Origin of the sequence: Arthrobacter sp. MYb23, from assembly GCF_002979775.1 — a bacterium.
GTDB lineage: Bacteria > Actinomycetota > Actinomycetes > Actinomycetales > Micrococcaceae > Arthrobacter.
On record NZ_PCPR01000003.1, the window covers coordinates 1 to 57,671 of the forward strand.

At 62.3% G+C, this 57,671-nt stretch carries 51 protein-coding genes and 1 tRNA gene (1 of these 52 running past the window's edge); 37 read left to right on the forward strand and 15 right to left on the reverse strand.

Going from position 1 to position 57,671, the window contains the following annotated elements; all coding sequences use genetic code 11:
- Positions 1–29 precede the first annotated feature (29 nt).
- The 4 genes from CQ020_RS04780 to CQ020_RS04795 all read right to left on the reverse strand — a co-directional run bounded on the left by CQ020_RS04780 (position 30) and on the right by CQ020_RS04795 (position 4,647).
- Positions 30–1,550, reverse strand: a complete 1,521-nt coding sequence (locus CQ020_RS04780) for an MmgE/PrpD family protein (RefSeq protein WP_105690801.1) — start codon at positions 1,548–1,550, stop codon at positions 30–32.
- Between the two features lie 23 nt (positions 1,551–1,573).
- Positions 1,574–2,215 (reverse strand): GntR family transcriptional regulator, encoded by a 642-nt coding sequence (locus CQ020_RS04785; protein WP_105690802.1) that lies wholly within the window; start codon positions 2,213–2,215, stop codon positions 1,574–1,576.
- Positions 2,216–2,290: 75 nt separating this feature from the next.
- Positions 2,291–3,004: a response regulator gene (locus tag CQ020_RS04790; RefSeq protein WP_105690803.1), complete on the reverse strand. Its 714-nt coding sequence runs from the start codon at positions 3,002–3,004 to the stop codon at positions 2,291–2,293.
- Positions 3,001–4,647, reverse strand: coding sequence for a sensor histidine kinase (locus CQ020_RS04795; RefSeq protein ID WP_105691058.1), 1,647 nt, complete (start codon positions 4,645–4,647; stop codon positions 3,001–3,003). The genes CQ020_RS04790 and CQ020_RS04795 overlap by 4 nt, the downstream gene beginning before the upstream one ends.
- Before the next feature lie 137 nt (positions 4,648–4,784).
- Here CQ020_RS04795 and CQ020_RS04800 point away from each other — a divergent pair, with 137 nt between their 5' ends.
- The 10 genes from CQ020_RS04800 to CQ020_RS04845 all read left to right on the forward strand — a co-directional run bounded on the left by CQ020_RS04800 (position 4,785) and on the right by CQ020_RS04845 (position 14,605).
- A complete protein-coding gene (locus tag CQ020_RS04800; protein WP_105690804.1) occupies positions 4,785–6,131 on the forward strand; it encodes a cation:dicarboxylate symporter family transporter in 1,347 nt (448 codons plus the stop codon).
- 253 nt (positions 6,132–6,384) lie between these two features.
- Positions 6,385–7,284 (forward strand): ParA family protein, encoded by a 900-nt coding sequence (locus CQ020_RS04805; RefSeq protein WP_062067809.1) that lies wholly within the window; start codon positions 6,385–6,387, stop codon positions 7,282–7,284.
- 6 nt (positions 7,285–7,290) lie between these two features.
- On the forward strand, positions 7,291–8,265 hold the full coding sequence (locus tag CQ020_RS04810; protein ID WP_105690805.1) for a ScpA family protein: 975 nt from the start codon (positions 7,291–7,293) through the stop codon (positions 8,263–8,265).
- Positions 8,249–8,914 (forward strand): SMC-Scp complex subunit ScpB, encoded by a 666-nt coding sequence (locus CQ020_RS04815; protein ID WP_181151763.1) that lies wholly within the window; start codon positions 8,249–8,251, stop codon positions 8,912–8,914. The genes CQ020_RS04810 and CQ020_RS04815 overlap by 17 nt, the downstream gene beginning before the upstream one ends.
- Positions 8,915–9,064: 150 nt before the next feature.
- Positions 9,065–10,279, forward strand: coding sequence for a pseudouridine synthase (locus CQ020_RS04820; protein ID WP_024820436.1), 1,215 nt, complete (start codon positions 9,065–9,067; stop codon positions 10,277–10,279).
- A 3-nt stretch (positions 10,280–10,282) separates the two neighbouring features.
- Positions 10,283–11,389 (forward strand): prephenate dehydrogenase, encoded by a 1,107-nt coding sequence (locus tag CQ020_RS04825; protein ID WP_105690806.1) that lies wholly within the window; start codon positions 10,283–10,285, stop codon positions 11,387–11,389.
- Positions 11,389–12,102 carry a (d)CMP kinase gene (gene cmk, locus CQ020_RS04830; RefSeq protein ID WP_105690807.1) on the forward strand — a complete coding sequence of 238 codons (714 nt, stop codon included), beginning with the start codon at positions 11,389–11,391 and terminating at the stop codon, positions 12,100–12,102. The genes CQ020_RS04825 and cmk overlap by 1 nt, the downstream gene beginning before the upstream one ends.
- Positions 12,092–12,826, forward strand: coding sequence for a 1-acyl-sn-glycerol-3-phosphate acyltransferase (locus CQ020_RS04835; protein ID WP_181151764.1), 735 nt, complete (start codon positions 12,092–12,094; stop codon positions 12,824–12,826). Before cmk ends, CQ020_RS04835 begins: the two co-directional genes overlap by 11 nt.
- 10 nt (positions 12,827–12,836) lie before the next feature.
- Positions 12,837–14,387 carry a ribosome biogenesis GTPase Der gene (der, locus tag CQ020_RS04840; protein ID WP_105690808.1) on the forward strand — a complete coding sequence of 517 codons (1,551 nt, stop codon included), beginning with the start codon at positions 12,837–12,839 and terminating at the stop codon, positions 14,385–14,387.
- 141 nt (positions 14,388–14,528) lie between these two features.
- Positions 14,529–14,605, forward strand: a tRNA-Pro gene (locus CQ020_RS04845).
- 127 nt (positions 14,606–14,732) lie between these two features.
- Here CQ020_RS04845 and CQ020_RS04850 read toward each other — a convergent pair.
- Positions 14,733–15,179 carry a MarR family winged helix-turn-helix transcriptional regulator gene (locus tag CQ020_RS04850; protein WP_105690809.1) on the reverse strand — a complete coding sequence of 149 codons (447 nt, stop codon included), beginning with the start codon at positions 15,177–15,179 and terminating at the stop codon, positions 14,733–14,735.
- 173 nt (positions 15,180–15,352) lie between these two features.
- Here CQ020_RS04850 and CQ020_RS04855 point away from each other — a divergent pair, with 173 nt between their 5' ends.
- Positions 15,353–16,561: an MFS transporter gene (locus CQ020_RS04855; RefSeq protein WP_105690810.1), complete on the forward strand. Its 1,209-nt coding sequence runs from the start codon at positions 15,353–15,355 to the stop codon at positions 16,559–16,561.
- A 98-nt stretch (positions 16,562–16,659) separates the two neighbouring features.
- On the opposite strand, the gene CQ020_RS04860 is transcribed toward CQ020_RS04855, so the two are convergent.
- Positions 16,660–17,256, reverse strand: a complete 597-nt coding sequence (locus CQ020_RS04860; protein WP_105690811.1) for a hypothetical protein — start codon at positions 17,254–17,256, stop codon at positions 16,660–16,662.
- A gap of 117 nt (positions 17,257–17,373) precedes the next feature.
- Between CQ020_RS04860 and gcvH the strand changes: the two genes are divergently transcribed.
- The 5 genes from gcvH to CQ020_RS04885 all read left to right on the forward strand — a co-directional run bounded on the left by gcvH (position 17,374) and on the right by CQ020_RS04885 (position 20,442).
- Positions 17,374–17,760 (forward strand): glycine cleavage system protein GcvH, encoded by a 387-nt coding sequence (gene gcvH / locus CQ020_RS04865; protein WP_024820444.1) that lies wholly within the window; start codon positions 17,374–17,376, stop codon positions 17,758–17,760.
- Positions 17,761–17,896: 136 nt separating this feature from the next.
- The gene (locus CQ020_RS04870; RefSeq protein ID WP_105690812.1) at positions 17,897–18,373 is read left to right on the forward strand and encodes an FHA domain-containing protein; all 477 of its coding nucleotides are present in this window, start codon (positions 17,897–17,899) and stop codon (positions 18,371–18,373) included.
- A gap of 20 nt (positions 18,374–18,393) precedes the next feature.
- Positions 18,394–19,110: a MerR family transcriptional regulator gene (locus CQ020_RS04875; RefSeq protein ID WP_105690813.1), complete on the forward strand. Its 717-nt coding sequence runs from the start codon at positions 18,394–18,396 to the stop codon at positions 19,108–19,110.
- Positions 19,110–19,613 carry a bifunctional nuclease family protein gene (locus tag CQ020_RS04880; RefSeq protein WP_017200817.1) on the forward strand — a complete coding sequence of 168 codons (504 nt, stop codon included), beginning with the start codon at positions 19,110–19,112 and terminating at the stop codon, positions 19,611–19,613. The genes CQ020_RS04875 and CQ020_RS04880 overlap by 1 nt, the downstream gene beginning before the upstream one ends.
- A 235-nt stretch (positions 19,614–19,848) precedes the next feature.
- Positions 19,849–20,442 (forward strand): MerR family transcriptional regulator, encoded by a 594-nt coding sequence (locus CQ020_RS04885; protein WP_024820447.1) that lies wholly within the window; start codon positions 19,849–19,851, stop codon positions 20,440–20,442.
- A gap of 90 nt (positions 20,443–20,532) precedes the next feature.
- Here the strand turns inward: CQ020_RS04885 and CQ020_RS04890 are convergent, their stop codons facing one another.
- The gene (locus CQ020_RS04890) at positions 20,533–21,342 is read right to left on the reverse strand and encodes a ParA family protein (protein WP_105691061.1); all 810 of its coding nucleotides are present in this window, start codon (positions 21,340–21,342) and stop codon (positions 20,533–20,535) included.
- A gap of 302 nt (positions 21,343–21,644) precedes the next feature.
- Between CQ020_RS04890 and CQ020_RS04895 the strand changes: the two genes are divergently transcribed.
- Complete coding sequence (locus CQ020_RS04895) at positions 21,645–25,040, forward strand: pyruvate carboxylase (RefSeq protein WP_105690814.1); 3,396 nt, start codon at positions 21,645–21,647, stop codon at positions 25,038–25,040.
- 61 nt (positions 25,041–25,101) lie between these two features.
- Here the strand turns inward: CQ020_RS04895 and CQ020_RS04900 are convergent, their stop codons facing one another.
- Positions 25,102–26,913, reverse strand: a complete 1,812-nt coding sequence (locus tag CQ020_RS04900; protein WP_105690815.1) for a long-chain fatty acid--CoA ligase — start codon at positions 26,911–26,913, stop codon at positions 25,102–25,104.
- A gap of 188 nt (positions 26,914–27,101) precedes the next feature.
- Here CQ020_RS04900 and CQ020_RS04905 point away from each other — a divergent pair, with 188 nt between their 5' ends.
- A complete protein-coding gene (locus CQ020_RS04905) occupies positions 27,102–28,160 on the forward strand; it encodes an ROK family protein (protein WP_105690816.1) in 1,059 nt (352 codons plus the stop codon).
- Positions 28,161–28,163: 3 nt separating this feature from the next.
- Here the strand turns inward: CQ020_RS04905 and CQ020_RS04910 are convergent, their stop codons facing one another.
- The 3 genes from CQ020_RS04910 to CQ020_RS04920 are packed head-to-tail and all read right to left on the reverse strand — an operon-like array spanning position 28,164 to position 30,293.
- Positions 28,164–28,718 (reverse strand): hypothetical protein, encoded by a 555-nt coding sequence (locus tag CQ020_RS04910; RefSeq protein WP_105690817.1) that lies wholly within the window; start codon positions 28,716–28,718, stop codon positions 28,164–28,166.
- Positions 28,705–29,508 carry a carboxylesterase gene (locus CQ020_RS04915; protein ID WP_105690818.1) on the reverse strand — a complete coding sequence of 268 codons (804 nt, stop codon included), beginning with the start codon at positions 29,506–29,508 and terminating at the stop codon, positions 28,705–28,707. The genes CQ020_RS04910 and CQ020_RS04915 overlap by 14 nt, the downstream gene beginning before the upstream one ends.
- Positions 29,505–30,293: a carboxylesterase gene (locus CQ020_RS04920; RefSeq protein ID WP_105691062.1), complete on the reverse strand. Its 789-nt coding sequence runs from the start codon at positions 30,291–30,293 to the stop codon at positions 29,505–29,507. Before CQ020_RS04920 ends, CQ020_RS04915 begins: the two co-directional genes overlap by 4 nt.
- A 111-nt stretch (positions 30,294–30,404) precedes the next feature.
- On the opposite strand from CQ020_RS04920, the gene CQ020_RS04925 reads away from it, so the two are divergent.
- Both CQ020_RS04925 and CQ020_RS04930 read left to right on the forward strand, forming a co-directional pair.
- Positions 30,405–31,196, forward strand: coding sequence for a 1-acyl-sn-glycerol-3-phosphate acyltransferase (locus CQ020_RS04925; RefSeq protein WP_105690819.1), 792 nt, complete (start codon positions 30,405–30,407; stop codon positions 31,194–31,196).
- A 66-nt stretch (positions 31,197–31,262) separates the two neighbouring features.
- Entirely contained in the window at positions 31,263–32,666 is a 1,404-nt protein-coding gene (locus tag CQ020_RS04930; protein ID WP_105690820.1) for a class II 3-deoxy-7-phosphoheptulonate synthase, read from the forward strand.
- A 66-nt stretch (positions 32,667–32,732) separates the two neighbouring features.
- Here the strand turns inward: CQ020_RS04930 and pknB are convergent, their stop codons facing one another.
- Positions 32,733–34,793: a Stk1 family PASTA domain-containing Ser/Thr kinase gene (pknB, locus tag CQ020_RS04935; RefSeq protein ID WP_105690821.1), complete on the reverse strand. Its 2,061-nt coding sequence runs from the start codon at positions 34,791–34,793 to the stop codon at positions 32,733–32,735.
- Between the two features lie 75 nt (positions 34,794–34,868).
- Complete coding sequence (locus tag CQ020_RS04940; protein WP_105690822.1) at positions 34,869–36,224, reverse strand: LysM peptidoglycan-binding domain-containing protein; 1,356 nt, start codon at positions 36,222–36,224, stop codon at positions 34,869–34,871.
- A gap of 258 nt (positions 36,225–36,482) precedes the next feature.
- Between CQ020_RS04940 and CQ020_RS04945 the strand changes: the two genes are divergently transcribed.
- The gene (locus CQ020_RS04945; protein ID WP_105690823.1) at positions 36,483–36,836 is read left to right on the forward strand and encodes an Rv2175c family DNA-binding protein; all 354 of its coding nucleotides are present in this window, start codon (positions 36,483–36,485) and stop codon (positions 36,834–36,836) included.
- A gap of 192 nt (positions 36,837–37,028) precedes the next feature.
- Here CQ020_RS04945 and CQ020_RS04950 read toward each other — a convergent pair whose 3' ends face one another.
- Positions 37,029–38,123: a polyprenyl synthetase family protein gene (locus CQ020_RS04950; RefSeq protein WP_105690824.1), complete on the reverse strand. Its 1,095-nt coding sequence runs from the start codon at positions 38,121–38,123 to the stop codon at positions 37,029–37,031.
- On the reverse strand, positions 38,120–38,698 hold the full coding sequence (locus CQ020_RS04955; RefSeq protein ID WP_105690825.1) for a hypothetical protein: 579 nt from the start codon (positions 38,696–38,698) through the stop codon (positions 38,120–38,122). The genes CQ020_RS04950 and CQ020_RS04955 overlap by 4 nt, the downstream gene beginning before the upstream one ends.
- Before the next feature lie 72 nt (positions 38,699–38,770).
- On the opposite strand from CQ020_RS04955, the gene dinB reads away from it, so the two are divergent.
- The 16 genes from dinB to CQ020_RS05035 form a co-directional block, all read left to right on the forward strand.
- Positions 38,771–40,033 (forward strand): DNA polymerase IV, encoded by a 1,263-nt coding sequence (gene dinB / locus CQ020_RS04960; protein WP_105690826.1) that lies wholly within the window; start codon positions 38,771–38,773, stop codon positions 40,031–40,033.
- A gap of 239 nt (positions 40,034–40,272) precedes the next feature.
- Positions 40,273–40,641, forward strand: coding sequence for a DUF3040 domain-containing protein (locus tag CQ020_RS04965; RefSeq protein WP_024820463.1), 369 nt, complete (start codon positions 40,273–40,275; stop codon positions 40,639–40,641).
- Positions 40,642–41,121: 480 nt separating this feature from the next.
- Positions 41,122–41,553 (forward strand): division/cell wall cluster transcriptional repressor MraZ, encoded by a 432-nt coding sequence (gene mraZ / locus CQ020_RS04970; protein WP_105690827.1) that lies wholly within the window; start codon positions 41,122–41,124, stop codon positions 41,551–41,553.
- Between the two features lie 137 nt (positions 41,554–41,690).
- Positions 41,691–42,719, forward strand: a complete 1,029-nt coding sequence (gene rsmH / locus CQ020_RS04975) for a 16S rRNA (cytosine(1402)-N(4))-methyltransferase RsmH (RefSeq protein ID WP_105690828.1) — start codon at positions 41,691–41,693, stop codon at positions 42,717–42,719.
- A complete protein-coding gene (locus CQ020_RS04980; protein WP_105690829.1) occupies positions 42,716–43,384 on the forward strand; it encodes a hypothetical protein in 669 nt (222 codons plus the stop codon). Before rsmH ends, CQ020_RS04980 begins: the two co-directional genes overlap by 4 nt.
- 42 nt (positions 43,385–43,426) lie before the next feature.
- Positions 43,427–45,223 carry a penicillin-binding protein 2 gene (locus CQ020_RS04985; RefSeq protein WP_105690830.1) on the forward strand — a complete coding sequence of 599 codons (1,797 nt, stop codon included), beginning with the start codon at positions 43,427–43,429 and terminating at the stop codon, positions 45,221–45,223.
- Between the two features lie 102 nt (positions 45,224–45,325).
- Positions 45,326–46,972 (forward strand): UDP-N-acetylmuramoyl-L-alanyl-D-glutamate--2,6-diaminopimelate ligase, encoded by a 1,647-nt coding sequence (locus CQ020_RS04990; RefSeq protein WP_105690831.1) that lies wholly within the window; start codon positions 45,326–45,328, stop codon positions 46,970–46,972.
- 6 nt (positions 46,973–46,978) lie between these two features.
- Positions 46,979–48,469 (forward strand): UDP-N-acetylmuramoyl-tripeptide--D-alanyl-D-alanine ligase, encoded by a 1,491-nt coding sequence (gene murF, locus CQ020_RS04995; RefSeq protein WP_105690832.1) that lies wholly within the window; start codon positions 46,979–46,981, stop codon positions 48,467–48,469.
- Entirely contained in the window at positions 48,466–49,575 is a 1,110-nt protein-coding gene (mraY, locus tag CQ020_RS05000) for a phospho-N-acetylmuramoyl-pentapeptide-transferase (protein WP_024820469.1), read from the forward strand. The genes murF and mraY overlap by 4 nt, the downstream gene beginning before the upstream one ends.
- Positions 49,557–51,146, forward strand: coding sequence for a UDP-N-acetylmuramoyl-L-alanine--D-glutamate ligase (gene murD, locus CQ020_RS05005; RefSeq protein WP_105690833.1), 1,590 nt, complete (start codon positions 49,557–49,559; stop codon positions 51,144–51,146). Before mraY ends, murD begins: the two co-directional genes overlap by 19 nt.
- A gap of 2 nt (positions 51,147–51,148) precedes the next feature.
- Positions 51,149–52,450: a putative lipid II flippase FtsW gene (gene ftsW / locus CQ020_RS05010; RefSeq protein WP_105690834.1), complete on the forward strand. Its 1,302-nt coding sequence runs from the start codon at positions 51,149–51,151 to the stop codon at positions 52,448–52,450.
- Between the two features lie 6 nt (positions 52,451–52,456).
- Complete coding sequence (murG, locus tag CQ020_RS05015) at positions 52,457–53,575, forward strand: undecaprenyldiphospho-muramoylpentapeptide beta-N-acetylglucosaminyltransferase (protein WP_105690835.1); 1,119 nt, start codon at positions 52,457–52,459, stop codon at positions 53,573–53,575.
- The gene (gene murC, locus CQ020_RS05020; protein WP_105690836.1) at positions 53,572–54,942 is read left to right on the forward strand and encodes a UDP-N-acetylmuramate--L-alanine ligase; all 1,371 of its coding nucleotides are present in this window, start codon (positions 53,572–53,574) and stop codon (positions 54,940–54,942) included. Before murG ends, murC begins: the two co-directional genes overlap by 4 nt.
- Positions 54,935–55,906 (forward strand): cell division protein FtsQ/DivIB, encoded by a 972-nt coding sequence (locus tag CQ020_RS05025; RefSeq protein WP_105691063.1) that lies wholly within the window; start codon positions 54,935–54,937, stop codon positions 55,904–55,906. Before murC ends, CQ020_RS05025 begins: the two co-directional genes overlap by 8 nt.
- A gap of 216 nt (positions 55,907–56,122) precedes the next feature.
- Positions 56,123–57,343 carry a cell division protein FtsZ gene (gene ftsZ / locus CQ020_RS05030; protein WP_024820475.1) on the forward strand — a complete coding sequence of 407 codons (1,221 nt, stop codon included), beginning with the start codon at positions 56,123–56,125 and terminating at the stop codon, positions 57,341–57,343.
- A gap of 25 nt (positions 57,344–57,368) precedes the next feature.
- On the forward strand, positions 57,369–57,671 hold the 5' end (the start) of the coding sequence (locus tag CQ020_RS05035) for a polyphenol oxidase family protein (protein WP_105690837.1). The gene runs 471 nt beyond the window's last position; the window shows 303 of its 774 coding nt (coding positions 1–303); the start codon lies at positions 57,369–57,371; the stop codon falls past the right edge of the window.

Below are 57,671 nucleotides of genomic sequence, written 5' to 3' on the forward strand. Positions count from 1 at the left end.
TGTTCGGGGGTGACTTTTGAGTACAGCATTTAGAACAGTCCCTTGGGTGCGTTGCTGAGGTCGATCACGCCGGGTGCTGCGGTGATGTTCAGCTGGTCCAGTTCGCCTTCGCCCAGTTCGGTGACGCGTTCGACGGCGGCGAGGAACCTTTCGATTTCGGCTTCCTCCACCAGTCCGGCGGCGAGGGTGCGGAACTTGTTGATGTATTGCTCGCGGGCGAATGGTCGGGCGCCGAGCGGGTGGGCGTCGGCGACGGCGATGTCGTCGGTGATGACGGTGCCGTCGGTGAGGGTGATTTCGACCGTGCCGCCGAAGGCTTTCTCTGCGATGTCCAACGAGTGGTACCGGCGCGTCCATTCCGGGTCTTCGACGGTGGTGACCTTGTGCCAGAGTCCCACGGTGTCCGGGCGTGTGGCGCGTTCGGGGGCGTAGGAGTCCACGTGGTGCCAGGCGCCGTCCTGCAGCGCGACGGTGAAGATGTAGGGGATGGAGTGGTCCAGGGTTTCGCGTGATGCGGTGGGGGAGTACTTTTGGGGGTCGTTGGCGCCGGAACCGATGACGTAGTGGGTGTGGTGGCTGGTCTTGATCAGCACGGATTTCACGTTGGCGGGATCGGTGGTTTCGGGGTGCTCTTTGTTGAGTTTGCGGGCGAGGTCGATCCACGCCTGGGCCTGGTACTCGGCGGAGTGTTCCTTGGTGTAGGTGTCCAAAATGGCGCGCTTGGCTTCACCGGGCAGGGGCAGGGGGACCTCGTAGGAGGCGTCCGGCCCGTCGAGCATCCAGGCGATTACGCCGTCTTCGCCTTCGTAGATGGGCACTGGGGAGGTCTGGCCGCGCATGGAGCGGTCCACGGCTTCGACTGCCATTTTGCCTGCGAAGGCCGGGGCGTGGGCTTTCCAGGTGGAGATTTCGCCTTTGCGGGACTGCCGGGTGGCGGTGGTGGTGTGCAGGGCCTGGCCTACGGACTGGAAGATCGTTTCAACATCCAATCCCAACAACGTGCCGATACCGGCTGCGGCGGAGGGGCCGAGGTGGGCCACGTGGTCGATCTTGTGTTTGTGGAGGCAGATGGCCTTGACCAGGTTCACCTGGATTTCGTAGCCGGTGGCGATGGCACGGACCAGGTCGGCGCCGTTGGAGCCCACGTGCTGGGCGACGGCGAGGATCGGCGGGATGTTGTCACCCGGGTGTGAGTAGTCAGCTGCCAGGAACGTGTCGTGGTAGTCCAGTTCGCGCACGGCCACGCCGTTTGCCCAGGCTGCCCATTCGGGGGAGACCTGCTCAGCAATACCGAAAACAGAGGCGCCCTTGCCGTTCGCGGAAGGTGCGTGGGTCAGCGCTTGGGCGCGGGCTGCGACGATGGGTGCGCGGTTCAGCGAGGCGATGGCCACCGAAGCGTTATCGATGATTCGGTTGATCACCATGTCGGTGACCTCGGGGGATACCTCGACGGGGTCGGCGGCGACCACTGCGATCTTGTGCGCCAACTGCTCCTCGCGCGGGAGGTTCCCTTCGCTCTTGTAGACGCGGACGTGGTTGTTCTTGACCATGATGCTCCTTCTGGTGTGACGTTCTAGCGGGCCGTGTGGGTGGCTTTGACGTGGGTGAGGCTGCGGTGCAGGTGGAGAGTGGTGGCGGCTTCTGCCAGCCGGGGGTTGCCGGCGGCGATGGCTTCGGCGATGGCAGCGTGCTCGGCAGCGGCTGCGAGGAGTCGTGTAGCGTCGTCGGCTGCCAGACGGCGTACCCGGACCAAATGGACACGAAGGCTGCGCATGGCGTGGGCCATGTAGCTGTTGGAAATCGCGGAATCTATGGCGTCGTCCAGTCGGCTGACCAAGGCGTAATACTCGTGCCGGGTGGGGTCCTCGTCCCTCAGCAATTCAGGCGCCAGCAACAACTGTGCTTGCAACTCGGCGAAGACACCCGGCTCACCGCGTTGGGCGGCAAGGGCCGCGGCCCTTACTTCAAGGGTTTCGCGCAATTCGAACAGTTCGTCGATGCTGTCCAGTGAGATATCGGTGACGACGACGCCGCGGCCACCTGCCGCCGTCGTCAATCCTTCTGCGGTGAGCCGGCTCAGCGCCTCCCGGACCGGGGTGCGCGACACGCCGAGGCGTTCGGACTGCTCGACTTCCGCGAGGACGGTTCCCGGGCGAAGGCGCCATTCAATGATGTCTTCACGAAGGGCGGCGTAGGCCCGATCACTGGCGCGCATGCCCCCAGTGTATACACAGGTCCGCGTAATAGTCACCAAACAGGCGAAAATCGCTAACTTTGTATACAGGGTGGGCTAAGCGTGGTTCCAGCCGTACTCGTTCTCGGGGCGTCCAGGAGTGCCGTACCGGGGAGCGCGGGTGACAGTGCCGGCGTCGGCCAAGTACTCCAGATAGCGCCGGGCGGTCACCCGGGACATGCCCAGCGCGTCCATCACTTCGCTTGCGGACACCGGCCGAAGTCCCGCGCGCACCAAGTCCTTCACTGCTTCCAACGTGGACCCGGACAGGCCCTTGGGCAGCGGCAGTTCCGTAGGGGCGCGAAGGCTCGCAAAAGCTTGGTCGACGTCGCTTTGCGAGGCGCCGGCCTTGGAAATCCCGGACATCGAGCCCGCCAGTTGTTCGCGGAACGTCCGGTAGCTGCTGAGCTTGTCGGCAAACGTTGCGTAGGTGAAGGGCTTGATGAGGTACTGCACGACGCCGATCGACACGGCACTGCGCACGATGGTCAACTCCCGCACCGCGGTAATGGCGATGATGTCGGCAAACACTCCTGCCGAGCGCATCCGTCGGGCAACATCCAGCCCGTGAAGGTCCGGCAGGTTCATGTCCAGCAAAACCAGGTCCACAGGTGCGCCCGAGGTGGCAAATTCGCCAAGAATGCGCAGGGCCGATTGCCCATCCGGAGCCGTCCCCACCAAGGTAAAGCCGTCCAGGCGGCCGATGTAGACGGAATGGGCGTCCGAGGCTATCGGCTCGTCCTCCACCACCAGGACGCGGATGTCTGTCATGCCTTCTCTTCCTCGGGAGCCGGCGCAGGCAGCACTACATGAAACTGTGCCCCGCCGGGGTTGCTGATGGTCATCGTACCGTTGAGCCGTTCCACGGCTTGGCGCACCAGCGCCAGGCCCACGCCCCGGCCATGGCTGCCGCGAGGACTTCCCGCTGGCGATTTGGTACTGAAGCCGTATTGCAGGACGTCGTCGATGGAACCCGGATCGATGCCCCCGCCCGAATCCCGAACAGTGAATTCGACGGCGGCGGCCTCCGCGTCCACCTCCAGCTCCACCTTCCGCGGGAACTCACCGGCAGCGGCAGCATCGATCGCGTTGTCCAGCAGATTTCCCAGGATGGTGACAAGATCCTGGATTTCCAGCCCGCGGACACCTGCACTCCCTGATGTGCGGACAACCAGTTCCACGCCCCGCTCGTGGGCTTCCGCCGCCTTGCCCATCACCAGCGCGCTCATTACGGGTTCGTCCACGGAGGCCACCATGTCATCGGTGAGCTGCTGGCTCAACTCAAGATCCTTGGTGGCGAAATCCAAGGCTTGGGGCGTCCGTCCCAGTTCCAGCAGGGAGACGATCATGTGGAGGCGGTTGGCATGTTCATGCGTCTGGGCACGCAAGGCGTCGGAGAGCGTCTTCATCGTCTGAAGCTCCGTGCCCAGGGACTCAATTTCTGTACGGTCCCTGATGGTAGCCACGGTGCCATAGATGGCGGGCTTCTGCCGGCTGCGCTCAGGCACGGGTCCCACCGCTGGAGCCTGATTGACCACTAGTATCCGGGAACCGGTCAGGTGGCTTTCGTCGTGGGCGGGCCGACCGGACTCGAACAGCGCTCGCAGGCTTCCATCAAAGGGAAGGTCGGCCAGCTTCGGGGCAGCGTCAGGCGACCTGTCGGCGTCGGATGGCGCCAGTCCCAGGAGTTCGGCTGCTTGGTCGTTGTACATCACAGCTTTGCCGTGCGTGTCGATCAGGATCACGCCTTCGCGGACCGAGTGGAGAACCGACTCGTAGTAAGCGAAGAGCTGCGCCAACTGTTCGGGACCCCAGCCACGTGTCACGGAGCGGAGGTACCGGCCAAGAAGCCACGACGCGACGGAGCCGAAGAACAGAACCACCAGGGCGATGATGCCAATCACTCCCAATCTCTCAGCAACGTCTGTGTCCACCGTGCGGACCGTGACTCCCGCAGCCACCAGCGCCTTGACGTTGCCCTCGGGATCCAGGACGGGAGCAATGGTGCGGACCGACGGGCCCAAGGTGCCGGCGGTCACTTCGGTGAAGGTTTCACCCCGCAAGGCAGGCTCGATGGTCCCAATGTAGGGCTTGCCAAGCTCTTCCGTGCGGGGATGCGTCCACCGGGTCCGGTCGGGAGCCATGATGGTGATGAAATCGGCGTCGGCATGGTCCATGACCTCCAGCGCGTAGGGCTGCAGGACTGCTGATGGATCAGATGTTGAAGCCGCCTCCAACACCAGGGGATTGTCGGCCAGGGAGGCGGCGATGGCGAGCATCCGGCCGCCGGCTTCGTCGTACCCCCTGTCCCTGGCTTCCACTACGGAGAAAGCACCGAAGACCGCGGTCAGGACAAGGACGAAGAACAGGTTCGCCACGAACAAGCGGCGGGCGATGCTCCAGCTGTGAAACACGTGGGCCTCCATGACCAATATGACCGCAACGGTGATGTGTGTCACCAACGGCTCAATGATGGATATCACACAAGGGCAGCGGATTGGACATCAGTGCAGGACCGCAGCGCCTTACACAGTATCCAAAGGAGAATCCCATGACCTCTCAACGAGGAGAGTCGGCAGTAGTTGCCAAAGCTGGACGCAAGGGGCTCGACAAGTCGCATTACCTGTACATCGCGGTCATTCTGGCCGTAGTGCTCGGCGCCGTCGTCGGCCTGGTGTTCCCTGAAGTTGGAAAGTCCCTCAAGCCGCTCGGTGATGGCTTTATCAAACTCATCAAAATGATGATCGCTCCGGTCATCTTCTGCACCATCGTCCTGGGCATCGGGTCCATCGCCAAGGCGGCCACCGTTGGCAAGGTGGGCGGACTTGCACTGGGCTACTTCGTGGCGATGTCAACGTTCGCCCTCGCCATTGGTCTGGTAGTCGGCAACCTCATCCACCCGGGTGAAGGACTCAAGCTGACTCCGTACGATCCCACCAAGAAGGCAGACACCAACAGCACCGTGGACTTCCTCCTGGGCATCATCCCCGGTGACATTCCGGTCCTGCCCACCCTTCTTGCCGCGATCCTGGTCGGTTTCGCCCTGCAGAAGATGGGCAAGCAGGGAGCCCCCATCCTTGGTGCCATCGGCCACGGGCAGCGACTCGTGTTCCGCATCCTCATCATGATCATGTGGCTGGCTCCGGTGGGCGCGTTCGGTGCCATCGCCGCCGTCGTCGGTGCAACCGGCGCCCAGGCGATCCTGAGTATGTTCACCCTGATGGTGGCCTTCTACATCACCTGCGCACTGTTCATTGTGGTCATCCTCGGAACGCTGCTCCGCGCAGTGGCCGGTGTCAACATCTTCAAGCTCATGAAGTACCTGGCCCGCGAGTACCTACTGATCTTCTCCACCTCATCCTCCGAGGCCGCACTGCCCCGCCTGATCGCCAAGATGGAGCACCTGGGTGTCTCCAAGCCGGTTGTTGGTGTAACGGTCCCCACGGGCTACTCGTTCAACCTTGATGGCACGGCGATCTACCTGACCATGGCTTCCTTGTTTGTTGCCAACGCCATGGGCACCCCGCTGGACCTCGGGGCCCAGATCTCGCTCCTGGTCTTCATGATCATCGCCTCCAAGGGTGCTGCAGGCGTCACCGGCGCCGGTCTCGCAACTCTGGCCGCCGGTCTCCAGGCACACAAGCCGGAGCTCCTGGGCGGCGTGGGCATGATCGTCGGAATCGACCGCTTTATGTCCGAGGCCCGCGCGCTGACCAACTTCACCGGCAATGCCGTGGCAACCGTCCTGATCGGCACCTGGGTCAAGGAAATCGACAACGGGCAGGTGGAGCGTGTCCTCTCCGGCAGTGAGCCCTTCGACGAGCAGACCATGATCGCCCACGGTGGCGAAGAAGAGGCTGCACCTGAGGCCGAAAACCGTGAAAAGGCCACGGTCTAGCAGGATCAGCGTCAACGCAAGATAGTTTGGCGAAGGCCGGCACCCCACCAGGTGCCGGTCTTCGCTGTTCCGCGCGGCAGCTCTGGCACGCACCTCAACCTTCGACCTCAACCAGAGGGTCAAGGCTCAAGAATCGGCCAAAGTCAAGTTCCCCAAATAACCGTGTCGGGCGCTGTAGCCTAAAGGGGTAGCAGCGCTGTCGTCCGGGGGCGCAGCGGCAGGGAAGATCGTCGTCGAAAGAGTGGTTAGATACGTGAGCATCGAACGGGGAACAGCTACGCTGGAAGGCACCGAGCTCGATCTGGAAGACGCCATCATGGGGCCCACGGGCCGCCCTTACCGCGAATTCCCGGAACCTGCTCCACTGGCCTCCCACGGTCCGGCGAGAGTCATCGCCATGGTCAATCAAAAGGGTGGCGTGGGTAAAACCACCTCCACCATCAACTTGGCGGCTGCGCTCGCCGAGTACGGCCGTCGCGTCCTGTTGGTGGATTTTGATCCGCAAGGCGCTCTGTCCGCCGGCCTCGGGGCCAACCCGCACGAGCTCGACCTCACCGTCTATAACGTGTTAATGGACCGCAAGGTGAAAATCCGCGACGCCATCCAGCAGACCGGTGTTGAAGGCGTTGACCTCCTGCCCGCCAACATTGATCTCTCTGCTGCCGAAGTGCAGCTGGTCAACGAGGTTGCCCGTGAGCAAGTCCTGGACCGCGCACTCAAAAGCGTTGAGGATGACTACGACGTCGTATTGATCGACTGCCAGCCGTCGCTTGGCTTGCTGACAGTGAATGCGCTGACTGCAGCCCACGGCGTCATCATCCCTTTGATTTGCGAGTTCTTTGCCCTGCGCGCCGTTGCGCTCCTGGTGGAGACCATCGAGAAGGTGCAGGACCGCCTCAACCCGCGCCTGCAGGTGGACGGTGTCCTGGCCACCATGTATGACGCCCGCACCCTGCACAGCCGTGAAGTGATTTCGCGCCTGGTGGAGGCGTTCGGGGACAAGGTCTTTGAGACTGTCATCAAGCGTTCGATTAAGTTTGCAGATGCCACGGTGGCCGCCGAGCCCATCACCAGCTACGCCGGCAACCACATCGGAGCTGACGCATATCGCCGCCTCGCCAAGGAACTGATCTCGCGCGGCGGCGCGCCCTAGCGGACGGTGGGACCGTCAATCGCCCCTGCCGCGGAAGCGGACCTGGCCTCGCCTTCTGAGACGGAAACGCCGGTACACGCCGAAACGCCCGTACACGCCGAAGCGCCCGTACACGCCGAAGCGCCCGACGCCGGTACCTCCGAAGCCCGCAAGGCCGGCTTCGAGGTAAGGCTGGCTAACTTCACGGGACCCTTTGACCTTCTGCTCGGCCTCATTTCCAAGCACAAGCTTGATATCACTGAGGTGGCCTTGGCCACGGTCACTGATGAATTCATCAAATACATCAGGCGTCTCCAGGAACTGGGGGAGGACTGGGCGCTGGATGAAGCCAGCGAGTTCCTGGTGATTGCCGCAACGCTGCTGGACCTGAAGGCGGCGCGCCTCCTGCCCGCCGGTGAAGTGGAAGACGCCGAGGACATTGCCCTCCTGGAAGCGAGGGACCTCCTGTTCGCCCGTCTCCTGCAGTACAAGGCGTTCAAGCAGATCGCCGGGATCCTGGGAGAGACGCTGGAACAGGAAGCCCGGCGGTATCCGCGCCAAGTGGCCCTTGAAGGCCACTTCGCCGCGCTGTTGCCGGAGCTGGTGTGGCGGCACACCCCGGATCAGTTCGCGGAACTTGCCGCGAAAGCACTCAAACCCAAGGACTCCGCGCCGGCCGAAGTTGGCTTGGACCACCTCCACGCTCCGCCGGTGAGTGTCAAGGAACAGGCCGAGATCATGGGGTACCGCTTGAAGCTGGGAGCACCGCTGTCCTTTCAAGCGCTGATTGCCGATGCCGAAACGACGCTGGTGGTGGTGGCCCGATTCCTGGCACTGCTGGAAATGTTCCGCGACCGCGTGGTTGCCTTTGAACAGCCCGAGCCGTTGGCTGATTTGACGGTTAGATGGACAGGCGATGACGCCGGCTGGGACAGTTCCAGCCTGAGCGAGGAGTACGGGCCTGAAGCAGGAACGGGAAGCGGGGATGGCGACAGTGAGTGAGCAGGAAACGGTACAGGACGGGCTGTCCGAGCTGGAAGCCCTGCCCGGCGGCGCGCGTGCAGCGTTGGAGGCTGTCCTCATGGTGATCGATGAGCCGGCCACCTCGGAGGAGCTGGCTGCCGGACTCAACGTGACGGTGGCCGTCGTCGAAGATTTGCTGCAGGACCTGCAGCGGGAGTATAGCGGCTATACTGTTAAAGCCCCGGACGTGGATGCTGTCGGCTTTGCCGATGCCAGCACTGCACCCCGGGGTTTTGAATTGCGGAACGTCGCCGGTGGGTGGCGGATCTATTCACGGGCGGAATTTGCCGACGTCGTGGGGAGATTCGTCCTCGAGGGGCAGACCACCAGGCTGACTCAGGCAGCGCTTGAGACACTGGCGGTCATTGCTTACCGGCAACCGGTCTCAAGGGCCCGGGTGTCTGCCATTCGCGGCGTCAACGTGGATTCCGTGGTCCGGACTCTTACTCAAAGGGGTTTGATCGAGGACTCCGGAAACGATCCCGAATCAGGGGCTGTCCTGTACAGGACAACCTCGTACTTCCTGGAACGGATGGGCATCGGCTCGGTGGCTGAACTGCCACAGCTCTCGCCGCACCTTCCTGGTTTGGAAGGCATCGACGAGTACTACGACGCCAGCCGGATGTAGCCACGGCCACCACCGGTACTGCAAGAGAACTTCATACTGATTCACGCACCATATCAAGGTGCACAGCGACAAAGGGCAGACGATGTCTGCCCGGCTGGCTAGTGTTGATTCCAACACCTATTGCCGGCCATTACTACACAAGGACGGGTCATGACACAGGCGGGACGCCAGAGTTCACCACGTAACGGTTCGGGACGAAACAGTTCCGGACGCAATGAGGCCAAGGGAGGCGGCACAGGCCGCTCCAACGCCGGCGGCTTCTCCGGCCGCGGCGGCAGCGCCGGCGCTGGAAAGCGCAACTTCCCACAGGGCGAAGGCCGCCCCTTTAAGGCTTCGAAGCCGCGCGAAGCGGCACCTTTCGATCCTGACAACCCCACAACAGCGGGCGATTACGACCGCGGCCAGGCAGCCAGGCCCGCGAAGCCTTTCCGCAAGCCAGGCTCCAACAAGCCCGGCTTTGGCAAGGCACCCGGTACTCCCGGTGCAATCAAGCCCAAAGCGAAGCCGGCACGGCAGTACGGATCCAAGGCGTTCGGCAGCGAACGCTTCGGCCAGAACCTGGGCCCCATCCGCAAGCCGGCCCGCAACCGCGGTCCGCGCCAGGAAGTGCCCCAGTCCGATCTTCATGATGCTGACGGCGTACGCCTGCAAAAGGTCATGGCGCAGGCAGGCGTGGCATCACGCCGCGTGTGCGAGGAAATGATCCTCGAAGGACGCGTCGAGGTTGACGGTGTGGTGACCACCGAACTTGGTATGCGCGTGGATCCCACGGCCGCCGTGATCCACGTTGATGGCATCCGGATCCAGCTCGACGACACCCTCGTCTACATGGTCTTTAACAAGCCCAAGGGCGTCGTTTCCACCATGGAGGACCCCGAAGGCCGCCCCTGCATCAGCGACTTCCTCAAGAACAACAAGAACAAGGGCGAACGCCTGTTCCATGTTGGCCGGCTCGACGTCGCCACTGAAGGTCTGCTGCTGCTGACGAACGACGGCGAACTGGCCAACCGCTTGACGCACCCTTCGTACGAGGTACCCAAGACGTACCTGGTCCAGGTGCGTGGCCCCTTCCCGCAAGGCGTGGGCGCAAAGCTGAAGAACGGCGTCGAGCTCGAAGACGGCGTTGCTGCGGTGGACTCCTTTAAACTGGTTGACTCGACTCCCGGCCACGTCCTGATTGAGGTTGTCCTGCACTCAGGCAAGAACCGCATTGTGCGCCGCATGTTTGACGCGGTCGGTTTCCCCGTGGAGCGTCTTGTCCGCGTCAAGGTTGGCCCCATCGGCCTGGGCGACCAGCGACAGGGCAGCATCCGCAACCTCGGCAGGCAGGAAGTCGGTCACCTCCTGGCATCTGTAGGGCTCTAGGGCATGTCGGCATTCGGTACGCACAGCCGGGGCCATCTTGATGGCCCGGTCGTCGTTCTCGGTACAGGCTTGCTCGGGGCCAGCATTGGCCTCGGCCTGCGCGGACGCGGAGTCCCCGTTTTCCTTTCTGATCCCTCGCCCACCAACCAGGCGGTCGCGGTGGACATCGGTGCGGGACGGCCACTGGGGGAGCTGGATGAACAACCCCAACTGGTAGTTGTCGCAGCCCCGCCGGACGTTACCGCCGACGTCGTGCAGAAGGCACTGGCGGATTACCCGTCAGCGGTGGTTGCCGATATTGCCAGCGTCAAAGCCACCATCCAGGCACAGTTGCGCGAACGCGGCGTTGACCTCGCCCGCTATGTGGGTACCCACCCCATGGCAGGCAGGGAGAAGTCCGGCCCGGTTGCAGCCAGGGGTGAGCTTTTCACGTCCATGCCATGGGTGTTGTGCCCCTCCGAAGAAACTTCGGATGCTGCACTCCAGGCTGCACGTTCGCTCGCAGGGGATCTGGGAGCAATTGTTTCCCAGTTCACCGCGGACGAGCACGATGAAGCCGTGGCGCTGGTGTCTCATTTGCCGCAGATCATGTCCTCGCTTCTGGCGAGCCGGTTGCAGGGTACGCCACTGCATGCCCTGTCCCTGGCAGGCAACGGACTCCGGGACACCACCCGCATCGCAGCCAGCGATCCCACCCTCTGGGTACAAATCCTGGGCGGCAACGCGGAGAAGGTGGTTTCAATCCTGCATGGTGTGCGCGAGGACCTGAACCGTCTGATCGGCACCTTGGAAGAACCCCTCGCCCCCGGCGCGCGGCTGGACCTCGCCCAGCTGATCAGTGAGGGTAACGCAGGCCAGGCCCGGATCCCCGGGAAGCACGGCGGACCTCCTCAGGCGTACTCGTGGCTCACTATCCTGGTGGACGACAAGCCGGGCCAGATCGCGCACCTCCTCACGGAGATCGGCGAGATCGGTGTGAACCTCGAAGACCTTCGGCTCGACCATTCCTCAGGACAAAACGTGGGCATGGTGGAACTTTCCGTGCTACCGAGCAAGCATGACCTCCTTGTTGAAGCTTTGACTGACCGTGGATGGCGGGTACTCCAGTAATGACGCGTGAATTCTTTGGCCCGGAGACAGTTGCCCGTCCCGGCAAGCCGCTCGTGATCGCAATCGACGGCCCTTCGGGGTCCGGCAAGTCCAGCGTCAGCAAAGAAGTTGCCCGGCGCTTGAAGCTGGCGTACCTCGACACCGGTGCGATGTACCGTGCCCTGACGTGGTATTGCCTCAAGACCGGCGTTGACCTTCAGGACGGTGCCGCGGTGGAGCAGGCTTCCAAGGCCATGCCGTTGGAGATCAGTACCACTACCGCCACGGAGTATGTGGCGGTTGATGGCACGGACATCACGGACGAGATCCGGGATCCTTTGATCTCCTCGTCGGTTAGTGCTGTGGCCACGACGCTCGGTGCCCGCACCGAGCTGATTCGTCGCCAGCGTGAGCTGATCGACCAGCACCACCGCCGCATGGTGGTGGAAGGGCGCGACATCACCACCGTCGTCGTCCCCAATGCTGAGGTCCGCATGCTCTTGACCGCGAGCGAGGAAGCCAGGCTGCGGCGTCGTGGGATCCAGTTGGGCGGCACGCAGACCAAGGAACAGCTCAAGGCTCAGGTGATCCAGCGTGACGCCAAGGACTCAACGGTAGTGAACTTCACCCAAGCGGCCGACGGCGTGGTGACGCTCGACTCTTCGGACCTGAATTTTGAGGAAACCGTTGAAACCGCCTTGGCGATCGTGAGCAAGGTTATCTATGGTGACTGAGACCCGGCTCCCCTCTGCAGGGAGCAGGCTGTGGAGCCGACCGGTGGGCTGGTTCCTTGACCACGTCATCTACCGGACCATCGTGGCGGGCAAAAGCAACGTTCCTGCGGCCGGACCGGTGGTTTTCGCGGCGAACCACATCAGCTTCCTGGACGGACCGGTGATGTTCGGCGCGTCGCCGCGTCCCATGCACATCCTGGTTAAGAAAGAGATGTTCAAAGGTTTCCTGGGCAAGGTTCTGAGAGGGGCCGGACAGATACCCGTGGACCGGACCGGTGACCGCACCGCCCTGCACCGCGGCAAGAAACTGCTCGACGCCGGCCGTTGCGTCGGGATTCTTCCCGAAGGAACCCGGGGGAGCGGCTCGGCAGAAAACATCAGCAACGGAGTAGCGTGGCTCGCTCTGAACTCGGGAGCCACAGTTATCCCGGTCGCCATCCTTGGAACCCGTCAGGGTGATGAGCATCGCGACCATATCCCCAAACCCCGCCGCAAGCTCCATGTGAGCTTCGGCGAACCCATTACGGTGAAGCGCCGGAAGGGCGAACCGGGGCGTGTTTCAATGGACAGGGCGGCTGCGGAGATCCGTGAAGCCCTGGCCGGTCACGTCCAGGACGCCATCCGGGCCACAGGCCAGGGTCTTCCCCTGGAACCTGCGCCCGGAGAACCCACTTCGCATCACCGCCACACAGCAGTAGCCGGGACGCCGGCAGACCACCACTAAGGAAAGTGCAATGAGCGATACGACTCAAAAATCCGGCCTCCACGGAGCCGGCGACGACGAATACACGCCCACCGGCACCGACCAGGTGGCGGAAAACCTGGCGGCCCTGGACGACGACGAGGCCGAACTCCGCGCGGCCACCCTCCGGGCAGGCTTGGAGGACTACGAACTCGACGAAGAAGATGCCGCGCTGCTCAGCGGTGAATACGGTGATGAAGGGGACGAGGGTCCCCTCAAGCTGGACCCGGTTTTGGCCATCATCGGACGCCCGAACGTGGGCAAGTCCACGTTGGTCAACCGCATCCTTGGGCGCCGCGAAGCCGTTGTTGAGGACACCCCGGGCGTTACCCGCGACCGCGTCATGTACTCGGCCCGCTGGAACGGCCGCAACTTCACCCTGGTGGACACCGGCGGTTGGGAGCACGACGCGAAGGGCATCCACGCCCGCGTAGCCGAGCAGGCCGAAATGGCCGTGGAGCTTGCTGATGCAGTTCTCTTCGTGGTGGACTCTGCCGTTGGCGCAACAGCCACGGACGAGGGCGTCATGAAGATGCTCCGCAAGAGCAAGAAGCCGGTCATCATGGTGGCCAACAAGGTGGACGACTTCGCCCAGGAAGCGGATTCCGCCGCACTGTGGGGCTTGGGCTTTGGCCAGCCGTATCCGGTTTCGGCCCTGCACGGTCGCGGCGTTGCAGACCTCCTGGACCACGTCATGGACACCCTGCCCGAGTTCTCCTTGGTGGATGGGGTGGAACGTTCAGGCGGTCCTCGCCGTATCGCCCTGATTGGTCGCCCGAACGTGGGTAAGTCTTCGCTGCTCAATAAGCTGGCGGGTTCCGAGCGCGTAGTGGTGGATCCTCTGGCCGGCACCACGCGTGACCCGGTAGACGAGTTCATCGAACTCGGTGACCGCACATGGCGCTTTGTGGACACCGCAGGTATCCGCCGCCGCCAGCACATGGCCCAGGGCGCCGACTTCTATGCCTCCCTGCGTACGCAGGCCGCGCTCGAAAAGGCGGAGGTCGCCGTCGTGCTTCTTGCCGTCGACGAAGTCCTCAGCGAGCAGGATGTCCGCATCCTCCAGCTGGCTATCGAGTCCGGCCGTGCACTGGTTCTGGCCTTCAACAAGTGGGACCTGCTGGACGACGAACGCCGCCGCTACCTGGAACGCGAAATCGATCAGGACCTGGCCCACGTTGAATGGGCTCCGCGCGTGAACATTTCGGCCAAGACGGGCTGGCACAAGGACCGTTTGGTCCCTGCGCTGGATATCGCCTTGGAGAGCTGGGACCGCCGTATCCCCACGGGACGCCTGAACGCGTTCCTGGGCGAGCTCGTGGCAGCGCACCCGCACCCGGTCCGTGGTGGAAAGCAGCCGCGCATCCTCTTCGGCACCCAGGCATCCAGCCGCCCGCCGAAGTTCGTCTTGTTCACCACCGGCTTCCTGGATCCCGGATACCGTCGCTTCATCACGCGTCGCCTCCGCGAAACGTTCGGCTTTGAGGGCACGCCCATCGAGGTCAACATGCGCGTACGCGAGAAGCGTGGCAAGAAGCGCTAAGTGAGACGGGCATCACAGCCCACTTTGGCTGTGATGGCGTCTCCCGCCTCCAACTTCGTGTAAGCTTTTGGAGGTGGTTCGGCCGGACTGCTTAGGTGGGACTCTTCGGAGGAAAACTTAGGCGGAGAACGGTGGAACCAGCGGGCTGTAGCGCAGCTTGGTAGCGCACTTGACTGGGGGTCAAGGGGTCGCAGGTTCAAATCCTGTCAGCCCGACCATAAAGGCCGGAATCACGTGGAAACACGGTGATTCCGGCCTTTGGTCGTTAATGCCTGATTGCTCCCGGTCTTGTTCGAATCACTCGCCGTTGAACGCCGAGGGATTCGAACAAGCCCGCAGATCCAGCTAGACCTTCTGCAGCGCGCCGAGCGCCCGCACCAGCGGCTCGAGTTCGGGCACGGACTCGGCAGCCTCAAGAGCAGACGCAAGGGTCTGGTCATGCACCGGCTTGGCTGCTTCGAGGAGCTTCTGGCCGGCCAGCGTCAACTCGGTGTAAATGCCGCGGCGGTCGTCGGCGCACAGGATGCGGGTGAGCAGGCCCCGGTCCTCCAGGCGGTTGACCAGGCGGGTGGTGGCGCTACTGGACAGGGCAGTGGCGCGGGCCAGCTGCTGCATCCGCATGTGCCAGCCATCCTGGCGGCTCAGCGCATCCAAAACGGCGTATTCCACTACCGACAGCTCGCTCGTGGCCTGAAGGGACTTCTCGAGCTCCGTTTCGATGCTCCCGTGCAGGGCGGCAAGGGTCCGCCAGCCCTGTGCGCGTACTTCGACGGCGTCATCCTTGATGCCCATGTGTGCTGTGCTCCTGACTCGATGTCGTGTGAATCGCGACGCATCGCAAAGTAGTTGTTTGCGCAAGTACCTAGCGTGTGCAACTATATACAGAGCGTCTGCAACTATTATTCTACGGTTCCCGACGACGCACTTCCACTCCCGGACGGAACCGACCATTTAAGGAGCTCCACATGCCCGCAGGGTTGATTGCCCTTGCCCTCGGCGGATTCGGCATCGGACTAACCGAATTCGTGATCATGGGCCTCTTGCCGGAAGTTGCTGCCGACTTCAACGTCAGCGAGGCTTCGGCAGGCTGGTTCATCTCCGGCTACGCTCTTAGCGTCACAGCCGGTGCACTCCTGGTGACGGCCGCAGTGACCAGACTTCCGCGCAAGCCGGTACTCCTTGGCCTGCTCGTCTTGTTCATTGCCGGCAACTTCTTGTCCGCCATTGCTGACAGTTATGCGGCCATGATGATCGGCCGTATCGTCGCGGCGCTCTGCCACGGCGCATTCTTCGGCATCGGTTCAGTGGTGGCGGCGAGCCTGGTGCCTTCCCACAAAAAGGCCGGCGCCATCGCCATCATGTTCACTGGCCTTACCGCAGCCAACGTGCTGGGGGTTCCCTTCGGAACGCTGCTTGGCCAGAACTTCGGCTGGCGCTCAACTTTTTGGGCGATTACCGCCATCGGTGTCGTTGCCCTGCTCGGCATCGCACTGATGGTTCCCACATCCACCACGGAACCCACAAAAGGCCTCCGCAGCGAACTGGGCGCCTTCACTTCCGGTCAAGTCTGGCTCTCCATCATCGTGACCATCCTCGGGTTTGGTGGCATGTTCGGTGCCTTCACCTACATCGCTTTCACTCTCACCGAGGTGTCCGGTTTCGAATCAGGAGCCGTGCCGTGGCTCCTGGTGCTCTTTGGTGGCGGGCTGTTCGTCGGCAACTTCCTGGGCGGCAAGGCTGCGGACAAAGCGTTGGACAAGTCGCTCATTGTCATCCTTGCCGGACTTGTGGCAGTGCTGATCTTCTTCGCCCTTACCGCTTCCAACAGCATCGCAACACTGGTGTCACTGGCGCTCATGGGCGGTTTCGGCTTTGCCACCGTCCCGGGACTCCAAATGCGAGTGATGCACTTCGCCTCCTCCGCGCCCACGCTGGCATCCGGCGCCAACATCGGCGCATTCAACCTGGGCAACGCTCTCGGAGCCTGGCTCGGCGGGGTCACCATTACCGCCGGCCTCGGCTATACCTCGCCCATCTGGGCTGGAGCCGGCATCACCATAGCCGCTCTCCTGGTCATGCTGGCGGCGGCCGCAGCAGCACGGCGCGGTGGACCCGCGGCACCCGCTGCAGCCCCCGACGTCGAACGCGAACCGCATGAGGCCACCATCGCCTGACGCCGGGGCGCGAAGCTTGGCTGAAAAGCCGGGCTACATGTCAGGTCACACAAAGAAGAAGCCCGTTACGGACAATCCGTGACGGGCTTCTTGGCGTCTCAGGCGTTAGGGGTGGTGTCCCGTGTTTCGGTTTCAACGTTCTTCGCAGTACTGGTCTTTGCAGCACTGACGCGCTGGTGTTCTGCTTGCCGGAGCACTTTCATCTGCTTTCCCCTTCGCCGCCATAGCGCCCAGAGAATGGTGACCGCAATGAAGATGAGCACAGCAGCAACGGCAGAAATGGCAGTCCACGTTGTGAAGAATCCTGCATCCACGCTCAAGGTCCGCTGGCCGGCGTGGGCGGACTCCGTGCTGCCGAAAGCGATGCCTGCGGTGAGCAGGTTGGGCGTCGCGATGGCGACGGCCACCAGGACAATGGCGATTTTCCAGGGCCAGGACACCGATTTGCGGGTAGCTTGCCACGCCACGAGGAGCGGAATGAAAGTGAAAACGAATCCGTAGAACATGCCCACCAGGACGCTGGCTCCAAGATCGCGCCGGACCTGCCCGGCGATGACATCGGACCACCAGCGGGGGAGGATGGCCCCGAGGATGAAGTACGCGGCCACAGCGACAAGTGCTGCCACCAGGATCAGGATTATTTTTACGCCCGCATTGCGCTTTTTCTGAGCTGGTACTTGTGCTTGTTCGGTCATGGGTCAATCATGGCAGAGACCCCATCAGGTGCAGGGGAAATGTGCCTATACTTTCAGCGGTGGCCATCTGAAAGGGCCGCCGTCGAGGTTCATAAATGTCCCGATGAAAGGCCACCAGTGAGCAATATTCCGGAAGAACTCTCCTACACCGCAGAACACGAATGGGTTACTGCTCCAGATGCCGACGGCGTAGTACGCATTGGCATCACGGACTTCGCCCAGGACGCTTTGGGTGACGTTGTCTATGCTCAGATGCCCGAGCCCGGGACAAAAGTCACCGGCAATGAAGTTGTTGGCGAAGTGGAATCAACAAAGAGCGTCAGCGATATCTATGCGCCGGTGACAGGCGAAGTCACCAATCGAAATGACGCCCTGGACACTGATCCGGCCCTGATTAACTCAGACCCGTACGGCGAGGGATGGCTTATTGAAGTAAAGCTTGCAGAAGCTGATGCAGTGGAATCCCTGCTCAGTGCATCGGAGTACGAACAACAGGTAGGCTAAAGTTATCTGGCCCGTCAGGCTGCTTTCCCTCAACCGGGAAGCAGGACGGCGGGCCAGCAACCGATTTGCCCGGCGGTACCGGGATGCGGAAGTGGCCGGCAGGGTTTGGAACTGCCGGCGGATGAGGAGGAATTCCATGGTTGGCGGCGAACAGAATCAAGCCAATGTCGGGAACGGCGCGGAGGAACAGCCTACGTCGGAGACCACCTCGATCAGCATCACACCAACGTGGGACGAGCCAAGCATTGCCCCCAAGTTGGCCCCCGAAGAGCGTGCATCAGTGGACGCACTTCCGCCTAACTCAGCATTGCTCATTGCGCACAGCGGACCCAACGCCGGTGCTCGGTTCCTCTTGGACGCGGACACCACCACGGCGGGACGGCACCCGGATGCTGACATCTTCCTGGACGATGTCACGGTATCCCGCAAGCATGTTCAGTTCATCCGGTCTGAATCCGGTTTCGAGCTGGTGGACATGGGGAGCCTCAACGGAACGTACGTCAACCACGATCGCGTGGACCGTGTGCAGCTGAAGAGCGGCAACGAGGTTCAGATCGGCAAGTTCCGGTTGACCTACTACCTGAGCCCTGTTCGCGCAGCGGGCCAAGTCTGACGGGGTATCTGCCTGTGGCTATGGCCCAGCAGGACCGTCGCGGACCGCAGGTCCTGAATATCGGGGAAGTCCTCGCTCAGCTGAGTGACGACTTTCCCGGCATGACGGCGTCCAAAATCCGCTTTCTTGAGGAAAAAGGACTCATTAATCCGAAGAGGACTCCTGCCGGTTACCGTCAGTATGCGGACAGCGATGTTGAGCGACTCCGTTTCGTCCTGGCTCTTCAGCGGGATCAATATCTGCCTCTGAAGGTCATTAAGGATTATCTTGACGCAATCGACCGCGGCGAGAGGCCCGAGAATTTGCCTCCAGGTGTCACGGTGTCGCCCAGGGTTGTATCCGCGGAGATGGCAGCGGAAGTCCAAGGCCGCGCCCGGGCCCTCACTGAAGAGCAGCTGCGCGCCGAGTCGGGCGCCAACGTGCCGTTGCTTGAATCGTTGCTGAGTTTCGGGCTGATCAGGCACGTGGGCGGCAAGTTTGACGAACATGCCCTCCAGGTGGCCCGGGCCTGTGTTCAGTTGGAAGGACACGGCCTGGAACCCCGGCACCTTCGGCCCTTCCAAGCTGCCGCTGAGCGGGAGTTCGGCTTGGTGGAGAGGGCCGTTGCGCCCCTGACCTCGCGTCGGGACGCTGCCTCGCAGGCGCGGGCTGCTGAAGCCGCCCGAGAGATCAGCGATCTTTGCCTTACTTTGCACAGGGCCTTGGTTCACGACCGCATTTCCCGGATGGACAGCTGATGATCGAAGTCGAAATCGTCGGAGTCCGGATCGAGCTGCCTTCCAACCAGCCCTTGGTGCTTCTTCGGGAGATCAACGGAGAGCGACACGTTCCCATCTGGATCGGAACTCCTGAAGCCAGCGCCATTGCCCTGGCCCAGCAGGGCGTTGTTCCGCCCCGGCCCATGACGCACGATCTTTTGGTGGATGTAGTGGAGTCCTTGGGGCATTCCATCATCAGCGTGAACATTGTGGCTGTGGAAGACAACATCTTCTATGGACAGCTGCAGTTCGACGACGGCACGGTGGTAAGTTCACGCGCTTCTGACGCCTTGGCCCTCGCGTTGCGTGCGAAGTGCCGCATCTGGTGCGCCGATGCTGTCATGGAGGAAGCCGGCGTCCGCATTACCGAGCACGACGAAGGCGAGGATTCGGAGCCGGATCCCGCAGTGGACGAGGAGCGCGAAATGCGCCGCTTCCGCGAGTTCCTGGACGACGTGGAACCGGAAGATTTCGAAGGCTGATCCACCCTAAGCCTAAAGTTGAGGGTGAAACTTTCGACACGACCGGATTTTCGGGCCAAGGTCTTTGACCTCGGCGCCTCACGGGCCTAACGTCGAAGTTATCAAGTTCCCGTTGCATACACTGCCTGCGCAAGTCACACTGGAAGGTGCGGACTTGCGGGAATTACACTGCTGCATTTCGCCGTTGTATCAGTGTATGCACCGTCCCCAAGGGAACTGAGAACAAGGAGGTCACGTGAGTCCGAAAGGCGAAGCAGGCGAGCTGAAGCAGTCCTCTGCCGGTATTGCTGCGCCCGCATCCGGCGCCCAAGGTCTGCTCTTCACGGAGGACCTTCCCGTGCTGGACGAGGACGCGGGTTACCGCGGTCCTACCGCATGCAAAGCTGCAGGCATCACCTACCGCCAGCTCGACTACTGGGCACGCACGGGTTTGGTTGAGCCCGCCGTCCGAGGCGCTGCCGGCTCCGGTTCACAGCGGCTCTATGGCTTCCGCGACATCCTGGTTCTCAAGGTGGTCAAGCGTCTCCTTGACACCGGCGTTTCACTCCAGCAGATCCGCACCGCCGTCGAACACCTCCGCGAGCGGGGCGTCGAGGACCTCGCGCAGATCACGCTGATGAGCGATGGTGCCAGCGTCTACGAATGTACTTCTGCTGATGAGGTCATCGACCTCGTTCAAGGCGGACAAGGTGTTTTCGGTATCGCCGTGGGGCGTGTATGGCGGGAAGTGGAGGGAAGCCTCGCTGCCCTTCCCAGCGAGCATGCTGGTGAGCATTCTTTTCCCGACGACGAACTGAGCAAGCGACGCGTCGCGCGCCGCATCAGCTAAACGCCTGGCAAAGCAAAAGACTTAACGAAGAAGGCCTCTTCCCTGCAGGGAGGAGGCCTTCTTCTTGCCTGGTGTGCGTTGGTGTCGGCGCTAACGCTGGCGACGGTCGCGCAGGGAGGATTGTCCGGCCAGCAGGCTCTCGAGCAGCGCATCGAAGAGTTTGGCGGCGTTCTTCGCCGAGTCTCCGGGCCAATGGTGGACCGAATGGGCTGCGCCCTGGATCTGCTGCCAGTTGGCTTGCTCGGGAATGTGCGGGGTCAGCAGCAGCTCGCCGAACATGGATTCCATCTCCGCCAAGCGGAAAGTGTGCTCAGCGGATCCGGTGCGTACTCTGTTGGCCACAATGCCCGCCGGAGCCAGGTTGGGGGCGAACTCCTGCCGGAACAGTTGAATGGCGCGCATGGTGCGTTCCGTCCCGGCCACAGAGAAGAGCCCTGGCTCGGCCACGAGTACCACGCGGTCGCTGGCGCTCCACGCCATGCGCGTCAGTCCGTTGAGTGAGGGTGGGCAGTCAACGAGGACGAGCTCGTAGTTGGCAGTGCCTGCCAGCACTGCGGAAAGCCTGCGGAGGTCGCGCCGGCCCAAATCGGGGCGGTCATAAATTCCCGTGAAGGCCGAACCGACTGCAACGTCCAAGGTGCCGTTGCTTGCGCCGTTGGACACCCAGCTGCTGCCGGCAACATTGCCAGGCAGATTGGCTTTTCGGGGGCTTTTCAGCATCCTGCCGATGTCTAGTTGTCCGCCTGGTTGAACGCCAAGGGCCGTGGTGGCGTCGGCGTGCGGATCGAGATCCACCACCAAGGTGGAAATACCGGCTGCGAGGGCCGCGGACGCCAGACCGGTGGTCACGGACGTCTTTCCCACTCCACCTTTGAGGCTGCTGATGCTGACTACTTGCACTTGAAAACCCAAAACCTAACGCCGGTTGCCGTATCGCGCTGATTCGCTCCGGAAGCACCGGAGCCGGGGCTTGCCGAAGCCCCCTCAACATCATATGGTGCATCGCGGCTGATTCCCGCTTTCTACGCGCCAGGCCGGCGGGGATACCGCGGGGCAATAGCACGCCGCTTGGTCGCGCGCACGCATATACAGCCCACATGACGATTCCTTTGTGATGGTTGCCACAAAGATTTGTGTTTGATGCTGGCGGCACTACACACTGTGACCACCGACCGATCCACCCGCAATGATGCAGGAGAAGTATGTTTTCGAAAATTCTGGTGGCCAATCGCGGCGAAATCGCGATCAGGGCGTTTCGCGCTGGTTATGAACTGGGCGCCAAGACCGTAGCCGTCTTTCCGCATGAGGACCGTAACTCGATCCACCGGCAGAAGGCCGACGAAGCCTACCTGATCGGCGAGGTGGGCCATCCCGTCCGCGCCTACCTGGACGTAGAGGAGGTTGTCCGCGTCGCCAAAGAAGCCGGCGCTGACGCCATTTACCCAGGCTATGGCTTCCTCTCCGAGAACCCGGACCTCGCCCGTGCTGCCAAGGCAGCAGGAATTACCTTTGTGGGTCCGCCCGCGGAGGTCCTGGAGCTCGCAGGCAACAAGGTTGCCGCGTTGGAGGCCGCGCGTAAGGCAGGCGTCCCTGTCCTGAAGTCGAGCAAGCCCTCCAAGGACCTTGACGAGCTTATTGCCGCAGCTGACGAGGTCGGCTTCCCGATCTTCGCCAAGGCCGTCGCCGGTGGCGGTGGCCGCGGTATGCGCCGCGTGGAGACCCGCGAAGCCCTTCCTGAAGCTTTGCAGTCCGCCATGCGGGAAGCTGATGCAGCCTTTGGCGATCCCACCATGTTCCTCGAGCAGGCAGTCCTGCGTCCCCGCCACATCGAAGTGCAGATCCTGGCTGACGCCGAAGGCAACGTCATGCACCTCTTCGAGCGCGACTGTTCGCTGCAGCGCCGTCACCAGAAAGTGGTGGAAATCGCGCCTGCACCCAACCTGGATGAGAATATCCGCCAGGCTCTTTATCGGGATGCGGTGGCCTTCGCCAAGGCCCTGAACTACGTCAACGCCGGAACCGTGGAGTTCCTGGTGGACACAGAGGGCGAGCGGGCCGGTCAGCACGTCTTCATTGAGATGAATCCCCGCATCCAGGTTGAGCACACCGTCACTGAGGAAATCACCGATGTGGACCTCGTGCAGGCGCAGATGCGTATCGCTTCAGGGGAAACCCTTGCGGACCTGGGGCTGAGCCAGGAATCGGTGTCCATCAAGGGCGCTGCCCTCCAGTGCCGTATCACCACCGAAGACCCTGCCAATGGCTTCCGCCCCGACGTTGGAAAGATCACCGGCTACCGTTCCGCCGGTGGCGCCGGTGTCAGGCTCGACGGCGGCACGGTCTACTCGGGTGCCGAGATCAGCCCGCACTTCGATTCCATGCTGGTGAAGCTGACCTGCCGTGGTCGTGACTACCCCGCGGCTGTTGCCCGTGCGCGTCGTGGCCTGGCCGAGTTCCGTATCCGTGGCGTGTCCACCAACATTCCGTTCCTTCAAGCAGTACTCGCGGACCCGGACTTCAACGCCGGAAACGTGGCCACGGACTTCATCGACAAGCGCCCTGAGCTGCTTAAGTCGCACATCTCCGCCGACCGCGGAACCAAGCTGCTGACTTGGCTCGCCGAGGTGACCGTGAACAAGCCGAACGGCGAGCTCAAGGTCCATTCCGATCCCGCCAGCAAGCTGCCCGCGATCGACGGGCCGGTTCCCGCATCGGGTTCCCGCCAGAAGTTGATTGAACTTGGGCCGGAAGGCTTCGCGAAGGCGCTTCGTGAGCAGCAAGCACTCGCCGTTACGGACACCACCTTCCGTGACGCACACCAGTCGCTGCTGGCAACACGTGTCCGTACCCGCGACCTCGTAGCTGCCGGTCCCGCAGTCACTGCCCTTATGCCGGAACTGCTGTCCGTGGAGGCCTGGGGCGGTGCAACGTACGACGTCGCGCTCCGCTTCCTCGGTGAGGACCCCTGGGACCGTTTGGCTGCTTTGCGCAAGGCGTTGCCGAACACCTGCATCCAGATGCTGCTCCGTGGTCGCAACACTGTGGGTTACACCCCGTACCCGGAAGAAGTGACGGAGGCCTTCGTCAACGAGGCCGCTGCTACGGGCATCGACATCTTCCGTATCTTTGACGCGCTCAACGACGTCAACCAGATGGCCCCCGCCATCCGCGCCGTACGGGCCACCGGGACGGCCGTTGCGGAAGTTGCCCTTTGCTACACCGGCAACCTTCTGGACCCCAACGAGGACCTGTACACCCTCGACTACTACTTGGACCTCGCCCAGAAGATCGTCGACGCCGGTGCGCACATCCTGGCCATCAAGGACATGGCAGGCCTCCTGCGTCCGGCCGCTGCCGCGAAGTTGGTGTCGGCGCTCCGTGAGCGCTTCGACCTCCCCGTGCATCTGCACACGCACGACACCGCGGGCGGTCAGCTTGCCACCTTGCTTGCAGCAGTCGACGCAGGCGTGGACGCTGTTGATGTGGCAGCGGCTTCCCTGGCCGGCACCACCAGCCAGCCTGCCGCCTCTGCCTTGGTTGCCGCCTTGGCCAACACGCCTCGCGATACGGGCCTCAACTTGGCCAACGTGGGCGCGCTCGAGCCCTACTGGGAAGCTGTGCGCAGGGTTTATGCCCCCTTCGAATCCGGTCTCCCGGGTCCCACCGGACGCGTCTACCAGCATGAAATCCCCGGTGGCCAGCTGTCCAACCTTCGCCAACAGGCCATCGCCTTGGGTCTCGGTGAGCAGTTTGAGGCCATCGAGGACATGTACACGGCGGCTGACCGTATCCTTGGACGCTTGGTAAAGGTCACGCCGTCTTCCAAAGTTGTGGGCGACCTGGCGTTGCACCTGGTCGGACTCAATGCCGATCCCGCGGACTTCAACGAGAACCCGCAGAACTACGACATCCCGGATTCCGTCATCGGCTTCCTCTCCGGCGAACTCGGTGATCCTCCCGGAGGCTGGCCCGAGCCGTTCCGCACCAAGGCCCTTCAGGGCCGCAGCATCAAGGTGCGCGACGTCGAGATCAGTGCCGAGGACAGCGCTGCGCTGAAGGGTGATTCCAAGACCCGGCAGCACACGTTGAACCGCTTGCTCTTCGCAGGACCCACCAAGGATTACCTGAAGAGCGTGGACACCTACGGAAACATCTCAGTGCTGGATACCCGTGACTACCTTTACGGGCTGCAACAGGGCGAAGAGCACGTCATCGAGTTGGAGAAGGGCGTCCGCCTCATTGCCCAGCTTGAGGCTGTTTCAGAAGCCGATGAGAAGGGCATGCGCACCGTGATGTGCACGCTTAACGGCCAGTCCCGGCCGGTTGTTGTCCGTGACCGTTCGGTGGTCAGCAACGTCAAGGCAGCTGAGAAGGCAGATCCGGCACAGCCGGGTCAGGTTGCGGCACCGTTTGCAGGGGCAGTTACGGTGACGGTCAAGGTAGGCGACGCAGTCAACGCAGGCGACACCGTGGCCACCATTGAGGCGATGAAGATGGAGGCGTCCATCACGACGCCGGTGGCGGGCACTGTCTCACGCCTCGCCATCTCTTCTGTGGAGCAGGTCCAAGGCGGCGACTTGCTGCTGGTGATCGGCTAGTCGAACACGCAAAAGTACCCCGTCCGGAATCCGGACGGGGTACTTTTTTGATTCCCGCTCGCTAGGAAGGGCGGGGTGCTGTGTACATTTCCTCAATGACGGCGTCGAAGTCCTTCATGACCTGCGCACGCTTGACCTTGAGGGACGGTGTCAGGTGGCCTGAGGCTTCAGTGAAGTCCGCCGGGACGATCCTGAAGGACTTGATGGCCTCTGCCTGGGAGACGGACTGGTTGGCCTTGCTGATGAGCTCCTGGACAGCGGCCTTCACTACGGCATGGTCAGTGGCTTCTGCAACCGTGGTGCCTGCGGATAGTCCGTGCCGGTCCAGCCAGCCCGGGAGCGCTTCTTCATCCAGGGTGACCAAAGCACCGATGAACGGACGGTTGTCGCCCACCACCAGAACCTGGGAAACCAGGGCATCGGCGCGGATCTGGTCCTCCAATAGAGCAGGAACAACGTTCTTCCCGCTTGCGGTAACAATGATTTCCTTCTTGCGGCCAGTGATCTTGAGGAAGCCGTTACTGTCCAGTTCGCCGATGTCACCGGTGCGGAACCAGCCGTCAACAAACGTTTCCGCCGTCAGGTCATCTCGGTTGTAATAGCCGCGCATCACGCAGACGCCCTTGGCGAGGATTTCGCCGTCGTCGGCGATCTTCACCGAGTTGCCCGGCAACGGGGCGCCGACGGTGCCGATCCTGATCATGGAGGGGGTGTTTACCGAGATGGGGGCAGTGGTCTCAGTGAGGCCGTAGCCCTCCAGGATCTGCAAGCCGATGCCTTGGAAGAAGTGGCCCAGGCGTTCACCCAACGGGCCGCCACCGGAGACGGCGTGTGCCACCTGGCCGCCCATGGCAGCGCGGAGCTTCCCATAGACGAGTTTGTCGAACACGGCATGCTTGAGCTTCAAACCAAAGCCCAGCGAACCGGCCTCGCGTGCCTTGGAGTAGGCGATCGCGGTATCTACCGCCCGGTGGAAGATGGCCCCCTTGCCGCCGTCCTCGGCCTTGGTCAGTGCCGAGTTGTACACCTTCTCGAAGACCCGGGGTACAGCCAGGATGAACGTCGGCTGGAAGCTCTGGAGGTCGGCCAGCAGATTCTTGATGTCCGGAGTATGTGCCACCTGGACGCCGCCGGCCACGGCCAGCACCGAAATAAAGCGTGCGAAGACGTGGGCCAGGGGGAGGAACATGATGGTCTTGCCCGATTCGTTAATGATCTCGGGCAACGAAGCACGGGCATTTTCGGACAGTTCCACAAAGTTCCCGTGCGTCAGTTCGCAGCCTTTGGGCCTGCCAGTGGTGCCGGAAGTGTAGATGATGGTGGCGAGGTCCTTGAGGCCGGCCGCAGAACGGCGGGACTCGAGTTCGTCGTCGGGGACGCCGGCGCCTGCACTACGCAGGGCGTCGAGTCCGGCTCCCTCAAGCTGCCAGACGTTGGCCACGGACGTGATGTCCTCCGCGGCCACGGCCTGGCGGATGATGTCCTCGTGGTGAGCCGCTTCGCCGAACGCAGCCACAGCGCCGGAGTCACCGAGGTTCCATGCCACTTGCGAAGGGGACGACGTTTCGTAGATCGGGACCGAAACGGCTCCGGCAAACCAAATGGCAAAGTCCACAAGGGACCACTCGTAGCGGGTGCGGGACATGATGCCCACGCGGTCGCCGGCAGCAACACCACTGGCGATGAGGCCTTTAGCCAACGCCCTCACATCCTCAAGGAAGTCCTTGGCGCGGATGTCCTGCCACTGCCCATTCCCGTCCAGCTTGGAGAACAATGCAGGGTTGGATGCTTTTTCCGCCTCGCGGATCACGAAGTCCGTGATGTTGGTTTCCGGGGCGATGTTCACGAGGGGAGGAACACTTATTTCACGCACGGGTAGCTCCTTTGATATCCACGGGCCACGAGGGGCTGCTTTCACTCTAGTATGCCCGCTCGAGCTGGTGTGTTCTATTTCACCTACTGGCGAGTAACTTTACGGATCAGCAGTCATTTCAAGCAAATGCAGGCCTTCTGCACCATGCAATGCCGATGCCGCTCTGCCCTGCGGAATAAGATGATGGGATGCCCGCACTACGGTCCAGTTTCCTGGTCAGACCCAAGCCCCCGGCCTCGGCGTGGAGGGATGTGCCTTGGGCTGCCCGACGAAGCCACTTAGGCCGCCGCGGCCTGGCGATCGGGATTGACATTGGCGGCACCAAAGTAGCCGCAGGGGTAGTGGACGCTGAGGGCCGGGTCCTCGCCGAAGCCCGTAGGTCCACGCCGGGCGCTGACCCCCGTGCCGTCGAACAGACCATCGTGGAACTCGTGAACGAACTCAGTGCGGGCCACCGGATCGCTACAGTGGGAATCGGCGCCGCAGGATGGATGGACCTCGACGGCGGCACGGTGCTGTTCAGCCCGCACCTGGCCTGGCGCAACGAGCCCCTCAGGGACAGCCTGCAGAAGTTACTCAGGCGTCCGGTCCTCCTGACCAATGACGCCGACGCCGCGGCGTGGGCGGAATGGCGCTTTGGCGCGGGCCAGGGCGAAAGTCGCCTCGTATGCATCACGTTGGGCACCGGAATTGGCGGAGCCATGGTCATGGATGGCCGGGTGGAGCGTGGACGCTACGGCGTGGCCGGGGAATTCGGACACCAGATCATTTTCCCCGGGGGACACCGTTGCGAATGCGGTAACCGCGGATGCTGGGAACAGTACGCCTCAGGCAACGCCCTGGGGCGGGAAGCCAGGCAACTGGTACGAACCAATTCCCCGGCAGGTTGCGCACTGTTGGAAAAGGCGGGCGGGACTGCAGAGAATCTGTCCGGGGCGGCCGTGACCTCGCTGGCGCTCGCGGGAGATGCCACTTCGCGGGAACTCATTGCCGACCAAGGCGAATGGCTGGGGCTGGGGTTGGCCAACCTCGCGGCCGCACTGGATCCCGGGATGTTCGTCATCGGTGGAGGGCTGTGCGATGCGGGGGAGTTGCTTGCCGCGCCGGCCCGCGAGTCATTCGCAAGGAACCTGACCGGGCGGGGTTTCCGGCCCATGGCGAGGATAGAACTCGCGGCACTCGGTCCGCGTGCCGGGATGATCGGCGCGGCAGACCTGTCCCGTGTCAGCGGCCGGGCGCGAAGCTAGCAGCTAGAGTCGGGCGCCGTCGTCGTCCTCATTCTTTTCCTGGGGAAGACGCATGATGAGGTACACCACCGAAGCCACGAATACAGCCACGATGCCCAGTGTGGCCGTTAATGGTGCAGACCTCCACAGCATGGCGGTGAAGAGCAGGGCGATAGGTCCGCCCACCGCACCAACCCATGCCAGCATGACCAACGGCTCAGTTCCCGCCAAGCTCGGGGGCTCTTCGGGAATGAAGGTGTGGTCCTCGTCCTCAACTTCAAAGTCTCGGGGTCCGGACGGCCTGCCGGAGGCCTCGGCGTCTGCACGGGCTGCTCCCGCATCAGAATCCGGTTCCTGTGCCGGGGTGGAGAGGCCCAGCGGATCAAAGTCCTTGAAGCTCCGGGCACGCCCGGGCCGTAGATGCCGCGCTGCAGAGTCTTGGCCCCCGGCGCCTTCCTCAGGAATCTCCCCGGCCGGGCCTGACTGCGTGCCCTCCAAGCGGGCCACAAGATCCAGCCACACGGCGTCGTCGTCTTTGTTGGCGCTTTGATCAGCTGAATTGGGATCAGGCCTGTTCATGGGCTGTGTCCTTTTCGGAGGAAGGCGCGTGCCCGGCCAAGGCCGCTACGGTCTTCTGGATGAACTCGACGGACCCGGCAAAAATTTCCGGCGCATCATTATCCATGGTTGCTACGTGGCGGCTGTTGTGGAGATAGCTGACATCCACCGGTGCCTTTACCCGGGAACGCAGGAGCTCCAGGCTCGCGTTCGAGATCACGTTGTCCACCGTTGACTTATAGACCCGCACGGGTGAGCTGATGCGGGGCAGGATCGCAGCCGTATCTTTGTACATCTTCTTCAACTGGTGAGCGGCTGCGACGGGTGTGCGGGCGTAGGCGCCCTCGTCCTGGTCCGGTTTGAGGATGTCATTGGCAATCGAAGGGGTGGTTTTCACTACGTACTTGAGCGCAGCGACGATCACAGCCCGGGGATCGTCAAGGACCAGTCCCGGGTTCACCACCACTGTTCCTGCTACAGGACGCGTGGCTGCGATCCTCAAGGCCAACGTTCCACCCATGGACAAGCCCGCAGAGAAAACGTAATCGCACTCGGAAGCCAGCTCGAGGTAAGCATCGTCAACGGCACGGTGCCACTCGCGCCACGAGCGGTTGGCCATGTCCTGCCACGACGTTCCGTGCCCAGGCAGCAGAGGCAGCCTGACGGCATAGCCGGCTGCGGCAAGGTGTTGGGCCCACGGCCTGACGCTGTGGGGGCTTCCAGTGAACCCGTGGGACAGGACCACGCCTACGCGCGGCCCAACCCCCTTCCAGCTGCTATGGAACGGCGAGAAATCCGGGAGCATTTTCATGATGACTCTGAGGCTACTCTGTCACCGGCGTGCTGACGGAAAAAATGGGCCGATTCTTCAAAAATGGTGGGTGCATCAACGTCCAAGGTGGCCACATGCCCGCTGTGGGGAAGGGTGACGACTTTCAGACGGGAGGATGAGATGTACTTGCTGATGGTGGCCACGGAACTGGGTGGGATGACACCATCCACCGAGGACTTGAACACCAGGGCGGGAGCCTCAACGTGGGGTAAACCCCTGGTGGCCGCACGGAAGAGCTTCTTCAGTTCATGCACCGACTGCAGTGGCGTCTTGGAATAGTCTCCGGTTTCAGCGGTGGCCGGGGCTGGTGAGTCCTCCTCTATGGGAGTGGTGGTCCGCATGACGTACTTGAGGGCGCCCACATATTTCACCCTGCGGTCATAGAAGCTCAGGCCCGGGTTGACCAGAACCAGCCCGGGAACATCGTGCAGTGAGGCCACCCGAAGGGCAAGTGCACCTCCCATGGACAGTCCTGCGACAAAACAACGCTCGGTCTTGCCGGCGAGGTCAAGGTAGCTCTGCTCGAAGGTCCGGTACCAGTCCTGCCATCGCGTGGTAGCGAGATCCTGCCAGCTGGTGCCGTGGCCGGGGAGGAGAGGTACGGAAACAGCAAATCCCTGGGAGGCCAAGTACTCAGCCCAGGGGAGCATGCTGAGCGGGCTTCCTGTGAAGCCATGGCAGATCGCCACGCCCGTGGAGGCATTGGGTCCATGCCCCTCATGGTGGAATGCGAGGGGCACAGCAGGTGAAGGGCGTTCCGTCATGTGTCCCATCGTGTCACTCTTCCGGACATTTCTCACTGGAGTAGGGTTGCTGTTGAGTGCCGGCCGGGTTGCCCGGATGCATGCCAACCATTCGGCCGTGAGAGGACAAAAGTGTTCTATTGGGTCATGAAGAGGATCTTTCTTGGTCCCATCCTCAAGCTCTTGTTCCGTCCCTGGGTGAAGGGACTGGACAACGTTCCCGAAAACGGCGCCGCCATCCTCGCGTCCAACCACTTGTCCTTCTCGGACTCCATTTTCCTGCCCCTGATGGTTCACCGCCCCGTGATCTTCCTGGCCAAGTCCGAGTACTTCACAGGAAAAGGGCTCAAAGGCCGGCTCACTGCCCTGTTTTTCCGGTTGAGCAACCAATTGCCCATGGACCGTTCGGGCGGCGCGGCCTCGGAAATGTCGCTGCAGGCCGGCAAAGATGTCTTGAACTCCGGTGGCCTGCTGGGGATCTATCCGGAAGGCACGCGCAGTCCGGACGCCAGGCTCTACCGAGGAAAAGTGGGCGTGGCCAGGCTGGCTCTGCAGACACGCGTCCCTGTGGTGCCTGTGGCCATGATCGGTACGGAGAAAGTTCAGCCCATCGGTAAACGGCTCCCCAACATCCGCCGGATCGGGCTCATTTTTGGGCAGCCCTTGGACTTTAGCCGTTACTACGGCACGGAGGACGACCGCTTGATCCAGAGGGCCGTGACCGATGAAATCATGTACGAGTTGATGCGGCTTTCCGGCCAGGAATACGTGGATGAGTACGCCGCCGTGGTCAAGGCCCAGTTGGCCGGCAAAGGCCCGGAACCAGTCCACAAGATTGAGGTTGCCGAGGAGGCTGCCGCAGACATTGCTGAAGACAGGGACGAGCCCCGGAGTGAGGGGACTGGATCAACGGGGAAACTGTGACGCAGGCGGCGGCATCGGTTACGGCTGCAGTCCCGCAACCTTGCCGCGGGCTACTACTCTTGAAGGGTGACTGAGCTAACCGCGAACACCGCACCCTCCGCAGCAGATCCTCTTGCCAGTACCGCCCAGAGCGGCGCGGCAAATTACCCCGGGCTCGACGCCTGGCGGGACCTGCCGATTTCCCAGCAGCCCACGTGGTCCAACTCTGAAGTCTTCAAGGCTTCCGTCAAGGAACTCTCCGTGGTGCCGCCCCTGGTCTTCGCCGGTGAAGTGGACGTCCTGAGGGAGCGCCTCGCGGCTGCTGCCCAGGGCAAGGCCTTCCTGCTGCAGGGCGGCGACTGCGCTGAGACTTTTGAGGCCGCTACTGCGGACAGAATCAGTGCCCGGGTCAAGACAATCCTCCAGATGGCAGTGGTCCTCACGTACGGCGCTGCCATGCCCGTCATCAAGATGGGGCGGATGGCCGGACAGTTCGCGAAGCCGCGTTCCTCCAATGACGAGACCCGCGATGGCGTGACGCTTCCGGCGTACCGCGGCGACATCGTCAATGGTTACGACTTCACCCCGGAATCCCGCGCTCACGACGCCGGCCGGATGCTGAAGGCCTATCACACCTCCGCGTCCACGCTGAACCTCATCCGTGCGTTTACCCAGGGCGGCTTTGCGGATCTTCGCCTCGTTCACCAGTGGAACAAGGGGTTTACCGAGAACCCGGCACATGCACGCTACGAATCCCTGGCGCGGGACATCGACCGTGCCATCAGCTTCATGGATTCCTGCGGTGCTGACTTCGAAGCACTCAAGCGCGTGGAGTTCTTCGCCAGCCACGAGGCCCTGCTGCTCGACTACGAACGCGCACTGACCCGCATCGATTCGCGGACCGGACTGCCTTACGACACCTCCGCGCACTTCCTGTGGATCGGCGAGCGGACCCGCGAACTGGACCACGCCCACGTGGACTTCCTGTCCCGGGTTCGGAACCCCATCGGCGTCAAGCTTGGCCCCACCACCAGCGGTGATGACGCCCTGCGCCTCATTGACAAACTGGACCCCAACCGCGAACCGGGCCGCCTCACGTTCATCACCCGCATGGGCGCAGGCAACATCCGCGAGAAGCTGCCAGCCGTCGTCGAGCGCGTTACTGCATCCGGCGCGCAGGTGCTGTGGGTGACTGACCCGATGCACGGCAACACCGTGACCTCGCCGAACGGTTACAAGACGCGCAACTTCGATGACGTCATTGATGAGGTGCGTGGCTTCTTCGAGGTCCACCAAGCTTTGGGCACGGTACCTGGTGGCCTCCACGTTGAAATGACCGGGGATGACGTTGCTGAGTGCCTGGGTGGTGCTGATCCCATCGACCAGGACGCCTTCCTGGATCGCTATGAGTCGGTGTGCGATCCCCGCCTCAACCACATGCAGTCCCTTGAGATGGCATTCCTCGTGGCCGGAGCCCTCTCCAAGAAGTAGAGGTACGTACAACAAAAGGCGCGGTCCGGATTCTTCGGGCCGCGCCTTTTGTTGTGGTTGAAATTGCTAGACGACCGTCAGTGTCACCACTGAGTCTTCCGGTACCTCGGCATTCACAGGATTCTGGTCGCGGACGGTGCCGAAGAACCCGCCCAGGACTTTATTCACCTCAACTTTGAAACCCAGTTTTTTCAACTCCCTTTCAGCTTCGGCGGCCTGCTTGCCGATGAAACTGGGGACCTTCACCAACTTGGGTCCCTTGGACACCGTGAGCGTCACAGCTTCGCCCCGGATAAGCGTGCCGTTGGCCGGCAGCTGGGAGACGACAGCGCCCTTGGGAACCGTCTTGTCATTGACCGTCTCCGGAGCGATCACGGCCTTCAGACCGGCGTCCTGGAGCGCCTTCACTGCGGCATCCTGCGCCAGTCCACGTACGTCGGGAACAGGGATGGGCTGGGGCCCCTTGGAGACCACCAGCGATACCGGGGTGCCATGCCTGACTTCGGTGCCTTTGGCCGGGTCCTGGGAAATCACGACGCCGGCCGGAACCTTTTCGTCGAAAGCTTGCGTGACGTTGCCTAGAGCCATCTCGGCTGCATTCAAGGCAATCTTGGCTTCGTCCAAAGTGCCACCGGCTAAACCGGACAAGGGGAAAAGCTGGGCGCCCTTGGAAACGAAAAGTGTGATGGGCTGGAACTTCCGGACTTCGGCGCCGGATTCGGGTTCGGTCCCAACGGCCAGCCCTGCAAGGATGTCGTCGTCGAAAACGTCCTGCGGTTCAGAGTTGAAACCGGCAGTGCGGAGAAGCTGCTGGGCTTCGGCAACGGTTTTGTTCTTGACGTCGGGCACGGTCCCCGGGGATCCGGGGCCCATCCCGAAGAACCAACCAGCCGATGCCGCAAGTGTGGCCAGGAGAACGATCACGATGGTCCAGATGATGCCACGGCGGCGGGGGTTCCCCTCGCGTAGCGGGCGACTCGGCGTTGCTGCGGCCCGGGCGCGGTCCTTGCTCTCCTGCCGTTCAAGTCTTTTCAGTTCCCGCTTGCCGGGCTGGCGCGTGTCCTGATTCACGGGAGCAACGGCGGCGCTTTGCGGCCTGCCTGGACCACCCGCAGCCATGATGGTGGTGGGGTTGCTCTGCTGGGAGATCAGTTCCGTAGGCGACGCTGCTGTGGCCAGGGCTTCGGTGGGGTTGGCATCCGGACTGCCAGGTTCGGTGGTTGCCGCACCAGCCAAGGAAGAACCTGCCGGCCGGGAGGATGCTTGTTTGCGGTCCAATTCCTCGTCCGTCAGGGTGGTGCGTATGTGGCGGAGTTCGGTCAGCAGCGCAGCGCCATCCACCGGCCTGTTCTCCGCGTCCACCGCAGTGCACCACTGCACCAGTTCATCAAGATCCTCTGCCAGGCCTGGAGCAGCATCCGAGGGGCGTCCCACCACGGCATTGACGTGCTGGTAGGCAACCTGGATGGGGGAGTCTCCCGCGTAGGGCTGTTTGCCCGTCAACATTTCGTAGAGCATGATGCCGGCTGAGTAAATGTCGCTGCGGGCATCTGCGGGCTGGCCGAGGACAAGCTCGGGAGCCAAATAAGCCACTGTGCCTATCAGGGCGCCGGTGCTGGTGTTGGCAGAGATGGCCCTGGCCAGGCCGAAGTCTCCCACTTTGATGCGTCCGTCGTCAGCTATGAGGACGTTCTCAGGCTTGACGTCGCGATGAATCAGACCTGAGCGGTGCGCGGCAGCCAGACCCTCTATCACGGGATCGATCAAGGCCAAGGCAAGGCGTGGGGGCAACGGGCCCTGCTCGCTCAGGGTGTCACGAAGGGTGTGACCTTTGACGTACTCCATGACCAGGTAGGCAACAGGGCCGTCCTCGCCTTGGTCGAGCACGCCTACGATGTGCGGGTGTGAGAGACTCGCGGCCGCTTTGGCTTCGCGGCTTAGACGCTCCAGGAATGTGGGGTCGTTGGCCAAATGCGGGTGCAGGACTTTGAGGGCCACGTCGCGCTCCAGGCGCTGGTCCGTGGCCAGGTAAACAGTGGACATTCCGCCCCTCGCCAGGCGGGAACGGACCGTGTACCGGCCGTCCACGGTGGTTCCGATGAGGTGGTCCTTCGTTTCTTGCACCATACGATCCTAAACGAGGCAGGGAAGGGGCCCGAATCCACGCGGGATGCGGGCCCCTTCCGAGGTGCAGCTGAAGGCCTAGCCGAAGGTGCGCTGGCGTGCCTTGATCGATTCGACGTAGCGCTTGGTGTCGTCGTACATGCCGTACTTGCTGACGGAATACTGGCCTTGGTAGTACCCGGCGATTGCCGTGTCCAGGTCCTTGCTGGTGGCGATCAGCGTCCGAATGATGGCCACACCTGCCGTGGCATTGTCATAGGGGTCCAGGAGGTTGAGCTTGCGGCCCACCAGATCGGAAGCCCACTGTCCGGAAGAGGGGATGACCTGCATGGTGCCGATGGCATTGGCAGGGGAGACGGCGCGCTGGTCGAAGCCGGACTCCTGCTCGGCGAAGGCCAAAGCCAGGGACGGGCTCACTCCCATGCGCCGGGCGGTGTCCGCCACGATGCTCTTCATTTCGGCGCGGCTGGGCACCGGTGAAGCGTTGAGCAGGGCCTTGTTCTCGTTGGCGGAGCTGACAACTGCCGGCGGGTACGTGAAGCCGAGGAACGTGCTGGGAACCAACGGCTTGGTCTCGCCAACCGGCTGCAGGCCGGCGCCGGGGATGGTGAGCTTCTGGCCCGGGTAGATGACCGTGGTGGCCGTGACGTTGTTATTGGCGGCCATCAACGCAGCGAGCGAAACCCCGTGGCGGGAAGCAATGGAACTTAGGGTGTCGCCTGCCTTGATGGTGTAGGAGCCCGTGCCGGCCAAAGGGGCAGGTGCCGGCGCCGGGGCGGCCGGCGCTGTGGGTGCTGATGGCGCGGATCCACCACTGACCTTGATCTTCTGGCCGGGATAGATGATGGAGCTTCCGTTCAGCCCGTTCCAGCTGAAGATGCTGGACAACGGTACGCCGTGCTTGGCTGCAATGGCGCCCAGGGTATCTCCGGGGACCACGGTGTAGACGCTTGCGCTGCTGGGGGCGCTCGGTGCACTGGGGGCAGCGGGTGCTGCCGGGGCTGGCTTCGCCGGTGCTGCCGGGGCTGTGCCCGTGAGTTTGATGGTCTGACCCGGGTAGATCAGGGTGGTGGCAGAAAGCTTGTTCAGCTGAAGAACTGCCGTTGTGTCCAGGTTGAAGCGGCGCGCGATGGCGCTGATGGTGTCCCCGCGGACAATCGTGTAGCTGTCCGGTACGGACGGAGCCATGGGGCGCAGAGTGGTAGGAATGGTGGCTGCCACCGCATTGGCAGGAATGACAGAGCCCACGTTCACTGCTTGTGCCTTCATGGCCGCGGCGAGCGTGGCGGGGATCTTTCGCGGCTGCGGTGCCGGTGTTGCCATGGAGGGTTGGGCCAGGGCAAGCGAGGACAAAACCACGGCGGGAAGCGCAGCCGTGGTTGCCGCGATAACCGGCATGCTCATGGTTCGTTTCGGCGAACGGGGCGTCGTCATGGAATGTGTCCTCATCTCAAACAGCGGGGGCGATTGTTAGCGCTGTTGTCAGTGTTACCAATGTTGCTGATGTTATCAATGATGCAAATGTGATCAGTGTGAATCTCTCACACTTAGTCGATCAACACAACAATTCCTGTCAAACCCAACAAATAGGCACAATTGATGCGGACAAAGAGGCCATTGAAATGAGGCCCGGAGGAACCGGCCCCGGACTTCGGCTAGGCGTGGGGCGGGGCGGCGTGGCAACCTTGTTCCGTGAGTAATGTAGAAAGCCTTGTTTCCGACTGGCTGCCGCTGCCGGATGTCGCCGAACTTTTGGAAGTTTCCATCACCAAAGTCCACGGACTTCTGGACGAGCGTGCGCTTGTCGCCATCAGGCAGGGAGCGCGGAACATCCGCTCAATCCCGGCCCTCTTTGTCCAGGACGGACATGTTGTAGACAGCTTGAAGGGAACCATTGCGGTTCTCGGCGATGCCGGTTACAGCGACGAAGAATTGATTGTCTGGCTTTTCACCCCGGACGAGTCACTGCGGGGGCGTCCCATTGACGCCCTGCGCGAGGGGCGTAAGACGGAGATCAGGCGTCGCGCCCAGTCTTTGGCCTGGTAACGTCCCTGGCTTAATAAAAGCGCCTCCAGCGGGAGGCCGCGGAGAACTTAAAAAACGCGGACGACGGCGGTGACTCACCGCCGTCGTCGTCGCAGGTGCTCCAGGGGCCGGAATAATCTCTCTGGCACGCTACACAAGGGCTAAGGGCTAAGGGCTAAGGGCTAAGGGCTAAGGCAGGCCTGGGCCCCAGGTTCAGGCCGCCCGGCTGACAGCGGCTTCCGCCAGGTGACGCAATGCCACCAGTGGCAGCTCCTCAAGGGAAAGGCGTTCAAGAGCGTCAAACGCTCTGTTGCTTAGCTCGCCGATCAAAGACTCCGTGGCTTCCAAAGCGCCGCACTCAATGATGATGCGCCGTATTTCAGCTACCTCATCCTCCGCCAGGAGGGGGTTCCCCAGCATCTGGTCCAAGTAATCTGCCTCGGCCCGGGGTGCTTGATTAATGGCAAACCCCACCAATACCGTTCGCTTGCCTTCCCTAAGATCATCCCCTGCGGGCTTTCCGGTGGTTTCCGGATCCCCAAAGACACCCAGGACGTCATCCCGCATCTGGAATGCCTCGCCCAGCGGCAAGGAGAATTCCGAGTAGCCCTGCATCAGGGCGGCGGATGCACCGGCCAGTGCGCCACCCAACGCCAGCGGGTGCTCGGTGGAGTACTTGGCGGATTTGTATCGGATGATGGATTTTGCCCGGGCCACAGATCCGGCCCGGTCACGTACGGGGCCAGCTACTTCTTCCAGGATGTCGAGGTACTGACCGGCCATCACTTCTGCGCGCATCACGTTGAAGATGCGCCGTGCAGGGCTTCCCGCTGCTGCCCGGGGGCCGATTTCCGTAAAGGACTCCTCGCTGAAGGAGAGGCAGAGATCGCCGGTCAGGATGGCTGCCGCATCCCCAAAACGCCCGCTGTCCAAAGCCCAACCATTCACTTCATGGAGCTGGCTGAAGCGCTTGTGCACGCTTGGACCCCCGCGGCGGGTGTCCGAGCGGTCAATAATGTCATCGTGGATCAGGGCGGCTGCCTGGAAGAGCTCGAGAGCGCACCCGGCGGTGACGATGTCCAGGTTGTCGGCAGGGCCTCCGGCACCTCTCCAGCCCCAGTAGCACATCAGTGCCCGAAGGCGTTTACCGCCCGTGACAAGATGCGAGATCGATCCAATGAGCGGCTCAACGTCCGGAGACACAGAAGCCATGAGTTCCTGTTGCGCGGACAAGAACCCGTTCAATTTGCCGGCGACACCGCCAATGAACTGTGCCTGCTCCGAGCTAACGAGTGCATCGGCAGTCACTTGACGGACCCGGCCGCCACGTTCGCTCCGATAGTGAACGTTGAGACGCCTTCCTTTTGCCTGACCGAAACATTCACCGTTTCACCGTCACCACGGATGAAGTCCAAGGAAGTGACATTCCCAACAGCGGATGGTCCCGGGACGAGTTTGAAGCCCTGGGCCTCCATGGAGGTCTTGTAGTAGTCCACAACCCCCTCTGGTGGGGCTTTGACGGTTCCGACGAGAGCAACGGTGGCTACTGCTGCGCTTTTGTCCACACTGCTTGAACGAATGGACGTGTTGGGCATAACGGGTATGAGCTGCGCAGGAAAACCAGGGACCAGTGCATTTACCGTGGCAGTGGCATCGGGTGCCGGAGCGGGTGTTTCGGTGAACGTGGTGGTTTCAGGTGAGGCTGTGGAACCCGAAGCGGAGGACGATGGTGTTGGAGTCGCTTGGGTGGACGTCGAAGCAGTACCTGATGTGGACGGTGCTGCCGATCCGCCGGGCGATGGTGTGCACGCTGACGCCGCCAAAGCGACACTGACTGCGAGCAGGGCAAACCCTCGCGATTGAGGAGTTCCAAAGAGCTTCACAGGGTATCCTTCCTGGGGCTGAGCCGGACTTTGCCTCCAGTTTAGTCAGTGGCCGGGCATAGTATTGCCGATGTGAGGCAGGAAGCATTCGGTGGCGCTCAAAGCGCAGGCAGCAAGCCGCCCCGCAGTGCCGTTGATGCGCTGCGGGAAATGCGGCGAACCAGCATACTTCACGTGGATATGGACGCCTTCTTCGTCTCCGTGGAGCTGCGCAGCCGCCCCGAACTCCGAGGCAAGCCGGTCATTGTCGGATTCCCGGCGGAGCGGTCCGTGGTGCTCTCCGCTTCCTACGAGGCCCGGGCCACAGGCGTGAAGTCCGCCATGCCGATGTCCATAGCCATGAGGCGGTGTCCATCGGCCGTGATCATCAACCCACGGCACAAAGAGTATTATGAGGTCTCCGCCCGGCTGATGGAGATTTTTGCCTCTATTACCGACCTCGTTGAGCCGTTGAGCGTGGACGAGGCCTTCCTGGATGTGAGCGGCGCAATTCGTCGTCTGGGCTCACCGATGGACATCGGCCACCTCATTCGCCGCCGGGTTCAGTCGGAACTTGGCATTACGGCATCCGTAGGGATCGCCAGCACCAAATTTGTGGCCAAGATCGCATCAACAAGGTGCAAACCTGATGGCATTCTCCAGATCGATGCCGAGGACTCCGTCCCTTACCTCCACACTCTTCCGGTAGGCGCCTTGTGGGGGGTTGGCGGAAAGACGGCCGAAGTCTTGTCCCGTCTGGGCATCCGTACCGTTGCCGACGTCGCAGCAACGCCGCTGGCATCGCTCAAAAAGGTCCTGGGAGCAAGCGGTGAACATGTTCACCGCTTGTCCATGGGTATTGACCCGCGGCCTGTAACTCCAGCCAGGCTTGAGAAAAGCATCGGGGCGGAGGAGACGTTCTCCATCGATACAGGGGACGAAGCATTACTGCACAGGGAACTGCTGCGTCTCTCGCACCGTACCGCCATCCGGCTCAGGAGCTCAGGCATGCTGGCCAGGACTGTGGCATTGAAGCTGCGGTACTCGGACTTCTCAGCAGTCACACGAAGCCGCACGGTTCAGACTCCCGTGGACAGCGCGCAATTGATCTACCAGGTGGCCGTGCAACTCCTTGAATCCTTGGGCAGCCGATCCATGAGCGTCCGGTTGGTGGGGGTGCGGGCCGAACAATTGGAACCAGCTGGCCAGACGTCCCTGCAATTGAGCCTTGATCGGCGGGACGATAACTGGCGGGCGGCGGAACAGGCGCTGGACCGGGTCTCCGAGCGTTTCGGGTCCAAAACGCTCCTTCCAGCGCGGTTGCTGGAGCCCGGGAAGCCCGCAACGGACACCTGACGCGCACACGGTTTCCCGCCAGGGCTCAGGGCGTCTTTCAGAACGGCGTCGGACAAACTATCCTATTTATTACAGAGATTTAGATCGTCTGGACAAACTGTTTCCTGAACAGTCGGCCCCGAGATGCCCGCTGAACCAAGAGGGGATTTTTGGGGAACGATTTTCTTGGTCCGATCGTTTTGGAAACAGACGCACAGAAAGCGTTATGTCCAGACGCTGGCTGACTAAAGGAGGTCGCGATGCCCCTCTCGGAGCATGAACAGAAGCTGCTTGAGCAACTTGAAAAGCAACTTCATGAGGACGATCCGAAGTTCGCCAACACCATGGGTTCGGATCCCATCCGCAGCTGGTCTACCCGGCATGTGATCATAGGTGTGCTTGGTGCCATTGCCGGCATCCTTCTCCTGCTCGTAGGAGTATCACTGCAGGCGATACCTGTGGGTGTCCTCGGTTTCGTCGTCATGGGTGCTGGCGTCTATTTCGCTACATTGCGTGGCGCGGCCTTCGGCAAAGCCAATAAAGGGAAACCCGGCAAGAGCAAACCCAAGAGTTCGTTCATGAGCAGCCTGGAAGAACGCTGGGACGAACGGCGTCGGGACGACCACTGACAGTCCACTTCGGATCAAATGGCCGGCAGCCCCGGCCCCTCCTGAGTCAACCATGCCCCTGAGGTTTCACGGGACATAACGAAAGACCCGCGCTGCGGGTCTTTTCGCATTTAAGGGCAGGGATCCACCAGCGGGAAGTGCCTGTCATTTCACCCGTCACTGGCCCACCTCCGGGTCCTCCACTTTCCACCCCTTTCCCCGCTTTCCCCTTCTTGTTCTGGATCGGGCCTGGCATTGCAGGCTCCGGAGCACGAAATCGGGGACCCTGCTGCGGACGAACCTGCCCTGTCGCATCGGCTCCTCCACTTTCCGCCACTACCCAAAAACCGCGTGATTTCAGGCCGGATGATTCTCAAAGTGGTGGAGAAACGCCATGCGGTGCGTTGACTGGGGGGCATTGTGGAGTAAAGTGGAGCACATAAGAGGGTAGTGGCAGTGTTGGGAATGTGCGGGCACCTTGATTGAGGGGCGGTGGGGCCAGTGTTTCTGGGTACTCACTCGCCGCGTCTCGATGAAAAGGGCCGGATCATCCTTCCAGCCAAGTTCCGCGAGGAACTTGCCGATGGATTGGTTCTCACCAGAGGCCAGGAACGCTGCATCTACGTCTTCAGTCAGAAGGAATTCGAGCGCATCCACGAGTCGATGCGGGAGGCACCACTGTCTTCCAAACAGGCGCGTGACTACATTCGAGTCTTCCTGTCTGGAGCCTCTGATGAGGTACCTGACAAGCAGGGGCGCGTGACGATTCCGCCGGCGCTCCGGACTTACGCAGGGCTTGGACGGGAATTGGCAGTCATAGGAGCCGGTACCCGGGCCGAGATCTGGGACGCCGAAGCTTGGAATGAATACCTCGATGAGAAGGAAGCAGCCTTCTCGGAAACGGATGACGACAATCTCCCCGGGTTCATCTGACCCCGGTTGGAGGAAGCCGCAGTCCAGCTTCTTGAATGGGATCTCCAGCCGCCCATCGAACTGTCTTCCTGGCTCAACTTCCCCTGAGCCAGGCGGCGGCCGATAGGCGCGGATGGGGATCCGATTCAAGAATCAGCATGTCAGCGATTGAGGAAAGAGGAGGCAGCGTGGAAGAGCAGGACGCGGCAAAGCCCACATCGGAGCGCCACGTGCCCGTCCTGAAAGACCGCTGCATCAATCTGCTCGCTCCCGGCTTTGAAGCTGCCAGGAAACGCGGCGATACCCCGGTCGCCATCGATGCCACGTTGGGTATGGGTGGACACTCCGAGGCAATGCTGCAGCGTTTCCCGGATCTTCACCTGGTGGGCATCGACCGCGACGAGGAAGCTTTGGCCCTGGCCGGCGCCAGATTGGAACCCTTCTCAGACCGTACTGACCTTGTTCACGCTGTCTATGACGAGATTGAGGACGTCCTGCTGGACCTTGGCATATCCGAAGTCCATGGCATTCTCATGGACCTTGGAGTCTCCTCCCTGCAGCTCGATGAGCGCGAGCGGGGCTTCGCTTACTCGTATGACGCCCCTTTGGATATGCGCATGGACACCAGCCGCGGCCAAACCGCGGCCGATGTGGTCAATAACTACACCGAAGACGAGCTGGTGCGCATCATCCGCAAATGGGGCGAAGAGAAGTTCGCCGGACGGATCGCCAACCGGATCGTCAATGCCCGCACGGAGAAGCCCTTTGCAACCACGGGGGAGCTCGTAGAGCAGATCCGCAGCGTTGTCCCTGCCGCTGCAGCCAAGAGTGGCGGACACCCCGCCAAGCGCACCTTCCAGGCGTTGCGGATTGAGGTTAACGAAGAACTGGATGTCCTGGAACGCGCAGTTCCGGCAGCAGTGGCCGCGACGGCCATGGGCGGTCGGATCGTGGTCATGTCCTACCACTCGCTGGAGGACAAGATTGTGAAGTCAGTTTTCCAATCAGGTTCCAAATCGTCGGCGCCACTTGGCTTCCCGGTGGAGCTTGAAGAACACAAACCCGAATTGAAGACCATCACCAAGGGCACGGAAGTGCCTACGGCAGCAGAAATCGCTGAAAATCCCCGCGCGGCGTCTGCCCGGCTCAGGGCAGTGGAGCGTATCAAACCGAGGAGAGACGCATGAGCAACGCCGCAGCGAAGACTTTGCCCTCCACGGTGGGCAGCGCCGCCCGTAGCCTTTCTGCGCCCGCGGAAAGGGCCGAGCCCGCGCGCAAGGCCCGTACGCCACTGTCGCTGGTACGCAGTGCCCCGGGCAAGAGAAGGACGCCGTTCGTTGTCCTTTGCTTTGTGGCGATGGCGGCCGCACTCCTGACGGTCCTTGTACTGAACATCTCCGTGTCCACTGCGCAGTATCAGTTGGTGCAGCTGAAAGCGGAGGCTGCCACGCTGAACAAGGAAAACCAGGACCTGACACAGAAAAAGCAGAACTACGAAGCTCCGCAGAACCTGGCCGCGAAGGCTGCAGAATTGGGAATGGTTGCTTCCACAGTCAAGGGTCAGATCGATCTGAACACCATGGCAGTGACCGGTAAGGCATCACCGGCGGTTAAGGGTGATAACCCCGGTGCCCTGCTTGCTCCTCCGGCCGTTGAGGGGTTGATCGATGTGGTTCCGTCGGTGACTACCAAGGACCCGTTGGAAAGCCGCAAGCCGGAGGCAACTCCGGCGGCCCCGGCTGCAACGCCGACTACCCCGGCTGCAACACTGGCATCCCCTGCGGCCGCCCCACCCGTTGAGCTCCACGGGGGATCGGTACCGGCACCCCAGCAAAAGGCTCCAGGGCAGTAGATCGTCAAACCACCGAAGCAGGGCCAGCAGCAAGGAATCAACGTGGCAAAGAACCCCGGCACATCGACAAAAACGAAGACGCCGGCGGCAAGAAAGCGGTTGCGCGTTGGCCTTGGCATCATGCTGACCCTGCTTCTTGTGGTGGGCGGCAAACTCTTCATGGTCCAGGGCCTGGATATGGGCGGGATGGCTGAAGCCGCCCTGGCGAGCCGGCTGACGCCGCAAATACTCCCTGCTGAGCGGGGACAGATTGTGGATGCCAATGGCACAGTGCTGGCCAGCAGTGTGATCCGCTACAACATTGTGGTGGACCAGACCGTCAATACCGGCACGGAAACTTTCCACCGTTTCAATGAAAAGACGGAGAAGCTGGACGAGATCACCCGTGATCAGGGGATTGCCGACCTCGCCGGGCTTCTGGGCGCGGATGAAAGCACCATCCGCGAATCGTTGACCGGAGAGAAACAGTACTTTGTGGTGGCAAAGGACGTGAAGCCGGAGCTGGAAGACCGGATTTCCAAGCTCTATATCCCCGGCCTTAGCGCCGAAGGTGTCAGCAAGCGCGTTTATCCCAACGGCAGCGTTGCCGGCGGCGTGGTGGGCTTCCTCAAGGACGGAACCAACGGCCAAGCCGGCATCGAACAAACCCAGGACGAGATTCTTCGTGGTGTTGAAGGTAAGCGTGTCTTCGAGATCGGTGCTGATGGCCTGAGGATTCCGGTGGCCACGGATGAACTCACCCCGGCCGTTGATGGCAGCGACGTCAAGCTGACCCTGAACACGGACATTCAGTATTTTGCCCAGCAGGCCATCCAGAGCCAAGTCAACAAGATGAACGCCGAGTGGGGTTCGATCGTTGTGATGGACATCAAAACGGGCAATCTCATTGCCTTGGCTGACACCAATTCACCGGACCCCAATGACCCCGGGAAAGTTGATGCCAAGGATCGCGGCGTCAGGTCCGTGACGGCAGCCTACGAACCCGGTTCAGTGCAGAAGATGATTACTGCTGCAGCCGTGATCGAAGAAGGGAAGTCCTTTCCCCTGGATCACTTCACGATCCCCGCGGCCTACACCATTGATGGGCAGACGTTCACCGACGCGTTCGAGCACGGAACCGAAGAACGTACCCTTGCCGGAATTCTTGGGTGGTCCATGAACACCGGAACGGTGATGGCGGGCAGCAGGCTCACCAAGGAACAACGGTACGACTGGCTGAAGAAATTCGGCATCGGCGAGCAGACGGACATCGGCCTGCCCGCGGAAGCCACCGGCATACTGGCTAAGCCCGAGCAGTGGGACGACCGCCAGCAGTACACGGTTCTTTTCGGGCAAGGCGTTTCCCAATCCACGCTCCAGACCGTGCGCGCGTTTCAAAGCATCGCCAATGATGGTGTGATGCTGCAGCCCAGGCTCATTGACGGCTATATCACCCCGGAAGGCGAGGAACAAAAGGTTCCCGCCAAGGACTCACGTCAGGTGGTTTCCAAGGAAACTGCCCAGCAAGTCCGGGACATCCTGGAAAGCGCCGTTACCGAGGGGCAGATCAAGGATGCGGCCATAGACGGCTACCGGGTGGGGGCCAAGACGGGAACGTCCCAGGCGCCCCGCGAGGACGGGCTGCCCGGGTTCGACGGTTTCACGGCCTCCATGGTGGGCATGGCACCCATGGATGACCCCAGGTTCATCGTGGAGGTGGTCCTCCAGCGCCCCAAGGGAAACATCTATGGCGTCACCAACGGTCCCGTGTTCCGATCGGTGATGTCACAGGTCCTGCGGACCTACAACGTGGCGCCGTCCACCGGGACGCCCGCGCGGTTGCCGCAGTTCGTCAAGTAAGCTTCTTGGGCGTCTGTTTCGGCCAAATATCGATCCACCACTAACGGCCCGGGCGCCGCTGGCCCCCAGCCGGTCGTTCCACGAGCACCAACGGAGAACCACGTGTCAGAGCACAATGAGGCAGCTACCAACGCCACGACGCCGGACGCCGGCCAGACCGGCTTTCGTCCCGCATCCGTGGCTGCAGTGCCGTTGGCCACCATCGCGGAAACACTCGGTGTTGCCGTTCCTGATTCCAGTCAGGACGGGGGAGTGACCGGCATTACCCTCAATTCGAGGGCCGTCGAAGCCGGGGACCTTTATATGGCCCTGCCGGGCGCCTCCCGTCATGGTGCGGACTTCGTTCCGCAGGCAATCGAGGCAGGGGCGGTTGCCGTCGTCACGGACGACGCCGGGGCGCGCCAACTGGCTCTGGCAGGTGAGCAGCCAGTACCGGTACTCATCGTTGCCGAGCCGCGAACCGCCGTCGGACGCTTGGCTGCCCTGATCTATCGCAGCCAGCCTGCCGATGGCGGGTTCCCCACGCTGTACGGCGTCACAGGCACCAACGGCAAGACCACCACTACCTATTTCATCAACTCCTTGCTGAGTGCTTTGGGTAAGAAGCCTGGCTTGATCGGGACCATCGAGATCCTTGCCGGCGGGAAGCCGATCCCCAGTCTCCTCACGACGCCGGAATCCACGGATGTCCATGCGTTGCTGGCCCTGATGCGCGAACGGGAATTGGATGCAGCCTCCATGGAAGTCTCATCCCACGCCATCTCGTTCCACCGCGTGGACGGAGTGATGTTCGACGTCGCCGGATTCACCAATCTGACCCAGGACCACCTGGACCTGCATGGCAGCATGGACGAGTACTTCCGGACCAAGGCTGAACTCTTCACTGCCGGAAGGGCCAGGCACGCCGTGGTCACGGTGGACGACGAGTGGGGCCGCAAGCTGGCCGGTACGGCCGACATCCCTGTCACCACCCTCGCAACCAAGCCCCTGGATGCAGGCAGCCCGGATGCCGACTGGAGGGTTGCGTCCACCACGGCGCGTGGACTGGGCACGGAATTCGAGCTCAGGCACGCCGACGGACGGACCCTGCGCGTCCACACCGGCCTGCCTGGCGGGTTCAACGTGGCCAACGCAGCCCTGGCCACTCTCATGGTCCTGGCATCCGGGGTTGACGACATGACGCTCCAGGCTGCCTTGGATACGCACGACCCCTTCACTGTGGCAGTTCCCGGACGCATGCAGCTCGTTTCGGCAGAGCCCGCCTCGGTTGTTGATTTTGCCCACAATCCCGACGCTTTGTCGCGTGCCCTGGAAGCCGTTCGCTCTCCCAAAGAGGGGTCCCGCGTCATCGTGGTCTTCGGGGCAACGGGTCAGCGCGACCAAGGCAAGCGCCCCACCATGGGTGCAATCGCTGCCCGCCTGGCCGACGTCGTGATCATCAGCGATGACGATCCCCACGACGAGGACGCAGCAGCAATCCGGGCCGAGGTCCTCCAGGGCGCCTACGATGCCCGGGATTTTGAGAAATTGAACAGCGAAATTATTGAGTCCTACCCCAGGGATGCCGCCATCAGGCTGGCCGTCGACATGGCCACCAGCGATGACACCATCCTCATTGCCGGGCGTGGCCACGAGGTGTGGCAAGAGGTCAAGGGCGTGAATCTTGCACTGGACGACAGAGTGGAGTTGCGGGCCGCCTTGACATCCAAGGGATTCAGCGTTTCAACGGACCAGCGGATAGAGTCCTAAACCGAGATGATTGCACTTACTGCGGCGGAGATCGCCGACATCACCCATGGCCGATTGACCGGAGATCCGGACGTCGTGCCCACTTCCGTCGTCACTGATTCCCGGGAAGCGAAGCCCGGATCGTTGTATGTGGCCAAACCCGGCGAGCACGCCGATGGACATGACTTCGTCGATGCCGCTTTCGAACGCGGTGCCGTTCTGGTTCTCGCCGAACGTGAAGTGACCGACGCCGACGGCCGCCCGTATCCCGCCGTCGTGGTTGAGGACGCGGTCCTGGCCATGGGGGCGCTGGCCGCGGAGTCCGTGAGCCGCATCCGTGCTGAGCGTAAGAGCCGTGGCGAGGAATTTACCGTCATTGGCATTACCGGTTCTGCGGGGAAAACCACCACCAAGGACCTCCTTGCCGGTGTGCTGTCCACCGCTGGCGCCACTGTGGCACCCCAGGGCTCCTACAATGGCGAGGTGGGCGTCCCGCTGACGGTCTTTGCCGCCGACGCCGGCACCCGCTTCCTGGTGATCGAGATGGGCGCCACGGGCCTGGGCCACATCAAGTACTTGGCTGAGATGGTCAAGCCGGATATCGGCGTGGTCCTCGTGGTTGGCACTGCCCACGCCGGTGAATTCGGTGGTGTGGAGAACATCGCCAAGACCAAAGGCGAACTGGTGGAAGCCTTGAGCGAGCACGGTACGGCCGTGATCAACCTCGATGATGGCCGGGTTGCCGCCATGCGCACCCGGACCAAGGCCAAGGTGTTGGGGTTCACGGCCTCGCCGGCCACCACTGAAGAGGTGGAGGCACGCAACGTTGTGGTCAACGGGCAAGGATTTCCTGATTTTGATCTGGTCCTGCCCGACGGCGGCCCGTCCGTTGAGGTGCGCAGCCGCCTGATCGGTGGCCACCACGTCACCAATCTGTTGGCAGCAGCCGCCGCAGCGTTCGCCGCAGGCATCCCGGCCGCAGACATTGCGTCCTCGCTCAGCTCCCAGTCCGCAGCCAGCCGCTGGCGGATGGAGCGGACTGAACGTGAAGACGGCGTCACCATCATCAACGACGCTTACAACGCCAACCCCGAATCCATGCGGGCTGCCTTGCGTACGCTGGCCGATCTGGGACAAGGCAGAAGGACCTGGGCCGTTCTGGGAGCCATGCTTGAGCTGGGCGAAGACTCCATCCGTGAACACACCGCAGTGGGCACCCAGGTGGTGCGCCTGAACATTTCCAGGCTGGTGGTGGTGGGACGCGCAGCCCGTGCGCTCTACGTCTCAGCCATCCAGGAAGGGTCCTGGGGTGACGAGTGTTCCTTCACCGAGACTGTGGAAGAAGCCTACGAGCTGCTTCAAAATGAACTGGAACCCGGAGACCTGGTGCTCTTCAAGTCCTCCAACGGTGTGGGCCTGCGGCATTTGGGTGATCGGATAGCATTACCTCCACGGGCCGAGCCCACCGGAGAAAACGCGGATGAAGCTGCCGCAAGCGAAGGGAACGAGCTGCTGTGATTGCACTTTTGATCGGCGCCGGCGTCGCCCTGCTGGTGGCCCTGATCGGGACACCGCTGTTTATTAAGTTCCTTGTGGCCAAGAGCTACGGACAATTTATCCGGGACGACGGACCCACGTCGCACCACACCAAGCGCGGCACGCCCACCATGGGCGGAACCGTGGTGGTGGCTGCCGTGCTGATCAGTTATTTCGTGACACACCTGATCATGTGGATGATGAATCCGGCCTCGGCCGGCCCGTCGGCATCCGGGCTCCTGCTGCTCTTCCTCATGGTGGGTATGGGTTTTGTTGGTTTCCTTGATGACTTCATCAAGATCTCCAACAAACGCAGCCTTGGCCTGAACGCACGCGCCAAGCTGATCCTGCAGGCGGCCGTGGGCATCATCTTCGCGGTGCTGGTCCTTCAGTTCCCCAATGAGGATGGCCTGCGCCCCGCATCGACCCAAATCTCCCTGGTCCGGGACATCCCGTGGCTGGACCTCGCTTTCGGCGGCACAGTAGTGGGCGCCATCTTGTTCGTGCTCTGGTCAAACTTGATCATCACCGCGGCCACCAACGGCGTGAACCTGACCGACGGCCTTGATGGGTTGGCTGCCGGAGCGTCCATCATGGTCTTCGGCGCCTATACCATCATGGGAATCTGGCAGAGCAACCAGGCCTGCGGGTCACCCCGGGAAGCCGGCAGTGGGTGCTATCAGGTCCGCGACCCCATGGACCTCGCCATGCTGGCCGCGATACTCAGTGCGGCCCTGGTGGGATTCCTCTGGTGGAATACCTCACCTGCCAAGATCTTCATGGGTGACACCGGTTCCTTGGCCATTGGCGGTGCCGTTGCGGCGTTCGCCATCCTGTCACGTACCGAACTCCTGCTGGCGTTCATTGGTGGTCTCTTTGTACTCATCACCCTGTCCGTCATCATTCAAGTGGGCTTCTTCAAACTCAGTGGCGGAAAGCGTGTCTTCAAGATGGCCCCGCTGCAACACCACTTTGAATTGAAGGGCTGGGCGGAAGTCACGGTTGTGGTCCGGTTCTGGATTCTCGCCGGGCTCTTCGTGGCTGCAGGCCTTGGGATTTTCTATGCTGAATGGGTGGTGCTGCTGTGAACGATAGCCCGGAGATGACGCCGTCCAACGCTGACAGGCTTCACACGCTCACCAGCTGGGATGCTGACTGGGCCGGTCTGCGCGTTGTGGTGACCGGCATAGGTGTGTCCGGCTTCGCGGCTGCAGACACCCTCATTGAACTCGGTGCAAAGGTGGTGGTGGTTGACGCCGCCACCAGCACCAAGGCCAACGCCCAGGCCGACACCCTCAAGATTGTTGGTGCCGTGGATGTGCTGCTGGGGGAGGACGCCGTGAAGGCCCTCCCGTTGATCGAGGATACTTTGCCGGACCTCGTGGTGACGTCGCCCGGGTGGCGCCCCGACCAAGCGCTGCTTGCCGCTGCGAAGCGTCAGCACATCCCCGTTTGGGGCGACGTTGAGCTCGCGTGGCGGCTTAGGGAGAGGGCCGGGCACAAGACCGCGGACTGGCTGACGATTACCGGGACCAACGGCAAGACCACCACGGTGGGCATGGCTGAATCCATGCTGCAGGCAGCCGGGCTCAAAGCGATCGCCGTGGGTAACGTCGGCACCCCAATTCTTGACGCTCTCCGGGACCCGGTGGACTACGATGCCTTCGCTGTTGAGCTCTCCAGCTTCCAGCTGCATTGGAGTCACTCTCTGTCTCCGGTGGCGAGTGTCTGCCTGAACGTTGCCGAGGACCATGTTGACTGGCATGGCTCCTACGCCTCCTACCTCGCGGACAAAGCCAAGGTGTATGAGAACACCCAAAAGGCTGCGATCTACAACGCCGAACAGATCGAAACCGAACGAATGGTGGAGAACGCCGACGTCATTGAGGGGTGCCGGGCCATCGGCTTCACCACCAACACGCCTGCCATCAGCATGGTGGGTGTGGTGGATGGTCTGCTTGTTGACCGCGCGTTCATTGCCGAGCGTAAAGACTCCGCGGCCGAACTGGCCGCCATGTCCGATCTTGGTCCTGTTGCACCCCGCCATATGGTAGCCAACGCCCTCGCGGCAGCGGCCCTGGTCCGTGCCTACGGAGTTGATGCGGCAGCCGTGAAACAGGGCATTGCCAACTACCTGCCAGGTGCGCACCGCATCCAGCTGGTGGCCAACAGCAATGACGTCTTGTGGATCAACGACTCGAAGGCAACCAACCCGCACGCCGCCTCCGCCGCCCTGTCGGCTTTTCAGCGCGTGGTGTGGATTGCCGGTGGCCTGTCCAAGGGTGTCAACTACGACGACCTCGTCAAAGAGCACGCGCCCAGGCTCAAAGCCGTGGTGCTCATTGGTACTGACACCGAGGCATTGGAAGGGGCCCTCCAGCGACACGCACCCGATGTCCCCGTTATCACGCCCTCCAAGGGCGACACTGATGGAGTGCAGACCGCAGCCGGAGACGCCGCTTCGCCAATCTACGGTGAGACCATCATGGCCCGGGCCGTGGCATCGGCGGCCGGAGTGGCAACGCCCGGCGATACCGTGCTGATGGCACCGGCGGCTGCATCCATGGATCAGTTCTCTTCCTACGCTCACCGTGGCGACGCTTTCGTCCTGGCAGTTCGCGAGCTTGTGGAAGGGCAGGCACCGACCACCGAGGAGTAACAATGGTCAGCACGCCCACCCGCACCCGCGGCAAAGAACCCCGGGACGGGAAGTCCAAGGCCGCATCTGTTGACGGCAGCCGCCCCAAAGGGCTCCGCGGACACCTGCGCGGCTTTTGGGAGAGCCTCGAAGGCAAAAGCAAAGCACCCAACAGCTCCACGTACTACCTGATTCTCGGCTGCGCCCTGGCGTTGACGGCCATCGGGATCATGATGGTGTTGTCCGCCTCAAGTGTCGAAGCTATTTCCGAGGGCAAGTCGCCGTACGCTGATGCCCTCAAGCAGGCGCTCTTCGGTGTTGTTGGGCTCATTGCCATGTACGTCATTTCACGGACCAACGTGAACTGGATGAAGAAACTGTCCTGGTGGGCGCTCGGCGCCGTGATTGTTCTTCTGGCCTTGGTCCAGGTCATGGGCAACACCGTCAACGGCAACAAGAACTGGATCGACCTCGGAGGTATCACTCTCCAGCCTTCGGAGATGGCCAAACTGATCCTCTGCGTGTGGATCGCTGCCGTTCTGGCGCGGAAGCAGAAACTGCTTCACCGTTGGATGCACGTCATCATTCCCGTGGTTCCCGGTGCAGGGCTCGTCATTGCCTTGGTGATGTTGGGCAACGACCTCGGAACAGTCATCGTCATCGCGGCGATCACCGCTGCCGGACTATATTTCGCCGGTGTTCCCGGCCGTATGCTGGCAATTGCCGGCGCGGTAGGTGCGCTCGGCGCTGTCCTGGGCACCATCAGCAGCCAAAACCGGATCTGCCGCATTACCTCGTGGCTGGGGACAGCCTCCACGCAGTGCACCGAGCAGTTCGACTTCGATTTCCAATCCACCAATGGCATGTACGGCCTGGCGCAAGGGAGCTGGACCGGATTGGGCCTGGGTCAAAGCCGGCAGAAATACAACTGGCTGCCGGAGGCACACAACGACTTTATCTTTGCCATTATTGGCGAGGAACTCGGCCTGGTGGGAACCATCGTGGTGCTCGTCCTGTTCGCCATTCTTGGCATCGCCATTTTCCGCGTAGTGGTGAGGCAGACCGACCCGTTCCAGCGCACCCTCGCCGGTGGCATCATGGTGTGGCTGCTCGGCCAAGCGAGCATGAATATGGCCGTGGTGACCCAGCTCCTTCCCGTGGTGGGCGTGCCTCTTCCTTTCATCTCCTATGGAGGCTCCGCGCTGATCATGTCACTCTGCGGTGTGGGCGTAGTGTTGTCTTTGGCCCGAGGCCAATTGCCGGCGCAACAGCGTTCAGGATTCTTCCCGCGCCTCATGTCCAAGACCGCACGAAAGCGTACCTAGCACTTCATGACTTCTGACTCCACCAACGTGCCCAAGCCCTTGTCCGTCGTCCTTGCCGGCGGCGGAACTGCCGGTCACGTCAGCCCGCTCTTGGCTATTGCCGATGCCATCAAGGACAGACGTCCGGACGCCGCCATCCTGGCTGTTGGGACGCCGTCGGGCATGGAAACCCGGCTCGTTCCTGCGGCCGGGTACGAGCTCGCCACCATCGACCGCGTTCCCTTTCCGCGGCGCCCGTCGGCGGACCTCGTTAAGCTGCCTGCCCGGTTGAGCGGCGCGGTGCGGCAGGCACGGCGCATCCTGGAGGAGTCCCGTGCCGATGTTTTGGTGGGTGTGGGTGGCTACGTCTGCACGCCCATGTACCTCGCTGCCCGGAAACTTCGGATTCCCATCGTTATCCACGAGGCCAACATGAAGGCCGGCCTGGCTAATCGTGTGGGTGCCAGGTTCACCAAGCATGTTGCCGTGGCATTTGCCGGGACCCGCTTGCGGGGCGCGCGCCATGTGGGCATGCCCATGCGCCGGGCCATCTCGCAATTGGACAGGACCGTAGCTGCGCCTGCGGCAAAGGCCTCCTTGGGGCTTGATGCCAACCGCCCGGCTTTGATCGTCACAGGCGGCTCCTCAGGGGCGCTGAGTATCAACCGTGCCATCACTGCTGCTCTCCCGGCACTGGCGGCTGCCGGTATTGAGACCCTTCACATCACAGGCAAGGGCAAAGCGGTCAAAGATGACGACGGCGGCCTTCTCGCCGCTGACGGCTACCGGCAGGTCGAGTACGTGGACGGTATGGAGAACGTCTATGCCGCTGCCGACGTCATCCTCGCCCGTGCCGGAGCCGGAACTGTCAGCGAAGTAGCTGCGGTGGGACTTCCAGCTGTATTTGTGCCCTTGCCCATTGGAAATGGCGAGCAGGCGCTGAACGCGGCCCCCTTGGTTGACGCGGGCGGCGCGCTGATGATCAGTGACGAAGACCTCAGCCCGGAATGGCTCCGGAGCGAATTGATTCCGTTGCTGACAGACCCCAGCAGGCTCAACCGCATGGCCCGGAAATCGGAAGCCCTTGGTATCAGAAACGCCGATCAGCGCATGGCTGATCTTGTCTTGGAAGCGGTATCCGCATGACCAACAGCATCGCCCGGATTGAGTCCCTCGGACGCGTCCACTTCATCGGAATTGGCGGAGTGGGAATGTCCGCTGTCGCGCGCATCATGGTGTCGCGGGGCGTCCCGGTCAGTGGAACCGATATCAAGGACCTTCCGGTGATGCGGGACCTCTCCCTGGCAGGTGCGCGCATTGCAGTAGGCTACGACGCCGGAAACCTGGGCAATGCGCAGACGGTCGTCGCTGGTTCAGCCATCCGTGCCGACAACCCGGAGTTGGTTGCGGCGCGTGAGGCCGGGCTGCCCGTACTGCACCGCTCGGAAGCGCTGGCCGCCACGATGGCCGGCCACCGGGTTGTCACCGTAGCGGGTACCCACGGCAAGTCCACCACCACCTCCATGGTGGCTGTCCTGCTGAAGGAAGCCGGCCTGGATCCCTCCTTCGCCATTGGCGCCAATGTTCCGGCACTCGGCGTCAACGCGGCCCACGGAGGATCTGACATTTTCGTGGCAGAGGCCGATGAATCGGACGGATCATTCCTGAACTACCGTCCGTTGATTGCCGTGGTCACCAACGTCGAGGCCGATCACTTGGATCATTACGGGACGCCGGAAGCCGTCTTCGCTTCCTTTGATGCGTTCGCCGCGCTCCTGCCTGCCCATGGCGTTCTGCTGGCGTGTGCCGACGACGCCGGAGCCCGGTCCCTGGCAGAACGCACAGCGTCCACGGGAACAACCCGGGTGTTGACCTACGGAACTTCCCCAGACGCGGACGTCCAGCTCCACGACGGCGGTCCGGGCGACGTTTCGGTTGTTCTTGGCGGAGATGTCCACAAGCTTGAACTGCAGGTACCCGGACGGCACAACGCCTTGAACGCGGCAGCCGCGTTCGCCGTCGCCGTCGAACTCGGAGTGGAACCCGGCGCCGCGGCAGCTGCGCTGGGCCACTTCACGGGTGCGTCACGGCGATTTGAACTCAAAGGCCAGGGGAGGGGAGTGCGGGTCTATGACGACTACGCACACCATCCCACGGAGGTCCGCGCAGCTCTATCGGCAGCACGCTCCGTGGCCGCCGGCAACAAAGTGCACGTCCTCTTCCAGCCGCACCTGTTTTCGCGGACCCGTGAGTTCGCTCAGGAGTTCGCTGCCGCTTTGAATCTGGCGGACACAGCTTTGGTCCTGGATATCTATCCTGCCCGCGAGGATCCGATCCCCGGGGTAACAAGCACGCTGATTACGGATCACTTGGTGAAGGGCCGGCTCGTTTCAGCTGATGAAGCGGTGGACGCTGTGACAGCCGTGGCAAGCGAAGGCGACGTCGTCCTGACGGTCGGAGCCGGAGACGTCACTGCCTATGGGCCTCTCATCGTGGCGGCGTTGGATGGCTAGCACCCGCAAGCCCACCTTCAAACCCGGTACGAGCCGCCCAAGCAAGGCAGGCAGCCCCGGCGGTGACTCAGCGGAGGTCATCAGTGCTCAGCGCTCCGTTGAACCGGATACGAAGAACTCTGCGGGGAGGGCAGTCACGGACAATACGGCGGCCAGTGCCAAGCCCGTGGGGGGTGCCACGAAGGTGACCGGTGCCGCTAAGGCGACCGGTGCCGCTAAGGCCGGCAAGGAGTCCCCGGCCGGCAACGTCATAGCATTTCCCGAGCCCAAAAACCGCCGTCAGCGACGACTCGTTCTCTGGACGCTTTCAGTGGTGGCTGTGGTGGTGGGGGCCCTGATTGCAGGGGCCGTCTTTTCGCCGGCGTTGGCAGTCCGCACCATTACCGTGGACGGAACAGCGTTAGTCACCCCGGATGCCGTGAAGGGCGCACTTTCCGGCCTCGAAGGCAAGCCGTTACCGCAAGTCACCGAGCAGGAAATCAACGAGCTCCTGAAACCCCTCGTGCAGGTCCGTTCGGCCACCATGGAAGCGCGGCCGCCGTCTGAGTTGCTGGTGCACGTGGATGAGCGCGTCCCGGTGGCACTGCTCAAGCAGGGGGACAGCTACGTGATGGTGGATGTGGACGGCGTGCAACTCGGCGCAACACAGGATTTGGCTACTGTGGCACTACCCCTTATAGATGCTGGCGTGGGGACCACCAACACGGAGTTATTCAAGGCAATTGCTGCCGTTCTGGACACCCTGCCTGCAGATATCCTGGCCAGAATGTCTACTGCTTCTGCTGCATCACCCGACGCCGTTGAGCTGAAGCTGGTAGATGGAAAGACGGTAGTGTGGGGCAATGCCGAAGACAGGGAACTGAAGGCGAAGGCACTTGAAGCGCTACTGAGGATGCCGGCGGACCCCAAGGTCCCGGTCAGTGTCTACGATGTCAGTGTGCCAAGGCATCCCTTCACAAAATAGGCAGTATTGAGAACGTAACCTGCGGCCGGCGGTGGCCTTATTTCGCGGCAATCACACGACACGCGCAAGCGGAGATTGCATGTGGGAACCAGAGGAAATACCGTCGCAGTAGAGTTACTTGACATAACTATAACCTTCAACTAGAGGGTTAAGGTCCAAGAATTCAAGTTGGACTCGATCAGTTTCGCTATAGGACACAAGCAAGGGGCACGAAACGTGGCAGCACCGCAGAATTACTTGGCCGTCATCAAGGTCGTCGGCATCGGCGGCGGTGGCGTGAACGCAGTCAACCGTATGATCGAGGTCGGCCTTCGGGGCGTCGAGTTCATCGCCATCAACACCGACGCGCAGGCGCTGCTCATGAGCGACGCCGACGTCAAGCTCGACGTCGGGCGTGAGCTCACCCGCGGCCTCGGCGCCGGGGCTAACCCCGAGGTCGGCAAGCAGGCAGCAGAAGACCACGCCGACGAGATCGAAGAAGTTCTCCGCGGCGCTGACATGGTCTTCGTCACGGCAGGCGAGGGCGGTGGCACCGGAACCGGTGGCGCTCCCGTGGTCGCGCGCATCGCCCGCTCCCTGGGTGCGCTGACCATCGGCGTCGTGACCCGTCCGTTTACGTTCGAAGGCCGGCGCCGTGCAGGCTCTGCCGAGGCCGGCATTGACGCCCTCCGCGACGAAGTGGACACCTTGATCGTCATCCCCAACGATCGCCTCCTGTCCATCAGCGACCGCAACGTCTCCGTCCTTGACGCCTTCCGCTCAGCGGACCAGGTACTTCTGTCCGGCGTCCAGGGCATCACTGACCTCATTACCACTCCCGGTCTGATCAACCTGGACTTCGCTGACGTCAAGTCAGTCATGCAGGGTGCAGGATCGGCGCTGATGGGCATTGGTTCCGCCCGTGGTGAAGACCGCGCCGTCAAGGCCGCGGAACTCGCTATCGCCTCCCCGCTCCTGGAGGCTTCCATTGACGGTGCCCACGGTGTCCTGCTGTCCATCCAAGGCGGCTCTGATCTTGGTCTCTTCGAAATCAACGAGGCCGCGCGCCTTGTTCAGGAAGTGGCCCACCCGGAAGCGAACATCATCTTCGGCGCCGTCATTGACGACGCCTTGGGCGATGAAGCGCGCGTGACCGTTATCGCCGCAGGCTTTGACGACGTCAAGGCAACCTCGCCTTCCATGGATCAGTCCCGCCCGGCCCAGAACCCGGTGCCTTCGGAAAGGCCTGCTGCTCCGAGCAGTGCGCCGTCCAACGCTGCAGCCCCGCAGCACGCAACGGCAGGAATCGGTGCTGCAGGCCTGAGCAACTGGGGCCAGCAGCGCCCCTCGGCCCTGCCCGCAGACTCCGGCTTCGACGTCGACCTCCCCGCAGTGGTGGAGCCCGACCTCTCGGGCAGCCGCTCCGATGATCTCGATGTTCCTGACTTCTTGAAGTAAGCCACGTTCGGAGAGTCAGTACCAGGTGTTTTGGTGGCGAAATGAAGTACGGCCCGGCGTTTCTGTAGCCTTCACGGATACAGGCGCCGGGAACCTGGCTCTCCATGTGCAGGACGATCCCCTGGAAGTCATGGCTCGTCGCTCCCGGTTGGAACTGGCTGCTGGCCTGGATGGCGGCTCGGGTGCGCGGCGGTTCCAGTACATGGACCAAGTCCATGGAAATCACGTTGAGTTCATTGAAGCGTATGGTCCTGGACCAACGGCTGATGCCCTGGTAGCTGCTGCTCCTGCGTCGTCCGCGGCTTCCGGGCGCCTGGCAACCTCCCCG

Bases quoted from the DNA above. Each gene is read 5' to 3' on its own strand.
- CQ020_RS04780 (WP_105690801.1), bottom strand. From the start codon at position 1,550: ATGGTCAAGAACAACCACGTCCGCGTCTACAAGAGCGAAGGGAACCTC.
- CQ020_RS04785 (WP_105690802.1), bottom strand. From the start codon at position 2,215: ATGCGCGCCAGTGATCGGGCCTACGCCGCCCTTCGTGAAGACATCATT.
- CQ020_RS04790 (WP_105690803.1), bottom strand. From the start codon at position 3,004: ATGACAGACATCCGCGTCCTGGTGGTGGAGGACGAGCCGATAGCCTCG.
- CQ020_RS04800 (WP_105690804.1), top strand. From the start codon at position 4,785: ATGACCTCTCAACGAGGAGAGTCGGCAGTAGTTGCCAAAGCTGGACGC.
- CQ020_RS04815 (WP_181151763.1), top strand. From the start codon at position 8,249: ATGGCGACAGTGAGTGAGCAGGAAACGGTACAGGACGGGCTGTCCGAG.
- CQ020_RS04820 (WP_024820436.1), top strand. From the start codon at position 9,065: ATGACACAGGCGGGACGCCAGAGTTCACCACGTAACGGTTCGGGACGA.
- CQ020_RS04825 (WP_105690806.1), top strand. From the start codon at position 10,283: ATGTCGGCATTCGGTACGCACAGCCGGGGCCATCTTGATGGCCCGGTC.
- cmk (WP_105690807.1), top strand. From the start codon at position 11,389: ATGACGCGTGAATTCTTTGGCCCGGAGACAGTTGCCCGTCCCGGCAAG.
- CQ020_RS04835 (WP_181151764.1), top strand. From the start codon at position 12,092: ATGGTGACTGAGACCCGGCTCCCCTCTGCAGGGAGCAGGCTGTGGAGC.
- der (WP_105690808.1), top strand. From the start codon at position 12,837: ATGAGCGATACGACTCAAAAATCCGGCCTCCACGGAGCCGGCGACGAC.
- CQ020_RS04850 (WP_105690809.1), bottom strand. From the start codon at position 15,179: ATGGGCATCAAGGATGACGCCGTCGAAGTACGCGCACAGGGCTGGCGG.
- CQ020_RS04855 (WP_105690810.1), top strand. From the start codon at position 15,353: ATGCCCGCAGGGTTGATTGCCCTTGCCCTCGGCGGATTCGGCATCGGA.
- CQ020_RS04860 (WP_105690811.1), bottom strand. From the start codon at position 17,256: ATGACCGAACAAGCACAAGTACCAGCTCAGAAAAAGCGCAATGCGGGC.
- CQ020_RS04870 (WP_105690812.1), top strand. From the start codon at position 17,897: ATGGTTGGCGGCGAACAGAATCAAGCCAATGTCGGGAACGGCGCGGAG.
- CQ020_RS04875 (WP_105690813.1), top strand. From the start codon at position 18,394: ATGGCCCAGCAGGACCGTCGCGGACCGCAGGTCCTGAATATCGGGGAA.
- CQ020_RS04880 (WP_017200817.1), top strand. From the start codon at position 19,110: ATGATCGAAGTCGAAATCGTCGGAGTCCGGATCGAGCTGCCTTCCAAC.
- CQ020_RS04895 (WP_105690814.1), top strand. From the start codon at position 21,645: ATGTTTTCGAAAATTCTGGTGGCCAATCGCGGCGAAATCGCGATCAGG.
- CQ020_RS04905 (WP_105690816.1), top strand. From the start codon at position 27,102: ATGCCCGCACTACGGTCCAGTTTCCTGGTCAGACCCAAGCCCCCGGCC.
- CQ020_RS04910 (WP_105690817.1), bottom strand. From the start codon at position 28,718: ATGAACAGGCCTGATCCCAATTCAGCTGATCAAAGCGCCAACAAAGAC.
- CQ020_RS04915 (WP_105690818.1), bottom strand. From the start codon at position 29,508: ATGAAAATGCTCCCGGATTTCTCGCCGTTCCATAGCAGCTGGAAGGGG.
- CQ020_RS04920 (WP_105691062.1), bottom strand. From the start codon at position 30,293: ATGACGGAACGCCCTTCACCTGCTGTGCCCCTCGCATTCCACCATGAG.
- pknB (WP_105690821.1), bottom strand. From the start codon at position 34,793: ATGGTGCAAGAAACGAAGGACCACCTCATCGGAACCACCGTGGACGGC.
- CQ020_RS04940 (WP_105690822.1), bottom strand. From the start codon at position 36,224: ATGACGACGCCCCGTTCGCCGAAACGAACCATGAGCATGCCGGTTATC.
- CQ020_RS04965 (WP_024820463.1), top strand. From the start codon at position 40,273: ATGCCCCTCTCGGAGCATGAACAGAAGCTGCTTGAGCAACTTGAAAAG.
- rsmH (WP_105690828.1), top strand. From the start codon at position 41,691: ATGTCAGCGATTGAGGAAAGAGGAGGCAGCGTGGAAGAGCAGGACGCG.
- CQ020_RS04980 (WP_105690829.1), top strand. From the start codon at position 42,716: ATGAGCAACGCCGCAGCGAAGACTTTGCCCTCCACGGTGGGCAGCGCC.
- murF (WP_105690832.1), top strand. From the start codon at position 46,979: ATGATTGCACTTACTGCGGCGGAGATCGCCGACATCACCCATGGCCGA.
- murD (WP_105690833.1), top strand. From the start codon at position 49,557: ATGGGTGGTGCTGCTGTGAACGATAGCCCGGAGATGACGCCGTCCAAC.
- ftsW (WP_105690834.1), top strand. From the start codon at position 51,149: ATGGTCAGCACGCCCACCCGCACCCGCGGCAAAGAACCCCGGGACGGG.
- murG (WP_105690835.1), top strand. From the start codon at position 52,457: ATGACTTCTGACTCCACCAACGTGCCCAAGCCCTTGTCCGTCGTCCTT.
- murC (WP_105690836.1), top strand. From the start codon at position 53,572: ATGACCAACAGCATCGCCCGGATTGAGTCCCTCGGACGCGTCCACTTC.
- CQ020_RS05025 (WP_105691063.1), top strand. From the start codon at position 54,935: ATGGCTAGCACCCGCAAGCCCACCTTCAAACCCGGTACGAGCCGCCCA.